Origin of the sequence: Kitasatospora sp. NPDC058478, assembly GCF_042720345.1 — a bacterium.
Taxonomy (GTDB): domain Bacteria; phylum Actinomycetota; class Actinomycetes; order Streptomycetales; family Streptomycetaceae; genus Kitasatospora.
This window is the reverse complement of the sequence record NZ_JBHXML010000067.1, coordinates 1-54,986: the sequence shown is the minus strand read 5'-3', so window position 1 is coordinate 54,986 and position 54,986 is coordinate 1. Positions and strand designations below refer to the sequence as shown.

At 72.8% G+C, this 54,986-nt stretch carries 53 protein-coding genes, 1 tRNA gene and 1 pseudogene (1 of these 55 running past the window's edge); 23 read left to right on the top strand and 32 right to left on the bottom strand.

The window, feature by feature from the left end; genetic code table 11:
* On the top strand, nucleotides 1-1,354 hold the 3' portion of the coding sequence (locus ACFWPT_RS31375; RefSeq protein ID WP_380485897.1) for a BTAD domain-containing putative transcriptional regulator. It extends 131 nt beyond the left edge of the window; the window shows 1,354 of its 1,485 coding nt (coding positions 132-1,485); its start codon lies off the left edge, out of view; the stop codon is at nucleotides 1,352-1,354.
* Between the two features lie 25 nt (nucleotides 1,355-1,379).
* Here ACFWPT_RS31375 and ACFWPT_RS31370 read toward each other — a convergent pair whose 3' ends face one another.
* The 11 genes and pseudogenes from ACFWPT_RS31370 to ACFWPT_RS31320 form a co-directional block, all read right to left on the bottom strand.
* Nucleotides 1,380-1,877 (bottom strand): hypothetical protein, encoded by a 498-nt coding sequence (locus ACFWPT_RS31370; protein ID WP_380485895.1) that lies wholly within the window; start codon nucleotides 1,875-1,877, stop codon nucleotides 1,380-1,382.
* Nucleotides 1,878-2,028: 151 nt separating this feature from the next.
* A pseudogene (locus ACFWPT_RS31365) lies at nucleotides 2,029-2,592 on the bottom strand (DUF4157 domain-containing protein); the annotation flags it as partial.
* 136 nt (nucleotides 2,593-2,728) lie between these two features.
* A complete protein-coding gene (locus ACFWPT_RS31360) occupies nucleotides 2,729-3,907 on the bottom strand; it encodes a methyltransferase domain-containing protein (protein ID WP_380485893.1) in 1,179 nt (392 codons plus the stop codon).
* A complete protein-coding gene (locus ACFWPT_RS31355) occupies nucleotides 3,904-4,050 on the bottom strand; it encodes a hypothetical protein (RefSeq protein ID WP_380485891.1) in 147 nt (48 codons plus the stop codon). Before ACFWPT_RS31355 ends, ACFWPT_RS31360 begins: the two co-directional genes overlap by 4 nt.
* A 118-nt stretch (nucleotides 4,051-4,168) precedes the next feature.
* Nucleotides 4,169-5,017, bottom strand: a complete 849-nt coding sequence (locus tag ACFWPT_RS31350; RefSeq protein WP_380485889.1) for a helix-turn-helix domain-containing protein — start codon at nucleotides 5,015-5,017, stop codon at nucleotides 4,169-4,171.
* A 6-nt stretch (nucleotides 5,018-5,023) separates the two neighbouring features.
* Complete coding sequence (locus tag ACFWPT_RS31345; protein WP_380485887.1) at nucleotides 5,024-5,539, bottom strand: DUF6879 family protein; 516 nt, start codon at nucleotides 5,537-5,539, stop codon at nucleotides 5,024-5,026.
* Nucleotides 5,540-5,544: 5 nt separating this feature from the next.
* Nucleotides 5,545-5,787 carry a hypothetical protein gene (locus ACFWPT_RS31340; protein WP_380485885.1) on the bottom strand — a complete coding sequence of 81 codons (243 nt, stop codon included), beginning with the start codon at nucleotides 5,785-5,787 and terminating at the stop codon, nucleotides 5,545-5,547.
* A gap of 197 nt (nucleotides 5,788-5,984) precedes the next feature.
* Nucleotides 5,985-6,503 carry a DUF6879 family protein gene (locus ACFWPT_RS31335; protein ID WP_380485883.1) on the bottom strand — a complete coding sequence of 173 codons (519 nt, stop codon included), beginning with the start codon at nucleotides 6,501-6,503 and terminating at the stop codon, nucleotides 5,985-5,987.
* Nucleotides 6,504-6,778: 275 nt separating this feature from the next.
* Nucleotides 6,779-7,354: a DUF1707 domain-containing protein gene (locus ACFWPT_RS31330; protein ID WP_380372695.1), complete on the bottom strand. Its 576-nt coding sequence runs from the start codon at nucleotides 7,352-7,354 to the stop codon at nucleotides 6,779-6,781.
* A gap of 102 nt (nucleotides 7,355-7,456) precedes the next feature.
* A complete protein-coding gene (locus ACFWPT_RS31325; RefSeq protein WP_380485881.1) occupies nucleotides 7,457-7,657 on the bottom strand; it encodes a DUF397 domain-containing protein in 201 nt (66 codons plus the stop codon).
* Nucleotides 7,658-7,667: 10 nt separating this feature from the next.
* Complete coding sequence (locus tag ACFWPT_RS31320) at nucleotides 7,668-8,552, bottom strand: helix-turn-helix domain-containing protein (protein WP_380485879.1); 885 nt, start codon at nucleotides 8,550-8,552, stop codon at nucleotides 7,668-7,670.
* A 208-nt stretch (nucleotides 8,553-8,760) separates the two neighbouring features.
* Between ACFWPT_RS31320 and ACFWPT_RS31315 the strand changes: the two genes are divergently transcribed.
* The 5 genes from ACFWPT_RS31315 (at nucleotide 8,761) to ACFWPT_RS31295 (ending at nucleotide 10,687) form a co-directional block, all read left to right on the top strand.
* Nucleotides 8,761-9,132: an ATP-binding protein gene (locus tag ACFWPT_RS31315; protein ID WP_380485876.1), complete on the top strand. Its 372-nt coding sequence runs from the start codon at nucleotides 8,761-8,763 to the stop codon at nucleotides 9,130-9,132.
* A complete protein-coding gene (locus ACFWPT_RS31310) occupies nucleotides 9,132-9,395 on the top strand; it encodes a hypothetical protein (RefSeq protein WP_063348115.1) in 264 nt (87 codons plus the stop codon). Before ACFWPT_RS31315 ends, ACFWPT_RS31310 begins: the two co-directional genes overlap by 1 nt.
* 105 nt (nucleotides 9,396-9,500) lie before the next feature.
* A complete protein-coding gene (locus ACFWPT_RS31305) occupies nucleotides 9,501-9,890 on the top strand; it encodes a hypothetical protein (RefSeq protein WP_380372707.1) in 390 nt (129 codons plus the stop codon).
* 78 nt (nucleotides 9,891-9,968) lie between these two features.
* A complete protein-coding gene (locus ACFWPT_RS31300; RefSeq protein ID WP_380372710.1) occupies nucleotides 9,969-10,178 on the top strand; it encodes a hypothetical protein in 210 nt (69 codons plus the stop codon).
* A 104-nt stretch (nucleotides 10,179-10,282) separates the two neighbouring features.
* Nucleotides 10,283-10,687 (top strand): DUF3052 domain-containing protein, encoded by a 405-nt coding sequence (locus ACFWPT_RS31295; protein WP_380372713.1) that lies wholly within the window; start codon nucleotides 10,283-10,285, stop codon nucleotides 10,685-10,687.
* Between the two features lie 70 nt (nucleotides 10,688-10,757).
* Here the strand turns inward: ACFWPT_RS31295 and ACFWPT_RS31290 are convergent, their stop codons facing one another.
* Together ACFWPT_RS31290 and ACFWPT_RS31285 are read right to left on the bottom strand one after the other, a co-directional pair.
* The gene (locus ACFWPT_RS31290) at nucleotides 10,758-11,474 is read right to left on the bottom strand and encodes a DsbA family oxidoreductase (RefSeq protein ID WP_380485874.1); all 717 of its coding nucleotides are present in this window, start codon (nucleotides 11,472-11,474) and stop codon (nucleotides 10,758-10,760) included.
* Nucleotides 11,475-11,569: 95 nt separating this feature from the next.
* A complete protein-coding gene (locus ACFWPT_RS31285; protein WP_380372719.1) occupies nucleotides 11,570-12,406 on the bottom strand; it encodes a class I SAM-dependent methyltransferase in 837 nt (278 codons plus the stop codon).
* Nucleotides 12,407-12,544: 138 nt separating this feature from the next.
* On the opposite strand from ACFWPT_RS31285, the gene ACFWPT_RS31280 reads away from it, so the two are divergent.
* On the top strand, nucleotides 12,545-12,817 hold the full coding sequence (locus ACFWPT_RS31280) for a hypothetical protein (protein WP_380342918.1): 273 nt from the start codon (nucleotides 12,545-12,547) through the stop codon (nucleotides 12,815-12,817).
* A 106-nt stretch (nucleotides 12,818-12,923) separates the two neighbouring features.
* On the opposite strand, the gene ACFWPT_RS31275 is transcribed toward ACFWPT_RS31280, so the two are convergent.
* Nucleotides 12,924-13,658 carry a chitinase gene (locus ACFWPT_RS31275; RefSeq protein ID WP_380485872.1) on the bottom strand — a complete coding sequence of 245 codons (735 nt, stop codon included), beginning with the start codon at nucleotides 13,656-13,658 and terminating at the stop codon, nucleotides 12,924-12,926.
* Between the two features lie 310 nt (nucleotides 13,659-13,968).
* Here ACFWPT_RS31275 and ACFWPT_RS31270 point away from each other — a divergent pair, with 310 nt between their 5' ends.
* Nucleotides 13,969-15,882, top strand: coding sequence for a hypothetical protein (locus tag ACFWPT_RS31270; protein ID WP_063348108.1), 1,914 nt, complete (start codon nucleotides 13,969-13,971; stop codon nucleotides 15,880-15,882).
* A gap of 49 nt (nucleotides 15,883-15,931) precedes the next feature.
* On the opposite strand, the gene ACFWPT_RS31265 is transcribed toward ACFWPT_RS31270, so the two are convergent.
* Entirely contained in the window at nucleotides 15,932-16,204 is a 273-nt protein-coding gene (locus tag ACFWPT_RS31265) for a DUF6011 domain-containing protein (protein WP_380485869.1), read from the bottom strand.
* 125 nt (nucleotides 16,205-16,329) lie between these two features.
* A complete protein-coding gene (locus ACFWPT_RS31260; RefSeq protein WP_380485908.1) occupies nucleotides 16,330-17,895 on the bottom strand; it encodes an MFS transporter in 1,566 nt (521 codons plus the stop codon).
* A gap of 262 nt (nucleotides 17,896-18,157) precedes the next feature.
* On the opposite strand from ACFWPT_RS31260, the gene ACFWPT_RS31255 reads away from it, so the two are divergent.
* Both ACFWPT_RS31255 and ACFWPT_RS31250 read left to right on the top strand, forming a co-directional pair.
* Nucleotides 18,158-19,153, top strand: a complete 996-nt coding sequence (locus ACFWPT_RS31255; RefSeq protein ID WP_380485867.1) for an Lrp/AsnC family transcriptional regulator — start codon at nucleotides 18,158-18,160, stop codon at nucleotides 19,151-19,153.
* A gap of 82 nt (nucleotides 19,154-19,235) precedes the next feature.
* Nucleotides 19,236-20,003, top strand: a complete 768-nt coding sequence (locus ACFWPT_RS31250) for a TetR/AcrR family transcriptional regulator (RefSeq protein ID WP_380424936.1) — start codon at nucleotides 19,236-19,238, stop codon at nucleotides 20,001-20,003.
* Here the strand turns inward: ACFWPT_RS31250 and ACFWPT_RS31245 are convergent.
* Nucleotides 19,990-20,331, bottom strand: a complete 342-nt coding sequence (locus ACFWPT_RS31245) for a helix-turn-helix domain-containing protein (protein ID WP_063351188.1) — start codon at nucleotides 20,329-20,331, stop codon at nucleotides 19,990-19,992. The two genes, ACFWPT_RS31250 and ACFWPT_RS31245, sit on opposite strands and share 14 nt — an antisense overlap.
* Nucleotides 20,332-20,536: 205 nt before the next feature.
* Between ACFWPT_RS31245 and ACFWPT_RS31240 the strand changes: the two genes are divergently transcribed.
* Both ACFWPT_RS31240 and rarD read left to right on the top strand, forming a co-directional pair.
* Entirely contained in the window at nucleotides 20,537-21,385 is an 849-nt protein-coding gene (locus ACFWPT_RS31240; protein WP_380372729.1) for an SDR family oxidoreductase, read from the top strand.
* A gap of 201 nt (nucleotides 21,386-21,586) precedes the next feature.
* On the top strand, nucleotides 21,587-22,555 hold the full coding sequence (rarD, locus tag ACFWPT_RS31235) for an EamA family transporter RarD (protein WP_063348102.1): 969 nt from the start codon (nucleotides 21,587-21,589) through the stop codon (nucleotides 22,553-22,555).
* A 63-nt stretch (nucleotides 22,556-22,618) separates the two neighbouring features.
* Here rarD and ACFWPT_RS31230 read toward each other — a convergent pair whose 3' ends face one another.
* From ACFWPT_RS31230 to ACFWPT_RS31220, 3 genes are read right to left on the bottom strand one after another with little or no spacing between them, the layout of a single operon-like run.
* Nucleotides 22,619-23,524 carry an ABC transporter permease gene (locus ACFWPT_RS31230; protein WP_107452884.1) on the bottom strand — a complete coding sequence of 302 codons (906 nt, stop codon included), beginning with the start codon at nucleotides 23,522-23,524 and terminating at the stop codon, nucleotides 22,619-22,621.
* Nucleotides 23,511-24,635 (bottom strand): ABC transporter ATP-binding protein, encoded by a 1,125-nt coding sequence (locus ACFWPT_RS31225; RefSeq protein ID WP_380485864.1) that lies wholly within the window; start codon nucleotides 24,633-24,635, stop codon nucleotides 23,511-23,513. The genes ACFWPT_RS31230 and ACFWPT_RS31225 overlap by 14 nt, the downstream gene beginning before the upstream one ends.
* Nucleotides 24,636-24,638: 3 nt before the next feature.
* Nucleotides 24,639-25,943, bottom strand: coding sequence for an outer membrane lipoprotein carrier protein LolA (locus ACFWPT_RS31220; protein WP_380485862.1), 1,305 nt, complete (start codon nucleotides 25,941-25,943; stop codon nucleotides 24,639-24,641).
* Nucleotides 25,944-26,125: 182 nt separating this feature from the next.
* On the opposite strand from ACFWPT_RS31220, the gene ACFWPT_RS31215 reads away from it, so the two are divergent.
* Nucleotides 26,126-28,732 (top strand): bifunctional FO biosynthesis protein CofGH, encoded by a 2,607-nt coding sequence (locus ACFWPT_RS31215; protein ID WP_380485860.1) that lies wholly within the window; start codon nucleotides 26,126-26,128, stop codon nucleotides 28,730-28,732.
* A 182-nt stretch (nucleotides 28,733-28,914) separates the two neighbouring features.
* Nucleotides 28,915-30,030 (top strand): ADP-ribosylglycohydrolase family protein, encoded by a 1,116-nt coding sequence (locus tag ACFWPT_RS31210; protein WP_063348098.1) that lies wholly within the window; start codon nucleotides 28,915-28,917, stop codon nucleotides 30,028-30,030.
* A 198-nt stretch (nucleotides 30,031-30,228) separates the two neighbouring features.
* Here ACFWPT_RS31210 and ACFWPT_RS31205 read toward each other — a convergent pair whose 3' ends face one another.
* The 3 genes from ACFWPT_RS31205 to ACFWPT_RS31195 form a co-directional block, all read right to left on the bottom strand.
* Complete coding sequence (locus ACFWPT_RS31205) at nucleotides 30,229-30,438, bottom strand: DUF397 domain-containing protein (RefSeq protein ID WP_380372743.1); 210 nt, start codon at nucleotides 30,436-30,438, stop codon at nucleotides 30,229-30,231.
* Nucleotides 30,438-31,298 (bottom strand): helix-turn-helix transcriptional regulator, encoded by an 861-nt coding sequence (locus ACFWPT_RS31200; RefSeq protein ID WP_063348096.1) that lies wholly within the window; start codon nucleotides 31,296-31,298, stop codon nucleotides 30,438-30,440. The genes ACFWPT_RS31205 and ACFWPT_RS31200 overlap by 1 nt, the downstream gene beginning before the upstream one ends.
* A 629-nt stretch (nucleotides 31,299-31,927) precedes the next feature.
* Nucleotides 31,928-32,671 (bottom strand): GPP34 family phosphoprotein, encoded by a 744-nt coding sequence (locus ACFWPT_RS31195; protein ID WP_063348095.1) that lies wholly within the window; start codon nucleotides 32,669-32,671, stop codon nucleotides 31,928-31,930.
* 298 nt (nucleotides 32,672-32,969) lie between these two features.
* Between ACFWPT_RS31195 and ACFWPT_RS31190 the strand changes: the two genes are divergently transcribed.
* Nucleotides 32,970-35,201, top strand: a complete 2,232-nt coding sequence (locus ACFWPT_RS31190; protein WP_380485857.1) for a hypothetical protein — start codon at nucleotides 32,970-32,972, stop codon at nucleotides 35,199-35,201.
* Nucleotides 35,202-35,338: 137 nt separating this feature from the next.
* Here ACFWPT_RS31190 and ACFWPT_RS31185 read toward each other — a convergent pair whose 3' ends face one another.
* On the bottom strand, nucleotides 35,339-36,871 hold the full coding sequence (locus ACFWPT_RS31185) for a glycosyltransferase family 39 protein (RefSeq protein WP_380485855.1): 1,533 nt from the start codon (nucleotides 36,869-36,871) through the stop codon (nucleotides 35,339-35,341).
* Between the two features lie 761 nt (nucleotides 36,872-37,632).
* Here ACFWPT_RS31185 and ACFWPT_RS31180 point away from each other — a divergent pair.
* A complete protein-coding gene (locus ACFWPT_RS31180; protein ID WP_380485853.1) occupies nucleotides 37,633-39,087 on the top strand; it encodes a hypothetical protein in 1,455 nt (484 codons plus the stop codon).
* A gap of 291 nt (nucleotides 39,088-39,378) precedes the next feature.
* Nucleotides 39,379-39,454 (top strand) — tRNA-Arg (locus ACFWPT_RS31175).
* 78 nt (nucleotides 39,455-39,532) lie between these two features.
* Here the strand turns inward: ACFWPT_RS31175 and ACFWPT_RS31170 are convergent.
* Nucleotides 39,533-40,405, bottom strand: coding sequence for a carbon-nitrogen hydrolase family protein (locus ACFWPT_RS31170; RefSeq protein ID WP_380485851.1), 873 nt, complete (start codon nucleotides 40,403-40,405; stop codon nucleotides 39,533-39,535).
* Between the two features lie 94 nt (nucleotides 40,406-40,499).
* Nucleotides 40,500-41,312 (bottom strand): phosphatase PAP2 family protein, encoded by an 813-nt coding sequence (locus ACFWPT_RS31165; protein WP_380372754.1) that lies wholly within the window; start codon nucleotides 41,310-41,312, stop codon nucleotides 40,500-40,502.
* Nucleotides 41,313-41,764: 452 nt separating this feature from the next.
* On the opposite strand from ACFWPT_RS31165, the gene ACFWPT_RS31160 reads away from it, so the two are divergent.
* Nucleotides 41,765-42,736, top strand: a complete 972-nt coding sequence (locus ACFWPT_RS31160; RefSeq protein ID WP_380372757.1) for a sigma-70 family RNA polymerase sigma factor — start codon at nucleotides 41,765-41,767, stop codon at nucleotides 42,734-42,736.
* A gap of 140 nt (nucleotides 42,737-42,876) precedes the next feature.
* Nucleotides 42,877-43,116 (top strand): hypothetical protein, encoded by a 240-nt coding sequence (locus ACFWPT_RS31155; protein WP_380372760.1) that lies wholly within the window; start codon nucleotides 42,877-42,879, stop codon nucleotides 43,114-43,116.
* 10 nt (nucleotides 43,117-43,126) lie between these two features.
* On the opposite strand, the gene mscL is transcribed toward ACFWPT_RS31155, so the two are convergent.
* The 5 genes from mscL to ACFWPT_RS31130 all read right to left on the bottom strand — a co-directional run bounded on the left by mscL (nucleotide 43,127) and on the right by ACFWPT_RS31130 (nucleotide 47,869).
* Nucleotides 43,127-43,546 carry a large conductance mechanosensitive channel protein MscL gene (gene mscL, locus ACFWPT_RS31150; RefSeq protein ID WP_380485849.1) on the bottom strand — a complete coding sequence of 140 codons (420 nt, stop codon included), beginning with the start codon at nucleotides 43,544-43,546 and terminating at the stop codon, nucleotides 43,127-43,129.
* 30 nt (nucleotides 43,547-43,576) lie between these two features.
* Nucleotides 43,577-43,840, bottom strand: a complete 264-nt coding sequence (locus ACFWPT_RS31145; protein ID WP_380485847.1) for a hypothetical protein — start codon at nucleotides 43,838-43,840, stop codon at nucleotides 43,577-43,579.
* A gap of 298 nt (nucleotides 43,841-44,138) precedes the next feature.
* Nucleotides 44,139-44,471: an FmdB family zinc ribbon protein gene (locus ACFWPT_RS31140; protein WP_079135672.1), complete on the bottom strand. Its 333-nt coding sequence runs from the start codon at nucleotides 44,469-44,471 to the stop codon at nucleotides 44,139-44,141.
* 193 nt (nucleotides 44,472-44,664) lie between these two features.
* Complete coding sequence (locus ACFWPT_RS31135; protein WP_380485844.1) at nucleotides 44,665-46,056, bottom strand: MFS transporter; 1,392 nt, start codon at nucleotides 46,054-46,056, stop codon at nucleotides 44,665-44,667.
* A 328-nt stretch (nucleotides 46,057-46,384) separates the two neighbouring features.
* Complete coding sequence (locus ACFWPT_RS31130) at nucleotides 46,385-47,869, bottom strand: potassium/proton antiporter (protein WP_380485842.1); 1,485 nt, start codon at nucleotides 47,867-47,869, stop codon at nucleotides 46,385-46,387.
* Between the two features lie 311 nt (nucleotides 47,870-48,180).
* Between ACFWPT_RS31130 and ACFWPT_RS31125 the strand changes: the two genes are divergently transcribed.
* A complete protein-coding gene (locus ACFWPT_RS31125) occupies nucleotides 48,181-50,892 on the top strand; it encodes a penicillin acylase family protein (RefSeq protein ID WP_380485840.1) in 2,712 nt (903 codons plus the stop codon).
* A gap of 64 nt (nucleotides 50,893-50,956) precedes the next feature.
* On the opposite strand, the gene ACFWPT_RS31120 is transcribed toward ACFWPT_RS31125, so the two are convergent.
* A complete protein-coding gene (locus tag ACFWPT_RS31120; RefSeq protein WP_063348083.1) occupies nucleotides 50,957-51,532 on the bottom strand; it encodes a 5-formyltetrahydrofolate cyclo-ligase in 576 nt (191 codons plus the stop codon).
* Nucleotides 51,533-51,646: 114 nt separating this feature from the next.
* Here ACFWPT_RS31120 and ACFWPT_RS31115 point away from each other — a divergent pair, with 114 nt between their 5' ends.
* Genes ACFWPT_RS31115 through glp form a run of 3 tightly spaced genes read left to right on the top strand, consistent with a single transcriptional unit; the run spans nucleotide 51,647 to nucleotide 54,895 of the window.
* Nucleotides 51,647-52,558: a GGDEF domain-containing protein gene (locus ACFWPT_RS31115; protein ID WP_063348082.1), complete on the top strand. Its 912-nt coding sequence runs from the start codon at nucleotides 51,647-51,649 to the stop codon at nucleotides 52,556-52,558.
* A gap of 50 nt (nucleotides 52,559-52,608) precedes the next feature.
* Nucleotides 52,609-53,529 (top strand): UTP--glucose-1-phosphate uridylyltransferase GalU, encoded by a 921-nt coding sequence (galU, locus tag ACFWPT_RS31110; RefSeq protein ID WP_063348081.1) that lies wholly within the window; start codon nucleotides 52,609-52,611, stop codon nucleotides 53,527-53,529.
* 25 nt (nucleotides 53,530-53,554) lie between these two features.
* On the top strand, nucleotides 53,555-54,895 hold the full coding sequence (gene glp / locus ACFWPT_RS31105; RefSeq protein WP_380485838.1) for a gephyrin-like molybdotransferase Glp: 1,341 nt from the start codon (nucleotides 53,555-53,557) through the stop codon (nucleotides 54,893-54,895).
* Nucleotides 54,896-54,986: the final 91 nt, after the last annotated feature.

Here is a 54,986-nt window from a genome sequence, read left to right as displayed (position 1 = left end):
TGAACGGCTGGTCGAGGGCTTGTGGGGCGAGGATGACGCCCGTTGGCCCAAGGCTCCGGCCGGCCAGATCGGCACCCACGCGCACCGGCTTCGCCGCGCCCTCGCGGCCCCCGGCCTGCTGGTCGCCACGGCCGGTGGCTACCGGCTGGAGGTGGATCGGGCCGCCGTCGACCTGTTCCGCTACGAGGACGGAGTGAGCCAGGCCGTCACGCTGCGCTACGACGACCCCCTGCGGGCCCGGGAGCTGCTCGCCGGCGCGCTCGCGCTGTGGGAGGGGCGCGCGCTGGACGGCGTGCCCGGCGGTTTCGCCGAACGCGCCCGCGAACGGCTCGCCGCCGGCCACCACGCCGCCGTCAAGGTGCTGCACGACCTGGACCTGGCGCTCGGCGGGCACGCCGAGGCGCTGCCCGCGCTGGACGCGCTCGCCGCCGCACACCCGCGCGACGAGGAGGTGCAGCGCCTCCACCTGCTGGCCCTGCACCGCTGCGGGCGGACGGCCGAGGCGCTGGCCGCCTTCGAGGCGCTGCGCGAACGGCTGGACCGCGAGCTGGGGCTCGAACCGGCACCGGCGGTCGCGGACCTGCACGCCCGCATCCGCGGAGGGGGCGCCGAGCTCGCGGCGCCGTCCGCCCCCGTACCGCCGCGCCGGCCCGCCCGGCCCTGCCAACTGCCGCCGGACATCCCCGACCTGGTCGGGCGGGCGGCCCAGGTGCGGGAGGCCGAGCGGATCCTGCGGGCGGCCGGAGGCGGCGGTGACGGCGATGGTGCCGACGTCGGGGCCTCGCCGGTGCTCGGCCTGTCCGGGCCGGCCGGCAGCGGCACCTCCGCGCTCGCGGTGCACCTGGCGCACACCGTCCAGGACGCCTTCCCGGACGGGCAGCTGTACGCGGCCGGTGAGACGGCGGAGCCGGGCACGGTGCTGGCCGCCTTCCTGCGGGCCCTGGGGGAGCGGCCCGTCGAGGACGCCGGCGTCGGCGAACTGGGCGCCCGCTACCGGGCCGCGCTCGCCGGGCGGCGGGTGCTGGTCGTGCTCGACGGCGTCACCGACCCGGCGCCGCTGCTGCCCGCGGTGGCGGGCTGCGCGGCCGTCGTGGCCGGCGCCGAACCGGGCGCCCTGCCCGCCGACGCGGCCCGGCTGGCCGTGGGCCCGCTGGAGCCGCAGGACGCGTACGAGCTGCTGGCCCGGGTCGTCGGCGCCGAGCGGATCCGCCGGGAGCCGGGCCCGGCCGCCGAGGTCGCCGAGCTCTGCGGCTACCTGCCCGTACTCCTGCGGTCGGTGGCGGCGCGCCTCGCGGCCCGCCCGCAGTGGTCCGTCGCCGACCTGGTCCGCTGGCTCGCCGAACGGGGCGCCTGAGCGGCGCTCCGGCCCGGTGCGGGGGTCAGTAGAGGTCCGAGGACATCGCCCAGATGCGGACGTCGCTGGTGGGCGTGGTGACGAAGGGGAGCTCGCCGTCACCCCAGTAGATGGCGACGCCGCCGAGGTCCTTCACCACCAGCCGGGCGCCCGGGTGCCCGTACGTGCCGGAGGACCAGCAGACGCCCCCGGAGGCGGAGTAGACGACCAGGTTGCCGTCGGACTGCATGACCGCCTTGTACCCGCAGTGGTTCACGTTGGTGCGGGAGTCCCAGACGGCCACCGGGTTCGGGGTGTTGTAGTTGCGGTAGACGACCAGGTTGCCGTCGGGCTGCATGATCAGCCGGGACCGCGCGGAGTCGACGTGCCAGCCCGGGTAGAGCGGCTCGTCGTTCCAGAGCGTGTGGGTCGACGGGTCGTACGCCGCCTGCGCGGTGCCGGCCCCCAGCATCGTCCCCGTCAGCGCCAGCGCCGCGGCCGCCACCCCGACGGCCATGCGTCGCACAGCCTTCACTGCCTTCATCCCCGGGTACCTCTTTCGTCCATATCGCGCCCGTGAAAGTACGGGGCGCCCCGTGGAAACGACCATGGGGCAAGGCGGTAGACAAACGATGAACGATCCCGTTGATGGACGGGGGCGAGACGGCTCAGCCGCCGTGTTCCTCGTCCTCGTGGGCGGCGGTGTGGTCGGCGGCGTGGGCGGTTCGGCGGCCTGCGGCCGGGCCGGACAGCACCCGCCGGGCGTTGGCCTCGGCCTCGCGCTCGAAGCGGTCGGACGGGTCGCTGACGCTCAGCCCGGAACCGTTGTCGGAGCCCGCCACGGGGCCCTGCCGCTGTTGGAGGACGTGGGTCAGCTCGTGGGCGAGGGTGTGCCGGTCGCCGCCGCCGTCGCCGATGACGACGTGGTTGCCGGAGGTGTAGGCGCGGGCGCCGATCTCGGCGGCGGAGCTCCGGGCGGCGCTGTCGTCGTGGATCCGGACGTCCGAGAAGTCGGCGCCCAGACGGGACTCCATGTCGGCGCGGGTGGCGCCGTCGAGCGAGCGGCCGCCGCTGCGCAGCACGTCGTGGACGGCGGCGGCGGAGCGCTGCACCTGGCCGGCCCGCTGGAGCCGTTGGACGACGGCGGCGTTGCCGACGGACGCCTGGAGGCCGAGCAGTGCGGGTGCTGGTGTCCGGGCGGAGGCGGGAGAGCTGGTCGAGGGGGCGTGCGCCTTGTCGTCACTGTCGCGGGTCCTCATCGGCGTCCCTTCGGGTCGATGGCCGGTGAGTCCTGGATACCCCGCCCACGCCCGGAGCGGTAGGGATGGCGGGGGCAGCAACGCTGCCCCCGGGGGCAGCAATGTGCTTACGAGGCAAGGGTTTTGCGTACTGCCGTCAGCCTCGGACCGGCACCGGGTTGCTCGGGCTGTCCAGCCACACCGTGTGGCGGCCGGCCGTGACCGTCAGGCCGAAGCGGTCGAAGCCGGGGCGGCCGTGGCCGTCCCACCACCGGTAGGCGGCCTCCACCTCGTCCCAGAGTCTGCGCGGGCCGGACTGGTACACCTCGTACGCGGTGCGGTCCCGCTCGTAGTCGGCGGAGGCCCAGGAGAGGGTGTCGCGGCTGTAGAGCCAGAGTGTGTACGCGCCGTTGTCGTAGCGCTCCGTCCGCCAGAACGCGGCGGGTACGCCGGACCCGATGACGAACTGCTCGAACCAGCCGCCCGTTTCCCGGGGGGACAGGCCGGTGGTGCTCCGCACCCCGTCGGCGGGCCACTCCCGGCCGTGCAGGTAGTCCTCGAAGGGCGGCCGGCCCGTGCGCTGCTGGCGCAGCCGCATGAACGCGGAGCCTCCGGTGAACCTGCCGCTCGCGCTCGTCCCGTCCTCGCTCATGGTCAGCCTGACGATCTGCTCGCCGCCGTACTCGGTGCCGAAGGGCGCCACGATGATTCCGCCGGGGGCGGTCTGTTCCAGCCACGCGGGAGGGATCTCCAGCAGGGAGCAGGTGGCGATGATCCGGTCGTAGGGTGCGCCGTCCGACCAGCCCTGTCGTCCGTCGCCCTCGACCACGGTGGGCGCGAGCCCGGCCCGGTGCAGGTTCTCCCGGGCGCCGCGAGCCACGTCAGGGTCGTACTCGACGGTCACCACGTTGTGGTTGCCCAGGCGGTGGGCGAGGAGGCCCGCGTTCCACCCGGTGCCGGCTCCGACCTCCAGGGCCCTGTTCCCTGGGCGCACGTCGAGGTCCTGGAGCATCGAGAACACCATGGTGGGCATGGAGCTGGACGAACTCGGCGTCGTGCCGAGCCCGTCGCCCCGGTGGTCTCCGTCGTCCCACTGCGTGGTCAGCGGGATGTCCGAGTAGACGGCCCTCCGCCATGCTTCGGGCTCCTGCGACCGGTACACGACGGGGTTCTGCCGGGTGCCGTCCGAGATGCCCGGCCAGATGCGGTCCGGGACGAACAGCTCGCGGGGCACCGCGTTGAAGGAGGGCAACCAGTCCGAGGAGAGCGCCCCGCCGGCCACCAGCGCGGAGGCGAGCCCCTGGGGGCCCGCCTCCTGGTGCGTTTCGCTGGTCACTTGCCGCCGCCCGCCGGGTTCTGGCCGTCCGAGGTGTTGCCGCCCTCGTCGGACCCGCCGCCGCCGTGCCCGGCGCCCTTGTTGGAGTCGTCCTGCTGCCCGCCGCCCTTGCCGTCGCCCGAGCCGCCACCGCGCTTGCCCATGGTTTTCCCCTTTCCGTCGGTCGGGTCGGTCGCTCCCTCGGAGCTGCTGGACCCGATGGCAACACGCTAGGAAAACAGGCTGGTTGGGCTCTACGACGTTGCACGACCTTGCACGGATTCACCCGAGAGAGTTGATCGCCGAGGTGATCAGCGTCCGGGCGTCCGGGCCGTAGACCGCCATGTCAGCCAGTTCGGCGAACGTGTCGGCATACGTCGCGACCTCGCTGGGCTGCGTGATCGTGAGATAGCCCGAGACCAGCTCGACATTGACCTGTGCAACGTCGAAGATCCAGAACCCCTCCACCGGCATCCGTGTCCGACCCGGCTGATCAGGCACGATGCCCAGGCTCACGCTTGGCAGCGAGCCGACCGTGAGCAGGTGACCGAGCTGCTCGATCAGCACGTCAGCGCCGCCGAGTCCGTTGCGCAACACCGACTCCTCCACGAGGAAGGCGAACCGTCGGCCCCCCTCGTGCAGGACGGCTTGACGCTCCATGCGGGCCGTCACCGCTTCGGCCACGTCGTCCACCTCGACCCTGCGGCGTTGCACAGCGCGCAACACCGACTCGGTGTAGCCGCGAGTTTGGATCAATCCGGGCACAAGCCATGACGAGTACGAGCGGAAGCGTCGCGTGCGCTGGTACAGCGGCAAGCGCGCTTCCTGCGCCCGCTTGAGCCCGGAGCGCTCCATGCGCCGCCAGCCGATCCACATGTCCTCGACGGTCCGCAGCGAGGCAATCAGGTCTTCGGCTTGATCTTCCGCCCCGCATGCCTGGCACCACGCCCGGATATCGTCGGCGGACGGGGGAGTCCGGGCGTTGATGATCCGGGACGACTTCGACGGATGCCAGCCGCAGAGGTGGGCGATGCCAAGCCCGGTGAGCCCAGCATCCCGGCACAGTTCGGCAAGCCGATTCGCCAGAACATGACGGGCCTGCCGGGCACTTGAAGAGGGCGAGGCGGTCATGGTGGATCAGTGAAGTCGGTACTCCTCGTGCGGTGTGGCCCGGTCCCACACCGCCTCGAACGCCGACTTCACCAGTTCGACGACGGTCGGCTCGGTGCGCCATTCACGGTCGACGACCTCACCGACACCCGAGAAGTACGTGAACAGCACCGACGACCCGTCGAACAGCCAAAGGTCGGTGCCGGGCAACGCGATGTCGGCCGCTTTCCGGCGGGGAAGCCAACGGATCTGTTCGCCTGCCCGGACGTTCGGGAACGTCACGTCGTGCTCGTATCGGATGTAGTCGGTGACCGGCTCGGAGACGACCCGGGCGCGCCTCATCACGACACCGCGCGCCGTCGTCTCGGTCACCACGTCCAAGAACGGGCGCCACCAGGACGACCGCTCGGCAGCAGGGTCAAGGCGTTTCCCCTGTTGCCATGCGATGAACTCGGGGTCGCTGGGCTGGTAGGCGTCGCGCATCTCAAGATGCACGGCGGAAACCTTGGCCTTGGCTAGGCCCTCAAGTACCGGGTTTGTCATCGCTCCTACTCACTGTCGGGCTTGGGGATGAACTGAAGCATGATCTTGGGAAGCCTGATGATCGTCTCGTGATCGGGCACGTCGGTGGAGTGACCGGGGATCGAACCGATCCCCTGACATGACTTCACTTCGTCGTCCGTGGCCTTGTAGGACTGGATCAGCAGGTCTCCGGTCTCCTCGTCCAACCAGATCGTCGGCGAGTCCGTGTCCGGGGTGTTCGGGATGATGCCGAGGAACCTCAGGGCCATTCTCACTCCCGTAGTCGAGTGGGGTGCACCGGTGTGCGTGAGCTTCACCCTCCCGGTTGATCGCCGTCAAGAGGGCAGTAGGACGTTTGCCGCCCGCTCGTTGGGCTCCAACGAGCGGGCGGGCGGCTGCCTCCTCCTGCGGCACCTGGCTCACGCCGGATTGCCTTGCAGGACGCCGGATGACGCGCGTGCACCGGTCAGTGGAGCTGGAAGTCTTCGTGCGGGACCGCTCGTTCCCAGACGGCCTCGAACGTGGAGTGGGAGAGCTTCACGGTTTGCGGGTCGGTGCTGATCTCGTCGTCGACGAAGTCGCCCTCGCCGCTGAAGTGGTGGACGACGAGTAGCTGACCGTCGATGAGCCAGAAGTCATTGCCGGGGAGCGCGAGGTCGGTCGTCTGCCGACGCGGAAGCCAGCTGACCTGCTCGCCGGAGGCGATGTTCCGGAACGTGATCTCGTGTTCGAACCGGATGTACTCGCTGACCGGTTCCGAGACCACGCGGGCGCGTCGGACCTCGACGCCTCGGGCGGTGGTTTCGTGGATCAGCTGCAGCCATGGGTTCCACCACGACGAGCGGTCGGCCGGATCGTCCCGGTGCCCGTCGAGCCAGCGGAGGAACAGCGGGTCGTCCCGCATGTAGCCGTCGCGCATCTCAAGGTGAAGCGCGGAGTGGGTGCAGGATCGCAGCAGGTCCTCAAGTGGGGGATCTGAGGGCATCGTTCACCTCCGGGAAGAACTGCGTCGTTCGCTTGGGAGATTCGACCACGACCGCGCGCCTCCGGGAGCCGATCTTCGTGAGACGGCCGGGGATTCGTGTGCAGCGGAGATGCTTGGGGGGAGGTCACCGGCGTGGTCGTGCCGGAAGGCTGGAATTGGCCAACGGCGCTTCATGGCGGACTCTTTGAGGCCTGGGGGTCTGCCGAGTAACGAGATCGCCCGCTCGTCGGGATCGACGAGCGGGCGAGGGTGTGTAGCTGTGGAGTGGGCCTGCCTCAAGCGCCGAAGAGGCGGCGGCGGGGAGGGCGCGCGACGACCGAGGCGTGTTTGAGGGTGCCGGTGAGCTCGATCCGGAGCTGGGGCCTGGTGGCGTCGCCGCCGCTGTCGGAGCGCTGCTTGACCTTGGAGAAGACCAGGGTGAGACCGTCGGTGTCGAGGGTGACGAGGCCCGGCGGGCTGATGATGAGCAGCTTGCCGTGCCGCAGGGACACGTCGATCAGAAGGGTGTCGGCCGTGATCACCGCCTCGGTGAAGTCGAGGACGACCGTGCAGTGCTTCGGCCGCAACTCGATGTGCCGGGGGACCACCCAGCGCCCCGCCCGGGTGTACTTGCCGCCGCGCTGGTCGATGACCAGCACGTCCTTCGGCACGGCCACGGCCGACGCGAAGCTCGGCAGGTCGGTGGTCAGCTCGGCCAACTCGGCGAGCGTCCGGGCCGAGAGCGCGGCTTCCAGCCGGGTTTCGAGTTCTTCGGGGGTGAGCCGGCCGTCTGCGGCGGCGACCTGCAGCGTTTCTACGATGCGGTCCCGGTCCTGATGGGATGCCCGTAGCGCGGGCAGGTCTCTCGACATGGGTCCACGCTAACCCAGGGCGGGCGGCCCGGAACAGGGAGTTGGGCGGAGGCGGTCAGCACCAAGTGTGCTGACCGCCGGGCGCGCGGCAGGGGTTCAGGCTCAGACGAGGTGGTCGAACTCGCCGGCCTTGGCGCCGAGGACGAAGGCGCGGAGTTTGGGGACGGTGGTGGTGACGATGGTGGAGGGGTCATCGGACTCGCGGAGGTGGCGGAGGCTGTCGACCCCAGTTGCTAGTTCAAGACATGTGCTGCCGCCGTCTGCATCGCTGAAGGATGACTTCTGCCAGGCAAGGTCGGACATCGGGCGCCTTTCACGTTTGGAGCTGGTAAATGAGGTACTGAAGGAGTCCCCACGAGTCACGGGAGGAATCACGTCTGGGCTTGGACGCGTCCACGGCCGGTAACGAGAGATCGCAGGCCTCTCGAAACTTCTGGTGGTAGGCCACTACATCTGATGGATCCCCAAGGTGAATGGCGCGCTTGGGCCCATCCAGGATGATGGTCGACAGAGCGGTGCACCCGGGGTCGCAGATCAGGAAGGCGCCTGTGTAGGGGACCTTCTTGGGGGCGTCGAATGGAATGATCTCGATCGTGACATTGGGTAGTTCCGCCATATCGACGAGGTGAAGAAGCTGCTCGTGCATGACTGACTTGCCAGCGAACCGCATCTGAAGAGCCGCCTCGTGGATGACGAATCGAAACTGACGCTTACTGTCGGTCAGGACGCGCTGCCGCTGTAGACGGAACTGGACGGCGGTCGCCGTGTCCCAACGGCCATCTTGGTAAGCATCCTTGTAGATGGCTTCGATATAGCCCGGGACCTGCAAGCTGCCGGGGATATGGAGTGTGTCGAACACGGAGAAGGTCTGTGCCCTGTCCTCCGCCTCGGCCAGATCCAGCGCGAGTGTCGGGACTTTGCCCTCGAACTCGCTCCACCAGCCCTTGCCGCTGCTTCGACCCATCTCGGTAAGACCCGCGCGGTATACCGGGTCCGTGCAGCCATAGGCGTCGAGCCAGACTTCGAGGCGTTCGGGGTTGAGAGTGATCCGGCCAGCCTCGGTGTGACTCACTGCCGGAACCTTCATGCCGACCAGCGCCCCGGCGTCGGCGGACGACAGCCCGGCGGCTGTCCGCAGGTGCTGCAGCTCCTCGCCGAATCGGCGCTGCCGCTGGCTGATTGGTCCCTTGTATCCCACGATCGTCCTTCCCTGTCGGCGCAGTCTCGCGCACAACCCCTCCGGGATGCCACCAACGAGTGATGGCTGGCATGAGTCTCCCGGATCGGCTTGCAACCTTGCCAGATAGGCCCCTACTCTCAGTGTTGCACCGATCACATGGCGGAGCGTCAGGCCGGTTCATGGCGACGCTTCGTCGATTCCCCTCCTCTCCCTCCCGGGGTCTCTCATGCGTGCTTCCAACCCTCCCGACTGGACCGCCGCCCGCACCGAGCTGTGCGACCTCCTCACCACCGCCGGCTGGCCGCCCCCCACCATCTCCGACGCCGAACTCGCCCTCCACGAACTCTTCTTCAACGCGTGGAAGCACGCCGGGAGCCTCGCGCCCCTCGTCGTGCTCTCCCTCCTCAACCGCAGGCTCCGCGTCTCGGTCTGTGACGACAGCCCGACCCTCCCGCCCGAGCCGTGCGCCCCCGCCGACCCCTACGCGCTCTCCGGCCGAGGCCTGCACCTCGTCCGTTCCCTCGCCCACCGCTTCGGCGCCGACCTGCGCAAGCAGGGCAAATCCGTCTGGTTCGAGCTGCAGTTGGACGCCGCCTGATGCCCCTTCCCCGTCGCCGCCCGATGCTCCCGACCGACCCCCGGATCCGGTACTACACCGACGACCACATCCGCACGCTCCTCGCCGAAGTCGACGAGCGCGGCCGCAGGTTCGGCCTCATCTTCCCCTCCGCCACCATCGACCGCACCATCGACGGCCGCGTCCTCGTCCGCTTCAACACCGCCCCGGCCTCCACGCTCCTCAACCTCCTCTCCCTCCTCCTCGCCGCCGACCGAGACCGCGAAGACCCGTGCGCTTTCTGATCGCCGCTGCTTTCGCCGTCCTCCTCGCCCTGGCGATCGCCACCGTCGTCCTGGGCGTCATCACCGCACTCAACGTTGCAAAGCCCGACGAGGAGGACCCCTGACATGCCCGACCCGGACCCGGACCCCGACTTCGGCCCCAATCCCCTGGCCAACCTCCTGGCCAACGCCCTCGCCGCGACCCACTACGCCGTCGCCGCCGCCTTCAACACCCTCGCCCCCGGCGTCGCCCAGCCCGTCCCCGACGACTTCGACTGGCGCGAACTCGAAGCCTTCATCTTCCACTTGGGCTTCGCCGCCGACGACTCCGACGCCGCCCTCAACCTCTACCGCCTGGTCACCGCCGTCCAACGCATCGCCTACCGCGAGGCCGCCGGTCGCAACGCCGCCGGGCACCCCGCCCGCCTCAACCCCCACCTCAACCCCGGCCCCAGCCCTGCCCCCAACCCCCGCCCGTCCTCCGCCGGATTCACCCGTGGGGGTGGTGCCGGGTGAATGCCACCGACCGTGCCCCGCGCGGCCCCTAGCGTGGGCAGGGCCAAGCGCCAGCCGCCCCAGGGGAGGGGACCCGACGTGTCCGATGTGCCCGACGTCGCCGAATACCTGCTGCTCTACGTCGAGGGCGACGCAGTCGTGGCGCACGACGCCGACCTGCACCCGCACACGTTCCCCCTCCCGCCCGGCGAGCTGGGCGCCACCATCACCCGGGCCGATGCCGCCGGGGGCGCCCAACTCCTGCTGGCCGTCAGCTCGTCCGGCATCGTTTCCTGCCGCGAGGTCTGACGGACCGTCAATTCATGGGCGTGTTCCGCGCCGGCCACCGTCCGTGTCTGGTTGGCTACCTGGATGCGAGGCGACAGGCGCCTCCAAGTCAAAGGAACACCGGCATGACGACAGAGCGCACCAACCCGGCGGCCCGGCTCGGGTTCCAGCCCGGGCAGGTCGTCCAGGAGATCGGTTACGACGAGGACGTCGACCAGGACCTCCGCGAGGGCATCGAGTCGATCACCGGCCAGGACCTCGTCGACGAGGACTACGACGACGTGGCCGACACCGTCCTGCTCTGGTTCCGCGAGGACGACGGCGACCTCACCGACGCCCTGGTCGACGCCATCGGCCTCCTCGAAGAGGGCGGCACGACCTGGCTGCTCACCCCGAAGTCGGGCCGGGGCGGCTACATCGAGCCCAGCGACGTCAACGAGGCCGCCCAGACCGCCGGCCTCGCCTCGACCAAGGCCATCGGCGCCGCCCCGGACTGGGCCGGCACCCGCCTCGTCGCCCCCAAGCGCTGACCTGCCCGGAGCAGGAAGGCGGCGGTGCAGGAAGTCGGCCCCGCCGACTTCCTGCTCCGCGCCCCTCACCTCACCGCTGCGGCAGCTCGCACCCGTCCGGCCCGCACACCTCGCCGCCACCGTCGCCGCCGCCGACCAGCAGGGGCACCGCCACCCGGCTCTCCCAGGCCTGCTCCAGCGCTGCCGTGAACGTCTCGGCCGGCTGGGCGCCCGAGACCCCGAGCCGCCGGTCGAACACGAAGAACGGCACCCCGGTGGCGCCCATCGCGCCCGCCGTCGCCTCGTCCTCGCGCACCGCCTCCGCGTAGGCGTCCGGATCGGCCAGCGCCGCCGCCGCGGCCTCGCCGTCCAGCCCCGCCTCGACGGCCAGTTCCACCAGCCGTCCTTCCGCGAACGCGGACCGCGCGTCGGCGAAGTTGGCCCGGTACAGCGCGTCCAGCAGCTGCCCCTGCCGCCCGTGGTCCTTGGCGAAGTGCAGCAGGCGGTGCATGTCGAAGGAGTTCGCCGCGTCGCGCCCCTCGCGGAGGTACGCCAGCCCCTCCCCGTGCGCGTTGTCCGCGATCCGCGCCTCCGCCGCCTCGGCCTGCTCCAGGCTGAGCCCGTACTTGGCGGCGATCAGCGGGACGACCGGCCGCGCCTCGGCCGGCGAGTGGGGGTCGAGCTCGAAGGAGCGGTGGACGACCTCCACGTCCCCACGGTGGGGGAACCGCTCCAGGGCCTGCTCGAACCGGGCCTTGCCGATGTAGCACCACGGGCAGTTGATGTCGGTCCAGATCTCCACGCGCACGGCGTCGCTCCCGTCTCCAGCCGTGCGGGGCCTTCCCGCACCCGGCTCCGTGGCCAACGCCGCAGACCACCTGAATATTTCTCGTGATGAAATATTCAGGTGCGCGGGGGGACCGGCCTCACCGCCGCGAGGTGGATCCTGAACCCGTACGGAAGGTGCCCGTCCGCCGGGCCCGACGCCGCCCGGGCCTCCGTGAGGAACGCCTCGTGCAGGGCGGCGCGGGCCTCCTCGTCGAGCGGGCCCACGTCGTAGACGCCGGACACGGCCTCCCACACCCGTTCCGCCGGGCCGCCGAGGTCGATGAGGACCGTCTCCCACCCCACCGGCCCGAACCCGGCCGGCCCGAGCAGCCCGGCGAGGCCGTCGCGGCTCCGCGCCCGCCGGTCGCCCAGCGCCGGGATGCGGCGGTCCGCGGGGAGCGCGGCGAGGGCGGCGGACAGCCGCTCGCCGAACCGCTCATGGACCTCGCCGCCGACCATTCCGCCGCCGAGTACGCACGCGAGCAGCCCCCCAGGGGCGAGCACCCGGGCGATCTCGGCGGTGACCAGTTCCAGGTCGCCCATCAGCATCAGCGCGAGGTGGGAGACGCAGGCGTCGAACGCGCCGTCCGCGAAAGGGAGTTCCTGTGCCCGTCCGACGGCCAGCCGGGCGCCCGCCAGGGCCGGTCGGCGGCGGGCCAGCGCGAGCGCCTCGGGGGACAGGTCGATCCCGGCCAACTCGCGACCGCTGGTCCCGGCGAGCAGTTCGAGCAACAGCCCGTCGCCGCAACCGAGGTCGAGCACCCGGCGGCTCCCGGCGGCGCGGTCACGCAGGACCTGGTAGCTGGTCCTGCCGTCCGAAGCCCTGGCGCGGCCGAGCACGTCCGAGGTCAGCGCCGGGCGCTCGGCGTGGAAGGCCTTCAGGAACGCTTCCTGCGATGCGGTCGTCGTCATGTCCCCGAACGTAGGTACTCGGCGCCCCGCCCGCCGGTCGTTCGGCGGATCGGCGATGACGAAGGGGAATACGCCATCGCCGCCCCGCCGCACGGCAGTTACCGTGTCGGTGACAGCCCGAACGGAAGGCGGACAAGGATGGGAACCTCCGCGCACGTCATGGCGCCGCCACTCGTCGCGGTCGCGGTGCTCCTGCTCGCCGTCAAGTGGGTCAGGCGGCGGCGGGACGGCAGGCCCGTGCCCCTGCTGCCGCGATCAGGTCCGGCCTGGGCGGGCGCGTTGGCCGCCGTCGCGTTCGTGCTGGTCACGGGCGGTCTGGCCGGCCGTGCCGGGGACGCGGTCGTGCCGGCCGTCGCGCTCGGGGGACTGGTCGGGGCCTTCGTGGACCTTCGCTTCGACGCCCGGCGATGACGCCCGGCGATGACGTCCGGCGCTGACGCCGTCCCCGGCCGCGCCCGCCAACCGACCCGTGCGCGGGAAGTCGGACGGGCCGACTTCCCGCGCAAGCCGCCGCCCGTCAGCAGGAGATGTTGCCGCCGCCGACGTCGGTGCCGAGGACGCCGACGAACTTCTTGTAGAGGTTGATGCGGTCGTTGCGCTCGTCCGGGTTCTTGCCGTTGCACTCCAGGTCGCCGTTGATGCTGCGGATGGTCTCGCCGAAGCCCTTGCCGTTGACGATGGCGTCGTGCGCGGTCATCGTCCCGGCGCCCTTCTGGGAGTTCCAGAACCAGAGGCCGGTCTTCCAGGAGACGGCCGGGTCCTTCTCGGCCAGGGAGGGGTTGTTCAGCAGGTCGATGTGCAGGGCGTCGCCCGCCGCCTTGTAGTTGAAGTTCCAGCTGATCTGGAGCGGGCCGCGCCCGTAGTAGGCGCTCTTGCCGGCCGGACAGCCGTAGGGCTGCGAGGTGTCGCAGTAGTGGCTGTAGTTGGCGGTGTTCTGCTCGACGATGTACTTCAGGCCGCCGGTCTCGTGGCTGACGTTGGCGAGGAACGCCGCAGCCTCGCGCTTGCGGGTGGCGTCGTTGCCCGTGGTGGTGAACCCGGGGTAGGCGCTGAGGGCGTCGGTCAGGCCGCGGTAGGTGTAGAAGGAGTTCCGGCTCGGGAACATCTGGTTGAACTGGGCCTCGCTGACCACGAACGAGGCGGCGGCCGCCGGTGTGGCGTGCCCGGTGAGGGCGGTGGTGCCCAGGGCGACGGTGCTCAGGACGGCGGCCGAGGCGGCCATGGACAGGGTGCGGGAGAGCTTCATTGTCACTTCTCGCTTGTCGTCGGGGTGGGGGTGCTGCGGGGGTGCTGCGGGGGTGCTTCGGGATGCTCCGAGGGGTGCTCCGGCGGGTGCTTCGGGAGCGAAGCGCCGGGGAACATCGTGGTGCGCCGATTCCGGGAAAAGGCGTCGACCAGCACCCAAACCACTCGTTCGGGGTGTATCCGGCCCAGAAGGTGAGCGCGATTCAGGCCAATTCCAGCTCGTCCGACACACCGACAGATTGATCATCCGGTCATCAGATACGCGGGATAGCCTCGTCCGCGCACATGGCAGACACCGCGAGCGGGGGGACGACCACATGGGGCACGCCGACGACGAGGGCGACGAGCGGTTGGCGGCGGAGGGCGAGGTGGCGGTGGCCCGGTTGGCGATCGACTCCGGAGACCTCCCGCACGCCGCCGACCACCTGGCCGACGCGATCCTCGCCGACCCCCAGCTGCCCGAACTGCACGAGGCGCTGGCCGAGTTGTGCGCCGCCGCCGGAGGCCCGGCCGCCGCCCGCGACCTGTTCCCGCTGGACGGCCAGGTCTACCTGGGCACCGTCGCCTGCCGGGCCCACGTCGAGGCCGCCGCCGGGGACTGGGACACCGCCGTCGGCCTGCTCGCCTCCGCGATCCAGTACGAGCCCGCGAGACCCTGGGCGCACGCCGCCTGGCTCGCCCGCGAGGACCTGCCCGCCCTCGTCGACCCGGACGCCGTCGCCCAGGCGGTGGCCCGGGCCAGCGGCGGACTGCCCGACCCGCTGCCCCCCGAACTCGCCGAAGCCGTCCAGCCGTTCGAGGACTTCGTCCAGTCCGTGGTGGCCCGCCACGGCGACCACGCGCTGCTGCTCGCGATGGCCTCCGGCCTCACCCGCCGCCTCGGCGCCACCGACCGCGCCGTCGAACTCGCCGAACTGGCCCACCTGCTGGCCCCCGGCTACCTGCCGTCCGTGATGCTCGGCAACGCCCTGCGCGCGCACGGCCGGCCGGAACGGGCGCTCGCCGTCTGGGAGGCCGAACTGGCCCGGGTCGAACCGGAGCGGGACAACTCCAGCAGCTACCTCGCCGTCGACGTCGCCGAGTTGTACGGCGCCCTCGGCCGCCCCGCCGACGGCCTGCCCTGGCTGGACCGCGTGCTCGCCACCGAACCCGACCACCCCAAGGCGGCCCCCGCCCGGTACGGCCTGCGGCACGCCGCCGACGGCGACCCCGCCCACCTGCTCGCCCTGGCCGACCACCACCGCGCCCACCCCGACCACGAGTACGCCCAGGACCTGCTGGAACGCCTCAGCCACCGGGAACCCTGGCTCGGCATGGTCTCCGGCGCCACCGAGGCGACCGTCAACGTGCTGCACCAGGTGCTCGCCGCCCCCGGCACCACCCGCGACAGCGAGATCGAGTGCAGCGCCTCCGCCGTGGAACCGCCCAGCTCCCTGCTGGCCGTCCGCCTCGCCCTGCCGCGCTCCACCGTCGCCTACCAGTCCGTCGCCGAGCCCGACCCCCGGCTGCCGCTGGCCGAACCGGCCACCCGGATCTGGGCCTGGGACGGCACCGACCCGCGCCCGGCCGTCGCCCCGCCCGCGCCGGACAGCGCCGAACTCGTCCGGGCCACCGCCGAGATCGTCTGGGCGACCGTCCCCGCCGCCTACGACCACGCCGTCCGGCTGGCCGGGCTGCCCCTCGACGACCTGCTCGGCGCGCTCGTCCACCCGCCGATGCCCCGGGAGGACGACCTCGGCCGGGCCCTGCTCGCCCACCAGCCCGAACTGTGGGTGCGGGCCGTCCAGGTCTTCGCCTGCCTCGGCATCGCCCACCACCGCACCGACCAGCCGTGGGAGGACTCCGAGCGCCGCCGCGTACTGGTCGACCTGCTGCTCGGGCCCGAGGACTGGGTGGTCGAGGCGGCCGGCTTCGCCCTCGTCGCGATCGGCTGGACGCACCCCGAGACCCGCGCCGACATCGCCGACCGGCTCCGGCAGCGGCTGCACTACAGCGCCCGGGCCCGCCGCACCCGCGTGGTGACCGTCCTGCGCTCGCTCGCCGCGCTGGCGCTCACCGCGCCCTGGCTGCCCCGGGCCGACCTCGACCTGGCCCGGCGGATGATCGAGCGGGCCGAGGCCCAGGAAGCCAGGGAAGCCGGGGCCGCGCGAGAAGCCCAGGAAGCCAAGCAGATCGAGGAGCAGCCGGAACCCCGCCCCGGCCTCCTGCGCCGCCTCTTCCGGCGCGCCTGACGGGCGCTACACCAGAGGCCGGCGAGCGACGCCCGTCACCCGGTGCCTGTCACCCGATGCCCGGCAGCGGATCCTGGTCGACGTCGAAGCGCGCGACCCGCTCCGCCGGATCACGGCACTCCGGGCCGAGCCGCAGGATCCGCGACTCCGGGTCGTGCAGCGGGCGGTGGCAGCGGCGGCAGGTGACGCGGGGGCGGATGGTCTCGGGGGTGTCGGTGCCCGGGATCGGGTCCGGGCCGCCACCGCTCGGGCCGCCACCGGTCGGGCTGCCACCGGTCGAGCCGCCGCCACTCGGGCCGTTGCTGGTCGGGACGCTGGTCATGGGGAGACGGTAGCCCGGCCTCGGGGAACATCGGTACAGCGGTCGGCGCCGAGATTGGTCATGGTCGGCCGGCGCACCGGCTGGGGGCTCCGCCGGGGTTCGCGGAAAGATCGCCGGGCGGGTCCTCAGGCCGGCTGCGCCGCAACCGGGACCGCAACCGGGACCGCGGCCTGTTCCGCTTCCGGCACCGGCCGTCCCGGACCCGCCGCCCTCGGTGCCGCGCTCGACGGGCTCTTCAGCAGCAGGGCGCAGGCCAGCGCGGCCAGCAGGGCGAGGCCGGCGGAGACCAGCAGGCACAGCCGCATGCCGTCCAGGAAGGAGTTGCTCAGCGCGGTCAGGGCCTGTCCCGTGGCGGGGCCGAGGTCGAGTCCGGCGACGGCGCCCAGGCCGTGTTCGCGGGCGGCGTCCAGGACACGCGCGCCGGTCTGGGCCGGGACGCCGGCGTTCGCGAGCTGTTCGGGCAGGGCGTTCAGGGCACGGCTGGTGAGCAGCGCGCCGAGGACGGCGGGGCCGAGCGCGGCGCCGACCTGGCGGATCGCGTTGTTGCCGGCCGCGGCCATCCCGGCCAGGTGGAAGGGAACGGCGGAGACTGCGGAGGCGGTCATCGGGGTGAGCACCGCGCCCATGCCGAGTCCGAGCAGTACCAGCCGCCAGGTCAGCGCCGCGTAGGAGGTGTGGGCGTCGACGCCGGTCATGGCGAACATCGCGGCGGCGATCAGCACCAGCCCGGTGGTGATCAGCACCCTCGGCGGGATCCGGTGCATCAGCCGTCCGACAGGGAGGCCGGCCACCAGCGAGGTGCCGGACACCAGCACCATCCGCAGTGCCGCCTGCATGGTGCTCAGGTGCTGGACCAGGCCGAAGTACAGGCTGAGCACGAAGAAGAAGCCGATCAGGCCGAGGAAGCTGACCACGGCCACCAGTGCGGTGGCGGTGAACGCGGGGCTGCGGAACAGCGCCAGGTCCAGCATCGGGCCGGCACTGCGGAGTTCCACCAGGACGAAGGCTCCGGCGGCGACCGCGCCGAGCGTCAGCGCGGTGATCACAGCGGGTTCGCCGAAGCCGTCCGCGCCGCCCTCGATGACGCCGTAGACCAGTGCGGTGACGGCGACGGCGGCGGTGATCTGGCCGGGCCAGTCGAGCCGGCGGCCGTGCGGGGCGCGCGAGTCGGGCAGCCGGAACGTGGCGACGGCCAGCAGGGCCACGGAGAGCGGTATCGGCAGCAGGAAGATCCAGCGCCAGGTGGTGTGCTCCAGCAGGGCGCCGCCGATCAGCGGGCCGACGGCGAGCGGGGCCGTCAGGCTCATCGCCCAGAAGCCGATGAACTTGCCCCGCTCACGGTGGTCGGGCACGGCATGGCTGATCAGCGTGAGTGTGGTGGGCAGCAGGGCGGCGGCGCCGATGCCGGAGACCGCCTGCCCGACCCACAGTGCCTGCACCGAGCTGGACAGCAGCGAGATCGCGGCGCCCAGCGCACAGAAGACCATGCCGGTCTGGAAGACCTTCTTGCGGCCGTGGACATCGCCCCAGACGCCGGTGGTCAGGATCAGCGCGGCCATCGGCAGCACGAACGCGTCCGACACCCAGGACAGTTCGGAGGTCGACGCGCCCAGTGCGCGCTGGATCGCCGGCAGGCTCACCGACACGGTGGTGACGGGCAGGTAGGCGACGAAGACACCCAGGCAGGCCATGACGAGCGTGGCGGCCCGTCCGGCCCTGAGGTCCGGCGTCGTTGTGGAGTTCACGGGGTCGTTCCTTCGGCTGCTGCGGGGGAGGCCCCGCATTCTCGGAGCGCCGCCGGGAGCGTGCGCCCGCTCCCGGGGGCGACGGCCGACGGCAGCCGCCCGTGGAGCCGCCGATCAGCTTCTCCCCGAAGCGCCCGAAACCCGCGGTCGATCCCACGAAGCGTCCCGGAACCTCCGCCTGGGCGTCTGGCGATGGGACCATTCCTCCATGGCTGATGATCTGGACCGCAAAATCATCCACGGTTTGCAGTGCGCGCCCCGGGTCTCGTTCCGGCGGCTCGGGGAGGTCATCGGCGTGTCCGAACAGACTGTGGCGCGCCGCTACGCCGCCCTGCGGCGGGACGGCCTGCTGCGCGTCGTCGGACTGGGCAACCTGAACGCCGACGGCCAGGCGGAGTGGATCGTCCGGCTGCGCTGCCGACCTGATGCGGTGGCACCGCTGGCCCAGTCACTGGCCCGCCGGTCCGAGGTGGCGTACGTCGGCATCGCCTCCGGCGGCTCGGAGATCATCTGCATCATCCGGTCCCCCGCCGGAACCGACCAAGACGACCTGCTGCTGCGCCAGCTGCCGCGAGCGGGCGCCGTCCTGGACGTGAACGTCGACCTGGTCGTGCGTATCTACGGCGGTCCCGGAACCGCGCCCTGGACCGACCCCGACGCCTCGCTCACCCCCGAACAGGTGCGGCGGCTGACCTCCGGCCACCCCACCCCGGCAGTGGCCTCGTCGACGCCCCTGGGCGAACAGGACCTGCCGCTGCTGCGCGCGCTCGCCGAGGACGGCCGGGCCACCCATACCCACCTGGCCGAGGTCACCGGCTGGTCCAAGCCCCGGGTCGCCCGTCGCCTGGAGGCACTGGAGGCAGCCGGCTCGCTCACGTACGACGTCGACACCCTGGCCGAGCGCCTCGGCTACCGGCTCAACGCCACCCTGTGGCTGCAGGTCGACCTACCGCGGCTGCACCAGGTCGGCGAGGAGGTCGGCGGCCACCACGAGTGCGCGTTCGTCGCCGCGATCAGCGGACGCCACAACCTGATGGCCGTGGTCGCCTGCCGGGACACCCCCGACTTCTACCGTTACCTCACCGGCCGCCTGGCCCACGTCGAGGGCATCCGCGGCTACGAGATCAGCGTCCGGGTGAGCCGGCTCAAGCAGTCCGCCTCGCTCGTCCACCACGGGCGGCTGATCCACCCGGCGCTCGTATGACGCCGGCACCGGGCCGCCGGACCGCCGAGCGACCGGCCGTCGGGCCGTCGAGCTGTCGGCGGGGCCGTGAAAAGATCCCCCCATGGCCACGGACCGCAGCAGCGCAGGAGATCCGGCGCGCACCCTCGCCCTGCTCTGGGGGCTGACCGCCGAGGAGAAGCCCGGCCGGCGCGGCCCGCGACAGGCCCGGTCGACCGGCGAGATCGCCGCCGTGGCCATCGCCCTGGCCGACGCCGAGGGCGTGGACGCCGTCACCATGCGCCGGGTGGCGCAGGAGCTGGGGCTGTCCCCGATGGCGCTGTACACCTACGTCCCCGGCAAGGCCGAACTGCTCGACCTGATGCTGGACACCGTCTACGCGACGACGCCGCGCAGCGCCCCCGCCGACGACGGCTGGCGGGCCAGGGTCACCGCCGTCGCCGACGACAACCGGACGCTGCACCGCGCCCACCCGTGGGTCTCGGCGGTCTCCACCAGCCGCCCGCCGCTCGGCCCGGGCCTGATGGCCAAGTACGAGTACGAGCTGCGCGCCTTCGAGGGCACCGGCCTGCCCGACGTCGAACTGGACGCGGCGCTCACCCACCTGCTGGGCTTCGTCCAGACCTGCGCCCGGATGGCCGCCGACGAGCGCGCCGCCCGGCAGGACAGCGCGATGACCGACGCGCAGTGGTGGGCCGCCAACGCCGAGCTGCTCGCCAAGGTCTTCGACGCCGAGCGCTACCCGGTCGCGGCCCGGGTGGGCGCCGCCGCCGGCGAGGCGCACGGCGGCGCGTACGACCCGGACCACGCGTACGCCTTCGGCCTGGCCCGCGTGCTGGACGGGCTGGCGGCCCTGATCAGCGAGCGCTAGGCCGGGCGTCGTACTCCGCGCGGGCGGCCTCGACGGCGGGGACCCGCTGCTCGGACCAGTGCGCGAGGGCGGCGACCAGTTCGGCGGCCTCCCGGCCGAGCGGGGTGAGGCTGTAGTCGACCCGGGGCGGGATCACCGGGTGGGCCTCGCGGTGCACGAAGCCGTCGCGTTCCAGCGTCTGCAGGGTCTGCGCGAGCATCTTCTCGCTGACGCCGGAGACCCGGCGGCGCAGTTCGCTGAAGCGGTAGCCGCGCTCGCGCAGCGCGCCGAGCACGAGGACGCCCCAGCGGCTGGTGACGTGCTCCAGCACGCCCCGGGACGGGCACATGCGGTCGAACACGTCGGCCGGCGGCAGCTCGCGCACCGGGACGGCCGGGCGGCCTTCCTCCAGGGTCTTCATGACTGTCCTGCCATTACCTTCATATCAGTACCGTACTTTGAAGTGCGTACTTTCGAAAGGTTAGTGCAGTCCCTAGGGTGAGTTTCGAGGCAGGAACCCCATCGAGGCCCAAACCCACCCGAGGAGCATCCCCATGTACGTCGTCACCGGTGCCACCGGCCAGCTCGGCCGTCTCGTCGTCGAGGGCCTGCTGGCCGCCGTCCCCGCGAGCGAGGTGGCGGTCGCCGTCCGCTCCGCCGAGAAGGCCGCCGACCTGGCCGCGCGCGGGGTGGCCGTCCGCGTGGTCGACTACGACGACCCGGCGTCCCTGGCCGGCGCCTTCGCGGCCGGCGACCGGGTGCTGCTGATCTCGGGCAGCGAGGTCGGCCGCCGCATCCCGCAGCACCGCGCGGTGGTCGACGCGGCCCGTGCGGCCGACGTCGCGCTGTTCGCCTACACCAGCGCGCCGGGCGCGGCGACCTTCCGGCTGGCCGACGAGCACAAGGCGACGGAGGAGCTGATCCGCGAATCCGGCCTGCCGTCCGTCCTGCTGCGCAACGGCTGGTACACCGAGAACTACCTGGGCGACGCGGCCGGCACGGTCGCGCGCGGCGTGGTGCTCGGCAGCGCCGGGGACGGCCGGGTGGCCACCGCCCCGCGCAAGGACTACGCGGACGCGGCCGTCGCCGTCCTCCTCGGCGAGGGCCACGAGGGCCGGGTGTACGAGCTGAGCGGCGACGCCGCGTGGAGCCTGGCGGAGCTGGCGGCCGAGTTGGCGCTGGTCTCCGGGCAGCCGGTCGCGCACCAGGACGTGGCGCCGGCGGAGCACCTCGCGGCGCTGGTCGGCGCGGGCCTGCCGGAGGGCTTCGCCGAGGTGCTGGTGGACGTGGACGCGGGCATCGCCCGTGGCGAGCTGGCCGGCACCCCGGGCGACCTGGCCCGGCTGATCGGCCGCCCGACCGTCCCGCTGGCGGAGTCGGTGCGCGCCGCGCTCCAGGCCTGAGGCGCTCCGGGCCCGAGGCGCTCCAGGGCTGAGGCGCTCCGGGCCCGAGGCGCTCCAGGGCTGAGGCGCTCCGGGCCGGCGATGAGCCCCGCGTTTCCCGAGGTCAGAGATGTCATGACCAAAATGCGGAAACGGAGATGACAGCCTGCCCCTCCGCCAGCTACCGTCACCTCGACACACGCGCGCGGAGGGCAGGCGGCCATGCCACAGACAACCCAGCAGGACAGCGGCCGAGGCCTCTGGTACGGCGTCGCGGCCTACGGCATCTGGGGCCTCTTCCCCCTGTTCTGGCCACTGCTGGAGCCCGGCGCCGCCGACGACATCCTGGCCAACCGGATGGTCTGGTCCCTGGTCGCCGTGGTGCTGCTGCTGATCGCCCAGCGGCACTGGAGCTGGATACGCCCGCTGCTGCGCCAGCCCCGCAGGCTCGCCATGCTGGCCGGCGCGGCCACGGTGATCTCGATCAACTGGGGCGTCTACATCTGGGGCGTCAACGCCGGGCACGTCGTCGAGACCAGCCTCGGCTACTTCATCAACCCGCTGGTCACCATCGGCTTCGGCGTCCTGGTGCTCAAGGAGCGGCTGCGGACGGCGCAGTGGGCGGCGGTCGGCGTCGGCGCGGCCGCCGTCGCGGTGCTCAGCGTCGCGTACGGGCGGCTGCCGTGGATCGCGCTCACCCTGGCGCTCTCCTTCGCCACGTACGGGCTGCTGAAGAAGAAGGTCGGGCTGAGCGGGCTGGAGAGCCTGGCGGCGGAGAGCGCCTTCATGTTCCCGTTCGCGCTCGGCTACCTGGTCTACCTGGAGGTCAGCGGGCGCGGCACCTTCGGCCACACGGTGGCCGGCTCGTACGGCTGGGGGCACTCCGGGCTGCTGCTGCTCAGCGGGGTGATCACCGCGATCCCGCTGCTGTTCTTCGGCGCGGCGGCCGTGCGGGTGCCGCTGACCGTGCTCGGGCTGCTGCAGTACCTGGCGCCGGTGTTCCAGTTCCTGATCGGCGTGGCGGTGTTCCACGAGTCGATGCCGCCCGCCCGCTGGGCCGGCTTCGGCCTGGTCTGGCTGGCGCTCGCGGTGCTCACCTGGGACGCGCTGCGCCAGGTGCGGGCCGACCGCGCGGGGCGGGCCGCGGCCGTGCCGCAACCCGCCCCCGCGAAGGCGGCCGTCAGGCGCTGATCCGCCCCGCTGATCCGCCCCCGCCGATCCGCCCCTTCTGATCCGCCCCCGCCGACGCGGCGGTCAGACGCTGATGTCCCGGCTGGTGAAGCGGGACCAGGCCGCCGCGCCGAACACGGCGACGTAGGCGGCCTGGAGGCCGAGGTCCTTCCACACGCCGTCCCAGTACATCGGCTGGCGCAGGAGGTCCGCGAAGCTGAGCCAGTAATGGGTGAACAGGAACGGCCTCACGGCGTCCAACTGCGGGAAGGCGTCCAGGATCTGCACGGTGACCACCAGCCCGACGGTCGCGGCCATCGCCGCGATACCGCTGCCGGTGAGCGTGGAGACGAACAGCCCGATCGCCACCAGCCCCGCCAGCGAGGCCGCCACCACCCCGGCCACGAGCACCGCCCGCAGCAGCGCGTCGCCGAAGCCGATGGTGTCGCCGGAGATCAGCGTCACCTCGCCGAGCGGGAACAGCGCGGCGCCGGTGGCCAGCGCCGCCGCCGCGACCGCCACGGTCGCGGCCAGGCAGAACACCAGCCCGGCGGTGAACTTGGCGGCCAGCAGCCGGGTGCGCCCGGCCGGGGCGACCAGCAGGTAGCGCAGCGTCCCGGTGGCCGCCTCGCCAGCGACCGAGTCCCCGGCGACCACGCCGACCGTCATCGGCAGGAACACCGGCAGCGCGACCGCGAGGGCGGTGAAGACCAGGAACAGGCCGTTCTGGGTGGTCTGCGCGATGAAGTTCACCCCGCCGCCGCCCTCGTGCGGACTGCCCGTGTTGAGCTTGACGACCACGCCGATCAGGATCGGCAGCACCGCCAGGATCCCCAGCAGCACCTTGGTGCGCATCCGGCGGAAGGTCAGGTGCAGTTCGTTGCGGAACAGCGCCAGGAACCCGGCCGCCGTCTGCGGCCTCCGCCCGGCCCGGACCGGCAACGCCCCGGCCTGTGACAGCTCAGCCCGCGACAGCTCAGCCTGCGACATCGAAGCCCTCCCCGGTCAGCGCCACGAAGGCGTCCTCCAACGTGCCCCGCTCCAGCCCGAACCCGTGCACCCGCACCCCGGCCTCGACCAGCGCCGCGCACAGCTTCGGCAGCGCCTCCTCGACCGGGGAGCCGGGCGAGCCGAGCGCGCCGAGATCGCCGTCCACCCGCCCGTCGCCGGGCAGCAGGGAGCCGACCCGGTGGGCCGCCAGCACCTCCACGGCGTGCGCCACGTCCGGTGTGCGGACCACCAGCCGGCCCTGCGCGCGGGCGGCCAGTTCGGCGACGGTGCCCTGCACCACCAGCCGGCCCCGGGACATCACCGCCGCGTGCGTGCAGACCTGCTCGATCTCGTCCAGCAGGTGCGAGGAGAGGAACACCGTGGTCCCCTCCGCCGCGACCTCCCGCACCAGCGCCCGGATCTCGCGCATGCCCTGCGGGTCCAGCCCGTTGGTGGGCTCGTCCAGCACCAGCAGCTCGCGCGGCTGGAGCAGCGCCGACGCCAGGCCGAGCCGCTGCTTCATGCCCAGCGAGTACGCGCGGGCCTTCTTGGCCGCCGCGGCGCTCAGCCCGACCCGTTCCAACGCCGTCTCGACGCGCAGGCGCCGGGTCCGCGGGTCGGCGGTCGGGTCGGCGGCGTCGAACCGCACCAGGTTGTCCCGCCCGGAGAGGAAGCCGTACAGCGCCGGGCCCTCGATCAGTGCGCCCACCCGGGGCAGCACGGAGGCGACGGACTGCGGCATCGGCTCGCCGAGGACGGTGGCCACGCCGGAGGTGGGGGCGATCAGGCCCATCAGCATCCGGATGGTGGTGGTCTTGCCGGAGCCGTTCGGGCCGAGGAAGCCGAAGACGGAGCCGCGCGGCACGCTCAGGTCCAGGCCGTCCACGGCGAGCTGGCCGCCCCGGAAGCGCTTGGTCAGGCCGCGGGTCCTGATCACGTCGTCGGGCCCGGAGGAGCCGGAGGAACCGGGGGAGGAGAGGGGGCCGGGGGAATCGAGGGAATCGGGGGAGTCGGGGGAGGAGGAGGTGGAAGGCGCGGGGCCCGGGCGCTGCTCGGCGCCCGGACCCTCGGCCGACTCCGTAACGTCCCCCGTTACGGGAGTCTTCGTCATCCGTCAGTTCACCCCGGCGGCGTGCTGGAGCACCGGCAGGGTCACCGCGCCGGCGAACACCCGGCCGTCGTCGGTGACCAGGACGTTCACCACCTTGGTGCTGATCAGCGTGCCGCCGCCGACCGGCTTGTCGAGCGACTTCACCAGCGCCTGCGGGTTCAGCGCCGCGCCCCGGCCGCCGTGCTTGCCGCCCTTGCCGCCGTCCTGCGGCACGTCGACGGCGCCGACGGGCAGCTGCGCCGAGACCACGGTCGTCCAGCCCTCGCCGATCACGTTCACGCCGCCGTGGTCCTGGCCCGAGGCGTCCCGACCGGCCTTGCCCCCGGGCGCGGAACCCTGCGGCGCGGAACCCTTGGGCGCGAAACCCTGCGGCACCTCACCCTTGGCGCCCTCGTCGGCCTTGTGCTCCGTCACCTTGGCACCCTTGGGCACGGTGAAGTCGAAGGTCTTGGCGGCCGGCTTGGCGAAGGACACGTCGGTGAAGTGGACGTCCAGCACGGTGGAACCGTCGACGCCCTTGACCACCACCGAGAGCGGCACCCCGTTGTCGGCGGCGACCGCGATCCGGACCTCGGCGACGGTCGAACCGGACTGCGCGGGCTTGACGCTCAGCTGGTACGCCTTCTGCCCGGCCACGTTGGCGGTGCCGGCCACGGTGACCGACGTGGTGCCCGCGCTCGCGGTCAGGAACTGCCGGGCGGCCTCCTGCGGGGTCGTCGGCACCCCGGTCAGCGGCGCCCCGGCGTGCTTGCCGGCGGTGTCGGGGTGCTGGGCGGCCGCCTGGCCGGTCAGGCGCACGGCGGTGTTGGTGGAACTGTCCCAGGCCCAGGCCTGGTCGCCGTTGTGGACGACGGTGTAGCCGGCCATGTCCTCCAGCAGGTCGACCCGCTGGCGGTCCGGGCCGTCCACCGCGACCCGCAGCGTCTGGTCGCCGCCGAGCAGGCCGAGCAGCTTGGCCTGCGGGTCGGCCGAGGAGGATCCCTGGCCGCCGCCGCGCCCGGCCGCCGCGCCGAGCCCGCCGGCCGCGGCGCCCAGCAGCTGGCTGGGCAGGCCGAGGTCGGTGGAGACGGACACCGTGCCGGAGAGGCTCTGCGCGTCGGAGCCGAGCACCTTGGCCACCAGCTGCTCCGGCGTCAGCGAGGGAAGGTCGGGCGGGGCGTCGGCCGCCAGTGCGGGCACCAGCCCGATCCCGGCGGCGATCACCGCGGCCACCGTCAGCGGCACCCCGGCCCGCACCAGCATGCGCCGCCGTGAGCGGTACGGCACGCCGCCGTCCACGTTGTCCCCCGCCGCCGTGTCATTGGTCATGGCGTCCTCAACTCCTCTACGAACACGAGCGATTGGCTGTGCCTTTCCATTAGAGGCCCGCGCCCCGCCCCCGTCATCGCCCTGCGGGTCCAGTTCGGGGTAAACCTCACGGGTACATCGACCCTGAGACGCCCTCAGGGTTGGCTACTCCGAACGTACGAGACCTGGCGTAGGGTCGCGCCATGGACGGAACCGCCATGGACGCAAGCAACCCCCCGACCGCTAACGCGATGCGGCGCGCCCTGCGCCGCGCCCGGGACGGCGTCGCCCTGGACGTCACCGAGACCGCGGTGCTGCTCCAGGCCAGAGGTGAGGACCTGAACGACCTGTGTGCGAGCGCCGCCCGGGTCCGCGACGCGGGGCTGGCGGCGGCCGGGCGGCCCGGCGTCATCACCTACTCCAAGAGCGTCTTCATCCCGCTCACCCGGCTCTGCCGCGACAAGTGCCACTACTGCACCTTCGTCACCGTCCCCGGCAAGCTGCGCCGGGCCGGCCACGGGATGTTCATGTCCCCCGACGAGGTGCTGGACATCGCCCGGCGCGGCGCCGAACTCGGCTGCAAGGAAGCCCTGATCACCCTCGGCGACAAGCCCGAGGACCGCTGGCCCGAGGCCCGCGAGTGGCTCGACGCGCACGGGTACGACGACACCATCGCCTACGTGCGGGCGATGTCGATCCGCATCCTGGAGGAGACCGGCCTGCTCCCGCACCTCAACCCCGGGGTGCTCGGCTGGACGGACTTCCAGCGGCTCAAGCCCGTCTCCGCCTCCATGGGCATGATGCTGGAGACCACCGCCACCCGGCTGTGGAGCGAGCCTGGCGGCCCGCACCACGGCTCGCCGGACAAGGAACCGGCCGTCCGGCTGCGAGTGCTGGAGGACGCCGGGCGCAGCTCCGTCCCCTTCACCAGCGGCCTGCTGATCGGCATCGGCGAGACGTACCAGGAGCGCGCGGAGTCGCTGTTCGCGCTGCGCAAGGTCTCCCGGGCCTACCACGGCGTCCAGGAGCTGATCCTGCAGAACTTCCGCGCCAAGCCGGACACGGCGATGCGCGGCATGCCCGACGCCGAACTGGACGAGCTGGTCGCCACCGTGGCGGTGGCCCGGCACGTGATGGGCCCGGCGGCCTGCCTGCAAGCGCCGCCGAACCTGGTGGACGGCGAGTACGGGCGGCTGATCGCGGCCGGCGTCGACGACTGGGGCGGCGTCTCCCCGCTCACCCCCGACCACGTCAACCCCGAACGCCCGTGGCCGCAGATCGAGCGGCTCGCCGAGCGCTCCGCGGCCGCCGGCTTCGAACTGCGCGAACGCCTCGCCGTCTACCCCGAGTACGTGCGGCGCGGCGAGCCCTGGCTGGACCCGCGGGTGCTGCCGCACGTGCGCGCCCTCGCCGACCCGGAGACCGGGCTGGCGAACCCGGACGCGGTGGTCCGCGGCCTGCCCTGGCAGGAGCCCGAGGACCTGCCCGTCTCGTACGGGCGGACCGACCTGCACGCCACCATCGACACCGACGGCCGCACCGGCGACCGCCGGGCCGACTTCGAGGACGTCTACGGCGACTGGGAGGTGCTGCGCGAGCAGGTGCTCGCCGAGGGCGCGCCCGAGCGGCTGGTCGGCGACCTGCGCGAGGCGCTGGCGGTGGCCGCCGACGACCCGACGCGGCTCACCGACGACCAGGCGCTGGCGCTGTTCCACGCGGACGGCCCGGCCCTGGACGCGCTCTGCCGGATCGCCGACGACGTCCGCCGGGACACCGTGGGGGAGGACGTCACCTACTGCGTCACCCGGAACATCAACTTCACCAACGTCTGCTACACCGGCTGCCGCTTCTGCGCGTTCGCCCAGCGCCGCACCGACGCCGACGCCTACACCCTGTCGCTGGAGCAGGTCGCCGACCGGGCCGCGCAGGCCTGGGAGGTGGGCGCCACCGAGGTCTGCATGCAGGGCGGCATCCACCCGGACCTGCCCGGCACCGCCTACTTCGACATCGCCCGCGCGGTGAAGGAGCGGGTGCCCGGCATCCACGTGCACGCCTTCTCGCCGATGGAGGTGGTCAACGGTGCGACCCGCACCGGGCTGTCCATCCGCGACTGGCTCCAGCGGGCCAAGGAGAACGGCCTGGACAGCATCCCGGGCACGGCGGCCGAGATCCTGGACGACGAGGTCCGCTGGGTGCTCACCAAGGGCAAGCTGCCGGCCGCAACCTGGGTCGAAGTGGTCACCACCGCGCACGAACTGGGCATCCGCTCCTCGTCCACCATGATGTACGGGCACGTGGACACCCCGAAGCACTGGCTCGGGCACCTGCGGCTGCTCGCCGAGATCCAGCAGCGCTCCCTGGAGGCCAACGGCACCGGCGGCTTCACCGAGTTCGTGACCCTGCCGTTCATCCACACCAACGCGCCGGTCTACCTGGCCGGCATCGCCCGGCCCGGCCCGACCGCCCGGGACAACCGCGCGGTGATCGCGATGGCCCGGCTGCTGCTGCACCCGCACATCCCCAACATCCAGACCAGCTGGGTCAAGCTGGGCGCGGAGGGCGCCGCCGAGATGCTCCGCTCGGGCGCCAACGACCTGGGCGGCACGCTGATGGAGGAGACCATCTCGCGGATGGCCGGCTCGGCGTACGGGAGTTACAAGTCGGTGCGCGACCTCCAGGCGATCGCCGAGGCGGCTGGCCGCCCGCACCGCCAGCGCACCACCACCTACGGCGAGGTGTCGGCCGAGCGCCGGGCCGCGGCGCTGGCCTCGGACGGGCACCTGCCGGAGCTGCTGCCGGTCCTGGACTGATCCCGCCACCGGCCTGCCGGTTCCCCCGGCCCAGCTGCCACCGTACGGGCGGCAGCTGGGCCGGGAAACCGGAGCACGAGGGACGCCCTTGATTCGCTCGGGTCTTCGAATACAGTGCCAGGGCGCGCGCCGCGGCCGTGCGTCGCGCAGCCCCCTGCCCCGAGGAAAGGCGCCCCGTCGTGATGCCACTGTGGTCACGCGCCCAGCAGCAGGACTTCCGCAGCCGGGTGCGGGGCTGTCTGCTCGGCGGTGCCATCGGCGACGCGCTCGGCGCCGGCGTCGAGTTCGAGCAGCTGGAGAAGATCCGGGCCCAGCACGGCCCGCAGGGCGTCACCGGCTACGTCCCCGCGTACGGGCGCACCGGCGCCGTCACCGACGACACCCAGCTCACCCTGTTCACCGTCGACGGCCTGATCCGCGCCCACATCCGGCGCGACACCGGCAGCTGGCACCCACCCACCGACCTGCACCTCGCCTACCTGCGCTGGGCCGCCACCCAGCGCGACTGGGGCCCCGACGAGCGCCGCCCCGACCTCGGCTGGCTCGGCCGCGAGGAGTGGCTGTACGCCCAGCGCGCCCCCGGCCAAGGCTGCCTGTCCGCCCTGACCGGGGCCGACGCCGAGCACCTCGGCACCGTGGAGCGGCCCAAGAACCCGCACTCCAAGGCCTGCGGCACGGTCGTGCGGGCGGCGCCGTTCGGCCTGCTCACCAGCTGGGAGCCGGGCCTGGTCTTCCAGCTCGCGGTGGAGTGCGCGGTGCTCACCCACGGCCACCCCACCGGCTACCTCGCGGCGGGCGCGCTCGCGGTGATCGTCCAGAGCGTGGCCCGCGGCGGCACCCTGGAGGAGGGCGTCCACCTCGCCCTGGCGCTGCTCTCCGAGCGGCAGGCGCACGAGGAGACCACCGCCGCGCTGCGGGCCGCGCTGGACGCGGTCCGGGCCGGTGAGCCGTCCGCCGACCGGGTGGAGGCGCTGGGGGAGGGCTGGGTCGCCGAGGAGGCGCTGGCGATCGGGGTCTACTGCGCGCTGGTCGCGCACGACGTGCGCTCGGGCCTGCTGCTCGCCGTCAACCACTCCGGGGACAGCGACTCCACCGGCGCGGTCTGCGGGAGCCTGCTCGGGGTGCTGCACGGTGACACCGCGCTGCCGTCGGGGCTGGTGGCCGGGCTGGAGGGGCGGGGCGCCATCCTCGAACTCGCCGACGACTTCGTGCTGGAGCTGATGCACGGCACCGAACTGCACGATCCGCGCACCCCGGAGGGGCTGACCTGGTCCGAGCGGTACCCGGTGGTGCGCTGAACGGTCCGGGCGGGAAGCGAAGTTCGGGCGGCAAGGCGGTTCGGGAGGAAAGGCTCGGCGGGAAGCGAAGTTCGGGCGGGAACGACAGTTGCCCGTAGCGTCGGCCGCCGGCGAGGGCGAAGGCCACTGCTACGGGCAACTGGTCCGAGCTCGGATTCGCACCGGGGGCGCGGGGCCGGGTCGGCGGCCGCCGCAAGGTCAGTGGCGGCCGAACACCCCGGTGGCCGCAGCACTCGCGAACGCGGTCCAGGCCTCGGCGGAGAAGCGCAGCTGAGGCCCCTGAGGGTCCTTGGAGTCCCGTACCGCCACCGCCCCCGTGGCCGGCGTGGTGATCTCCACGCAGGCTCCGTTGCCGCCGCTGTGGCTGCTCTTCCGCCAGCGGGTTCCGTGCTCGGAGGTGGTGCTCATCAGTGGTATCCCTCTTCAATCTCAGCTATCAGTGTCCGGCTCTCCGCCACGCCGAGTGCCGCCGCACGCAGGTAGTCGTACAGACCGGTATAGCGGCGCACGTCCGCCTCCTTCTCCAGGTAGAGATCGCTCGTCACCCCTTCGAAGTAGACAACCGTGGAATCGGCTGACTCGGGGAACTCCAGCAGGGAGAATGTCCCGGTCATACCGGGGTGGGCGCCGGCCGAGAACGGGATCACCTGGATGGTGATGTTCGGGTGCTGGCTCAGCTCCATCATGTGCTTGAGCTGCTCGGCCATCACCTCGCGACTGCCGACCTCGCGGCGCAGCACCGCCTCGTCTATGACGGTCCACAGGCTGCCGAGCTGGTTCTCGCCCCGGATGCGGTCCTGGCGCTTCATCCGGACCTGCACCCGGCGCTGCACGGCGAGCGCGTCGGTGTCCGGCTGGGTGCCCTCCACGACGGCCTGCGCGTACTGCTCGGTCTGCAACAGGCCCGGGACGAAGGAGGATTCGTACGCGCGGATCGAGGAGGCCTCGGCCTCCAGCCCGATGTAGACGCTGTACGGGGTCGGCATGTCGTTGAAGTCGTGCCACCAGCCGCGCTGGCGCGACTCCTTGGCCATCTCCATGAGGCTGGCGCGCATCTGCTCGTCGTTCACGAGATAGACGTCGCAGAGGTCGCGCACGTCGCGCTGGCTGATGCTGCGGCGGCCGTTCTCCAGTCGGCTGATCTTCGACTGGGAGACCATCAGCCGGCCCGCCACCTCCTCCGCCGTCATCCCGAGGCCCTCGCGGAGTTTTCGCAGCTCCGAGCCCAGGCGCCGACGGCGCACGGTGGGATTGATGCTCGTCGACACATCGACCTCCGGCCGGACCTCTGGTGATCGTTGGATCGGCAGCCCTCGGAACACTTCGGACATTGGGACCAACCCCCCTGACTTGGAGCAGCATGTCACCTTGGGCCACGTCGGCGTCAGGGAATCACAGCAGCGCAGTAGAACAGATCGTCGGAAAAGCACTTCTGTGAGACGGCGAGGGCCTTCGAGTGGTAATGCGGCTCAGCGGCTCGAACCGGTACGGGCTAAGGATGTGCTCCCCGGCGGCGCAGGTGCCAGTGGCACGTGCGAAGGCAGGACCGCCGGGCTCCCCGGACGGGCCTCGGAGGGCCTTCGGGGACGGCAGAGGGGCGGTCGCCGGGCGACTTCCGTCGCGGGGCGACCGCCCCTCCGTGCTCCTGGTGGTGCGGGTGCTGCTTCGGTGGTGCGTCGGGTCCTTCAGCGCCGTTGCTCAGCGCCGTCGGGCGGCGTGAACGGGGCGGCGCGCGCCGTCGGGGGTGCCGCGGGGCCCGTCGTGCCCCGTCGTGCCGTCGTGCCCCGTCGTGCCCGCTGTCACGGGCCGTACGGGTCGTGCGGGCCGCACGCGCCGCACGCGCCGCGCAGGCCGTACGGCGATCGGTGCGGTGTCCCGCGCGCCCGGGCGGTCCCGGTCAGCGGACGCCGACCCGTGAGGCGGCGACCCGACCGGAGCCCCGGCCGGCCGCGCGGGCCCCGGAACGCCCGGCGCCGGTCCCGGCCCCGGAACCCTGGGAAGAACGGTTCTGCTGCGCCGGCAGGCCGTTCTGCACGTCCATCACGGCGTGCGCGACCATCCCGCCCAGCGGGTCGTACCGGATCAGGTCGCGCAGCCGCGACCGCGAGGACCGGCCCTCGTTGCCCGGATACAGGTGCTTGCCCAGGCCCACGGAATGGGCCAGGGCCGCCAGCGCCGCCGTCCGCGGGTCCGGCGGCACGCCGGTGCGGATGGCGGTGTCCAGCCGCTGTTTGATCGCGGCGTTGGTGCAGTCGTCCGACGCCTGATAGCGGGTCGTCGGCAGCACCCCGCACACCTGGCCCGGCACGGCCGTGACCATGCCGCAGCGCTCCAGGTGCGCCAGGTAGGTCTGCCGCAGCCCCAGCCGGGGCCCGCCGATCCAGTGCGCCGCGCGGACCGGACTGCCGCGTCGGCGCAGCAGTTCCAGTGCGTGGTCCAAGGTCGGGTCGCCGGTCGGCCGTGCGAGCACGACAGCGATCCGGTCTCCCTCCGGTACGATCCGTCCGGCCAGGGACAGCTCGACGAGCTGGGCCCCGGCGAGTCCGAGGTCGAGGGTCTGCGGCTGCGCCGTGGTACCCGTGGTCGGGTCCAAAGCGAGCAGCAAGAGTTCCTCGGGAACAGTTCTGCGGCTCTTGCCCATCCAAGCCTCCCCGCGTGGATGAGAGACAGGGTGACGCCTCTCACACGGGCTTGTCGAGTACGCCTCCGAATCGTGACCTTGCGGTGGAGGCGGGGAACCAGGGGCCGCGGGCCCGGCGTCTGACCGGTGAACAGACCGCAGTACGCCCGTGCGACGGCAATAAGCGCCGGTCGGGCGGGGTGTGCGCAGCCGGATCGGCCGGCGGTGGCGGAGACTGTACAGGTACACGGGGCGGGGCGTCGGCTTCCCGAAATCGGGTCTGCCGGTGCCCCGCCGGGCGTTGAGGAGGCTGGGATACGTGGGCGAGTCCCCCGACAGGGTGCTGAGGGACGGCGAGCGGGCGCAGGAGCGCGAACGCGAGCGGACCGGGACGGCCGCCGGCGCGGGCCCGGACCCGGACAGTGCTCCGGACGGCAACCCGAACGGCACCCGGGAGGCCGGGACCGGCCCCGGCGACACGCCGGTGGCGGGGGCCAAGCGCGGCTCGACCGTACAGCTCCGTGTCCGGGATGTGGACAGCAAGACCACGATGCTGCGACTGCCGGTGGATAGCGCGACCACCGCGCTGCGGCTGCCCGAGGAGCTGACCAAGCCCGCCGATGGCGGAAGTTCCGAGGGTGAGGCCGAGGAGGCGGAGGCCGCGACGGCCGCCGACGGCGAGGAGAAGGCGGCCGGGCGGCCGACCGGAACCGACCCGCGTCTCACGATGCGGACGGTTGCGGCGGGTGCGGGAGCCGTGGCGGGGAGTGCGGAGAAGGACGCGGAGAAGGACGCGGAGAAGAGGGCGGGGGAGGCTGGCGAGAAGGCCGCCTCCGAGGGCGACACGCCCGGGGCCGCCGCGCCCGCCGAGGCCGCCGTGCCCGCCGCGCCCGAGAGCGACGAACCGGACGAGGCGGCAGCCGAGCCGGCCAAGCCCGAGGCGCCGGAGGACCCCAGGCTTCCGCGCGCCGCCGCGGTCCCCTCCGCCTCCGCGTCCGGCACCGTGCCGGAGCCCCCGGCACCGACCCCGGTGCCCGAGCCCTCCCCGCTCCCGGAGCCGGTGCCCGAGCCGCACCCGGCGCCCAAGCCCCTCCCCGAACCCGAGCCGCAGCCCGGTCCGGAGCCGCTGCCTAAGCCGACCCCTGCCCCCGTGCCCGGCCCCGCCCCGGCCCCCGAGCCGCTGCCCACCCCCGACCCGCGGCCGGTGCCGCCCGTCCCGCCGCTGCCGAAGCCCGAGCCGCTGCCCCTCCCGGAGCCGCCGACCGCGCCGGAGAACACCGCCGAGGCGATGGAGGTCCTGGCGACCCTCAACGCGCGGCCGGTCTCGCCGCTGCGCCGCGCGCTCAAGCGGATCACCATCTGGACGGCCTTCCTCGCCGTGGTGCTCGGCGCGGCGGTGGTGGCCCAGCTGCTGCGCCCGCTGCCGGACGCCAAGGTGCGGATGTCCGCCGCGGGCAGCTTCAGCTTCGCCGGCGACCCGCTCGACCTCGCCTGGCCGGCCAAGGGCCAGTCCGCCGCCGAGGTGGTCGGCGTCGGCAGCCTCGGCAGCTCCGGGCAGGAGACGCCGTCCGCGATCGCCAGCGTCACCAAGGTGATGAACGCCTACCTGATCCTGCAGAAGTTCCCGCTGAAGAAGGGGGAGAGCGGCCCGAAGATCACCGTGGACAAGCAGGCCGCGCAGGAGTCCGGCAACGTCGACGAGTCCCGGGTCACCCTCACCGAGGGCCAGGTGCTCACCGAGTACCAGGCGCTGGAACTGCTGATGCTGCCCTCGGCCAACAACGTGGCCCGGTTGCTCGCCCGCTTCCACTCCGGCTCCGAGGAAGCGTTCGTCAAGCTGATGAACGAGACGTCGGCCAAGTTCGGCATGACCAACACCACCTACGCCGACCCGGCGGGCTTCCTCGCGGACACCAAGTCCACCGCCAAGGACCAGCTGAAGCTGGCCGAGCAGGTCATGCAGGACGAGATCTTCCGGCAGATCGTCTCCACTCCGGAGACCAGCCTCAACAACGCGAAGATCTCCAACACCAACAACCTGATCAACCCGAAGACCGGGGTCATCGGCGTCAAGACCGGCTCCAGCACCCCGGCCGGCGGCTGCCTGATGTGGGCCGCCTACAAGGAGATCGGCGGTGTGAAGCGGCTGATCATCGGCGTCACCCTGGGCCAGCAGGCCACCTCGCCCAACCCCGGCGACGGCATCCTGCCGACCGTGCTCAAGGTCAGCGGCAAGCAGATCCAGGCCGCGCAGGGCGGCCTGACCGGCCAGACCGTGGTGAAGAAGGGAGACGTCGTCGGCACCGTGGACGACGGCCTCGGCGGCAAGGTCCAGGTCGTCGCGACCAAGGACCTCGTGGTGGCCGGCTTCCCGGGCATCACCGGCACGGTCACCCTGGACGCGGCCAAGCTCGGCCACACCGCGAAGGCCGGCCAGGAGGTCGGCCTGCTGCGGGTGGGCGCGGGCGACGACAAGACGGAGGTCCCGGTGGCCCTCCAGTCCGACCTGAACCCGCCGTCCATCCAGTCCCGGCTGATGCGCACGCTCTGAGCCCGCGACGACGGAGGGGGAGCCGGTTCGCCCGGCTCCCCCTCCGTCGTGTTCCCGCGCGCTCCGGGTGGTGCTCGTCAGTTGTCGCGTGCTCCGGGTCCGTCCCGTCAGTCGCCGCGCGCTCCGGGTCCCGCTCGTCAGTTGTCGCGGTCGAGCAGCGCGACCGTGAACCCGCCGAGCGGCGTGACCTGGTCGGGCGCGCCGTACTGCGTGCGGAGAGCCTGCGCCTGGTCCTCCGGCATGGTGGTCAGCGGGTCCTCGGTGTCCCCGAGGACCAGCAGCCAGATCCGCGCCGCCTGCCCCAGGCAGGCCTCCGGCTGCGGGCACGGCGTCGGCGACAGCTCCTCCGCGTCGTCGGCGCTCTGCGCGACGAACACCGGGTACGGGTGGACGTCCGACGGCAGGTAGTAGCTGACGCCCGGCCACACCATCGCCCAGGCCTGGTTGCCCAGCGGGGCCGCCATCCCGTCCCCGGACCGGTAGCCCGCCGCGATCACCCCGGCCGCCGCCCGGAACGGCTCCTCCGACCCGTTGTGCGAGCCCACGTAGCGCACCGCGGGCTGCTTCGGCAGGGCGGCCACGGCCGGGACGGCGAGCAGTCCCAGCGCCAGCAGTCCCACCGCCGCCCTGGCCGGTCCCGGAGCACGGAAACGTTTCGCCCAGGCCGCCGCGACGCCGTACACCGCGCCGACCCCGCCCCCGGCCAGCACCGCCCACGCGGGCACCGTGAACAGCAGGTACCGCTCGATGAAGTACGAGGTGCCGCCCTGCGACACCACCCACACGCCCACCACCGGCAGCCCCGCGAGCAGCAGCGCCTGCCCGGCCTGCACCCGCCGGCCCGGCAGCAGCAGCACCGGCAGCGCCAGCAGCACGAAGGCGTAGAACACCGTGTGCGAGCCGAACAGGTGCTGGCCGAAGTGCACCAGGCCCCCGAGGTTCGGCTTCTCGATCCAGCCCAGCTGCCGGTCCGACTGCCGGCTGCCCAGCAGCACCACCGGCAGCACCGGCACCGCCGCCACCCCCACCGCCACCGGGTACTGCCACAGCAGCCGCCGCTCCGCCGCCCCGCGCGTGCGCCACAGGTGCAGCAGCACCAGCGCGGCCTGCCCGGCCACCGTGCTGAACGAGATCAGGTGCCCGGCGCCGGCCACCGCCATCGCCGCGCAGTACGGCGCCCACCGCCGCCACGTCGGCCGCTCCAGCGCCCGCACCAGGAACCAGGTGGCCGCCGCGATCGCGAAGGTCACCAGCGCGTACGCGCGCGCCTCCTGCGCGTACCGCGACACCTCCGGCGGCACCGCGAACAGCAGCCCCGCACCGACCGCCGCCACCCGGTTGCCGAACAGCCGCTCGGCGGTCAGCGCCACGAACGCGGCCGCCCCCGCCATCGCCAGCACGGAGGGTATTCGCAGCGCCACCACGGAGTCGCCGAACACCGCCGTCCAGCCGTGCATCAGCAGGTAGTACGCCCCGTTGCTGGCGTCCACGTGCTGGAGCAGCCGGAGCAGGTCGCCCAACGACCGGGTGGCCACCGTCCAGGTCGCCATCTCGTCCCGCCACAGCTCCGGCGTCCCCAGCCGGTACCCGCCCACCGCCAGCATCACCACCGCGGGCCACACCCACACCTGCCCCAGCAGTCGCACCACCGGGTGCCCAGCAGGTCTCATCGGGTCCTTCGTCTCCTTCGCACGGCGTGGCAAGGCGGTCGAACACTTTTCCGGCAGGCTACTTGACCCGCCCTGACCCCTCGTCGGCACCCGCACCCCGACCCGGCCCCGACCCGGCCCCGACCCGGCCCCGACGCGGCCCCGACCACTCCTGGCCGGAACGGTCCAGGGCCACTTCCGTCCAGCCGAAGTCCCTTCCACCGCCGTTGAGCTGCGACGAAGCTGGTGACCGCCGCCAGGGAGCACCGCTCCGGGCGGCACCGGAGAGCGCGTCACCGCGGGACGCGACCACCGGATCCCACCCTCACGTCGCAGCAGGAGAGGACACCGTCATGCTCCGCACCGTCATGACCGAGGCCGCCGCGGTCGCCACCCTCGCCGCCGCCGGCCGGGCTGCCCCTTAGGCCCTGTCCGGCCGGCCTGCCGCCGCCGCGGTCGCCCCGCGACCCGGTCCGGGGCTGACGGCCCCACCACCTCGCCCCGGCCTCGCCGGGCCCCACCGACCGGCTGCTCCTGCGGGGCGGCCGTCCCGCCGGGCCCGCTCCCGGGGCAGGCGGATCCGAGCGCCGCACCCCGGCCTCGCCGAGCGCCGCACCCCGGCGCCCCGCACCAGCGCGTCGAACCGCCGCCAGGCCGGCTGCTCCCGCAGGGCAGCCGACCGGAATCCGCGCGCCGCGTGAGCCGCCCGTCACCGTCGGGCCCCGGGCACCTCGAAGCCGGGCCCAGCCGCCAACCCCGTCCACCACGTCCGGAGGTCAGCCATGTCCGCCATGCCCGCCAACCGTTCGAAGCTCGCCAACGTCGCCCTCGCCGGGGCCCTCGCCCTCGGTGCGGTCGTCTCCACCGTCTCGCTGACCGCACCGGCGCAGGCCGTCGGCACCTCGTCCGTCAACGGCTCGATCACCCGCTCCGAGATCATCGCCCGGGCCCAGAACTGGGTCGACCAGGCGGTGCCGTACAGCCAGAGCCTGTGGCACAGCGACAGCAACGGCTCCTACCGGCAGGACTGCTCCGGCCTGGTCTCGATGGCCTGGCACCTCGGCTCCAGCCGGGTCACCTCCACCCTCGACGACATCTCCACCCAGCTCGGCAGCCTCGACGACCTGCAGCCCGGCGACATGATCGACAACATCAGCACGCACGTCGTGCTGTTCGCCGGCTGGACCGACGGCAGCCACAACACCGCCGTGGTCTACGAGGAGCCGCGGCCGGGCCTGACCGCCCGCAAGATCAACTACTCGCGCAGCTCCCTGGTCAGCGGCGGCTTCAAGCCCTTCCGCTACGACAAGACCGTCGACAGCGCCCCGCTGCCGCCGAAGCAGACGCCCGTGGGCTGGGGCGCCCAGGTGGTGGTGAACGGCGGCGGCAACGTCTTCCACACCACCCGTTCCTCCAACGGGAGCTGGACCGGCTTCGGGAACGTGGAGAGCGCCGCGGGCGACATCGGCGGCGTCCAGTCCATCGCGGACGCCGGCATCAACGGCGACACCTACCTGCTCGCCGTCGGCGGCGACGGGAACATCTACCACACCATCCGTCACTCCGGCGGCAACTGGGACCGCTTCACCGACATCGGCCCGCAGACCAACAGGCTGGGCAACGTCACCAAGGTCTCCGCGGTCTCGATCGGCGGTGACCTGCACGTCGTCGCCGTCGCCGACGGCAGGCTCTTCCACACCGCCCGGCTCGCGAACGGCACCTGGCTGCGGTTCGGCGACATCACCCCGGCGGGCGGCGCCGTGACCAGCGCCTCGGTCGCGAGCGTCAACGGCGAACTCCAGGTCGTGACGGTCTCGGGCGGCACGGTCTACCACGCCATCCGCGCCGTCAGCGGCTCCTGGTCGGGTTGGGGCAACGCCTACGACGCCGCCGGGAACGTCGGCCCCGCCCAGGACGTGGCGGTCGCCGGCACCGGCGCCGACGCGCAGATCGTCGTGGTGAACAACAACGGCCAGCAGTTCCACGGCGTCCGCTACGGCAACGGCACGTGGCAGCCGTTCGCCGAGCTCGCCCCCGTGATCGGCTCGTTCACCGCCAACCGGGTCAGCGCGGCCAACATCGACGGCGAGTTCCAGGCCGTCTTCATCACCAACGACGACCGGATCATGCACACCATCCGCGACGGCTCCGGCAGCTGGGACCCGGCGGCCCCGATCCAGCTGAACGGCGTGAGCGGCAACCACTACGCCGTCTCCATCGGCGGCACCTACAACTGACCGCCCCCGCCCGCCGGTTCCGCCCGCCGGCCCACCGCTGCCCCGCCGCGGTGGGCCGGCCCCCTTGCCGCAGCTGAGCACCGTCCCCGGCCCGGCGAGCAGTCGTCACCGCCCGCCCCGACGCCCCGTCGGACCCCTGAGGGCGGCACGCCCGGGCCCGCTATCGGCAAGATCGCGAAGCCGCCGCCCGGGCGCCGCCCGACCCGCTACACTGAGCCGGTAGCGGCTTGCCCTCGGGCCGGCCGCCCCCGGATCCGCTTACGGGATGCAGTCGCTCCCCGGCGGATCCTCGCCTCAGTAGCTCAGGGGATAGAGCACGGCTCTCCTAAAGCCGGTGTCGCAGGTTCGAATCCTGCCTGGGGCACCACCACGCGTGGCCGCAGGCCCCCGCCCACCAGGGCGGGGGCCTGCGGCGTTTCCGGGCCCGGGCGGGCCCGGGCCCGGCTCAGGCCAGGGCGAAGCGCGCGCGCGGGGCAGTCGGGCGGGCGCTGGCGGCGGCCAGGTCGGCGAGCATGGTCTCGCTCTCCCGGGCGGCGCGCAGGACGGCCGGGTCGAGGTCGACGACGACGAGTTCGCGCCGGTCCTCGCCCGCCTCGGCGAGCAGCCGGCCGTCCGGGGCCCACACCGCGCTGCCACCGCAGGTGTGCCAACCGCCGGTGTGGCCGATGTGGTTGGCGAGCACCGTGTAGAGGGTGTTGTCGAGCGCGCGGGCGGGGAACCAGGTGCGGGACTCGTGGTGGCCGTGGCCGACGCTGAACAGCGCGCCGACCAGGTAGGCGTGGCAGCCGTCGAGTGCGGCGGCGCGGGCGTGCTCGGGGAAGCCCGAGTCGTAGCAGACGCCGAGGCCGAGCCGCCAGCCGTCCAGCTCCAGGGTGCAACCGGCCGCCCCGGGGCGGTAGTAGTCGCGTTCGGCCTTGAACAGGTGCTGCTTGTCGTAGCGGGTGACGAGGCCGCCGTCCGGGCCGAGGACGAAGGCGGAGACCCGCAGCTCGTCGCCCACCTGCGCGGCGGCGCCGACGATCGCGGCGGTGCCGGTCTCGCGGCAGGCCTCGGCGATCGGCGCGAGGCGCGGATCGCCGGGCTGGACGGCGCACTTGAGCGGGTCGGTGCGGATCAGCTCGGGCTCGTAGCCGGAGAGGAACTTCTCGGCGAACAGCACCAGGCGGGCGCCGGCCGCGGCGGCCTCGCGGACCAACTCGGCGGCCTGGGCGGCGTTGGCGGGTATGTCGCCGGCCACGGCCTGGGCCTGGACGGTGGCGATCCGCAGTGGGCGCTCGGGGTGACGGACGGCGGCGGCGGGGACCGGGGCGGGAGACATGGCCGTCACGCTAGCGGATGGTTTCGGGCAGCCCCGGACGGCCCTGGACCGGCCCTGGGCGGCCCCGGACGACCGCACGCGGATGCCGGTGGTCTCAGTGGACGGCCCCGTCCGGGTGGTCGGTGGCGGCGTCGCCCAGCGGGTCGGTGCCACGCGGCGACCGGACCGACGGCACGGTGATCCGCTGGACCCTCGGCCGGGTGCGCCAGTTGACCCGCCGTACGTCGCGGGCCAGCGCGCCCGGTCGCCAGAGTTCGACGACGGCGGTCACGGCGCCCAGCACGAACCCGGCGGCCAGCCAGCCGGCGACCACGTCGCTCGGCCAGTGGACCCCGAGGGCGATCCTGGTCCAGCCGATGGTCAGCACCGTCGCCGCCGCCACCGCGCAGGCGGCGATCCGTCCGCGTCGACGGACCCGGTACCAGACCAGGCCGACCAGCACCGCGCAGGTGATCGCCGAGGCCATGGCGTGCCCGGAGGGGAAGGCCGGGCCGCCGGCGTGCGAGACCGGGTCGGCGAAGGAGGGGCGTTGGCGGCCGACGGCCAGCTTCAGCGCCCACTGGCCGCCCCAGCCGACCAGGGTCTGGGCGGCCACCCAGCCGGCCAGGACCCGGGCGCCGATCAGCCACAGCCAGACGGCCGCGATGCCGAGCAGGGTGCGCATCGTGACCGTGCCGCCGATGTCGGAGAGCGTCTGCACCGAGGCGGTCCAGATCCGGTGCTGCCGGGCGAAGGTGTGCAGTTCGCCGATCCAGCTCTGGTCGAGCTGTTCCAGCGGATGCCAGTGCCGGGTCACCAGGGCGGCCAGGAGGCCGAACAGCGCGGCACAGACCACCGCGAGCGCCGAATCCCGCAGGAGGCGGCGGTGACGCGCAGTGACGGTGGTCGAGCTGTTGGTCAGGTGCATGGCTGACACCTTCCCAGTGTCCCGGGCCGATCAGGACCACGGGTGATAGCGATTCGGCATCGTTTGTGGGGAGAACCTGCGTGCGCCGGGGGCGGGCGCCGGCGGAAGGCGCCGGCGGAAGGCGGGGGCGCGCGGGAACGCGCGTGCCCGTTCGCGGGTTTCACCCTGTACGGCGGCCGGCGGGGCGGCGGGCGCGTGTGCGGGGCGTGACGGAAGCGCTCGGAAGCAGTTGCGGAAACGGCACCTAAGGTGCTCGACCGGTCACCCGGTGTCCATAACCGGGGTGAAAACCGGCAGGATACTGCATCGCGGGGAAGAATCTGAGTAACTTGGGAATGTTGTCCGGATTCTGTTCGTTGGATCGTTACGTGTGAGCCCCGCGGGGCCCCCATTTCTTGCCCTCTCGGGGGGCAGGCAGGCAGACCTCGGCAATTCCAGCAAAGGGAGCAAGCATGGCCACCCGTGCCGTCGTTCGCGACAGGGCCGACCGGACTCGCGCGGCCCGCCCGACCAACCTTGAGGCCGACCGCGACCTGGTCGGCATGTACCTCGACGAGATCGCCAGGACACCCCTGCTCGATGCCGCCGAGGAGGTCGAGCTCTCACTGCGGATCGAGGCCGGCGTGTACGCCCAGCACCTGCTGGCGGAGGGCGTGTTCCCCGACGGCGTGAAGCGCGAGGAGCTGGAGGCGATAGCCGAGGACGCCGAGCGCGCCAAGGACGTCTTCATCCGCTCGAACCTCCGGCTCGTGGTGGCGGTCGCCCGCCGGTACCCGCGCAGCGGCCTTCCGCTGCTGGACCTCATCCAGGAGGGCAACGCCGGCCTGGTGCGCGCCGTCGAGAAGTTCGACTACGCCAAGGGTTTCAAGTTCTCCACCTATGCCACCTGGTGGATCCGGCAGGCGATCACCCGGTCGATCGCCGACCAGTCCCGCACCATCCGGCTGCCCGTGCACCTGGTCGAGGAGCTGGGGCGGATCCGGCGGGTGCAGCGGGAGAAGTCCAAGGAGCTGGGCCGGGAGGCCGAGCCGGCCGAGATCGCGGCCGAGCTGGACACCACCGAGGCCCGGATCAAGGACGTGCTGGATTGGGCCCGCGACCCGGTCAGCCTCAACATGGCGGTCGACGACGAGGGCGAGACCCAGTTCGGCGACCTGGTCGAGGACACCGGGGCGACGTCCCCCGAGGACGCCGTGATGGTCATGCTCCGCCGCGAGGAGCTGGACGGCCTGATCGGGCGGCTGGACGACCGCACGGCCTCGATCATCCGCTCCCGCTACGGGATGGAGGACGGCCGCGAGCGCACCCTCACCGAGGTGGGCAAGCAGCACGGCCTCACCCGCGAGCGGATCCGCCAGATCGAGAAGCACGCGCTGGCCGAGCTGAAGAAGATCGCCGACCACGCGGGCTTCGAGGCCGCCTGAGAACCCGAGCAACTGCCTGCGGCTCCATCCCCGCCCCGGGCCCTGGTGCGGAGCACTCCGCACCAGGGCCCGGGGTGTGTCACGGGGCTCTTAGGCTGGAGGGACAGGACGATCCGGACGGCAGTCGACGGGAAGCGGAAGTGAGCAGGGTGAGCGAGCAGGGGCAGGCGCGGGAGCAGGAGCAGGGACAGGGGGAGCAGCAGGGACGGGAGCAGCGGCCGGCGGCGCCGAAGGCCCGGCTGGTCTTCCGGGACCCTCTGGACCAGCAGTCCCGGGACGACACCGACACCGGCTGGGGTGAGCGCCCCGGGGCGGGGGAGAGCGGTGGGCGGGGGCTGGACTGGTACCTGAGCCAGCGCCCGCCGCACCACGGGGACTGAGGAGCGGTGCTCAGCGCTGCGGGGTGACCAGCGCGTCGCGGATCTCGGTGAGCAGTTGGACCTCCTTGGCCTCGGCCTCCGCCATCGTCTCGGCGGTGCTCTTCCGCCTGGCGGCCAGCCTGTTCATGGGCACGATCAGGACGAAGTAGACGACGGCCGCCGTGATCAGGAACTGCAGCAGGGCGCTGAGCACCGATCCCCACAGGATGAGGATTCCGGACGTGACCTCGCCGGTGGCGTTCAGCTCGCAGGGCCCCTTGAGGCAGGAACTGTAGGACGCCAGATCCTTCGTTCCGAAGACGCCGACGATCGGATTGATGACGCCCTTGACGAAGGCGTTGACGATGTTGGTGAAGGCCGCGCCGATGACGACGGCGACGGCGAATTCGACGACGTTTCCACGCAGCAGGAATTGCTTGAAGCCTTTCATGCCGCCGTGAACGACGAAGTCGTTGCCCGGTTACGGGTGATCTTCCGTCGGACCGGATTGACAACCCGTCCGGCCCACCGGGCCGCCCGGCGGCGACGGCAGCCCGGCCCGTGCGGGCCCGACCGCGAGCGCCGCGGCCACCGCGAGCAGCACCAGCGCGGGCACCCCGGCCCGGCGTCGTACGGCGTGCCGCCAGCGGTGCCACCCGCCGGCCCCGCGCCGGATCGGGGGGAAGCGCGGCACCTCCCGCCGGGGCGGCACGGTGGGTGCGGGCAGCGGTACGGAGAGGCTCATGGTCGTCATGGTCACCACCGAGGTCGTGGGGGGCCGCCCCTGTGCGGGCCGGTCGTTCTCCGGCGACCCCTACGATGTGCGCCGCGCGCCGCCCCGGAAAGCCGTTATCCGCAGCCTGTGGACAACTCGGGCCCTGTGGATGAATTCGTACACCCGCACGAGTGCATCCGGCCCGCCCGGGATGACGAACCGGGGCGGCGAGTGGTGACAGCGAGCAGGGACGACGAAGGCCCGCCGCCCCGCGGAGAACGCGGGGTGGCGGGCCTTGTCGATGCGCTGTGTGCGTCCGGCGCCGAGGTCAGCTCGCGGCCGGAGCCGGGCTGGAGGAGCTGGAAGAGCTCGAAGAACCGGAGGACGAGGACGTCGACGACGTCGAGGACGACGCCGGGGTCGAGCCGGACGACGCCGCCGAGGAGCTACCGGAGGAGCCTGCGCCCACCGTGCTGCTGGAGGACGAGCGGCTGTCGGTGCGGTAGAAGCCCGAGCCCTTGAACACGACGCCCACGGCCGAGAAGACCTTGCGGAGCCGTCCCTGGCAGTCGGGGCACGTGGTCAGCGCCTCGTCGGTGAACTTCTGCACCGCCTCCAGGCCGTTGCCGCACTCGGTGCACTGGTACTGGTACGTGGGCACTTGTCTTCCTCCTGGCACTCTCGCCTGATGAGTGCTAACGATGGTCAATGATGCGGCATTCCGCTGAATCAGTCCAGCGACTCCGATGTGAGATGAGCCGTGGCCGAGCCGCGCACACTTCTCCACCGCGGCTCCGCGCGGCTTCCACCGCGCGCCGCCCACGGCTTCGCGCGGTGCGCCACCGCGTGCCCGCTCAGCCCTTGGCCGCGCCCACCAGCTGCGCCGCGGTGCCGCGCTCCGGTGCGGCCGCGACGACCTGACCAGGCCCGCCCGGCGCGGTCAGCAGGTGCCGCAGTGATATCAGCGCGATCAGGCCCAGGCCGGCGCCGGCCACCGGCACCAGGAACCCGCTGGACGGCCCGTGGCCGTCGATCAGCTGCCCGGCGATCATCTGGCCGACCGCCAGGCCGAGGCCGATGGCGCCGGTCAGCCAGGTGAACGCCTCGGTCTTGGCGCCGTCCGCGACGAGCGTCTCGACCAGGGTGTAGCCGCTGATCAGGGTCGGCGCGATGGCCAGGCCGCAGACCAGTCCGGCGACGGCGAGCGCGACCAGGTTGGGCATCGCCCACAGCGTCGAGCAGCCCAGCACCAGCAGGGCGTAGCTCATGACCATCCGCTGCTGCACGGACCGCCGCCAGGCGATCACGCCGTACAGCACGCCGGCCACCATCGAGCCGCCGGCGAAGATCCCGTACACGGTGCCGGCGGCGCCGTGCTGCCCGACCGAGTCGGCGAAGGCGTTCACCGAGACCTGCATGCCGCCGAACACGGCGCCCACCCCGAGGAAGGCCCCGGCCAGCAGCCGGACGCCGGGGGAGGCGAGCGCGGAGGCGCGTCGCACGCCGGGCTGGGGCAGTGCCCGGGCGGGCGCGGTGCGCCGCTGGGCGGCGAAGGCCAGACCGCCGACGAGGGTCAGCGTGGCCTCGGCGATCAGCCCGGCCGAGGGGCTGACCGTGGTGGCGACGGCGGTGGCCAGGATCGGGCCGATCACGAAGGTGAACTCGTCCGTCACGGACTCGAAGGCGAACGCGGTGCCCACCTTGGCCGCGGACGAGGCGGACGCGCCGTCCGCGGTGAACTCGGCGATCCAGCGGGCCCGGACCATGGCGCCGATCTGCGGAACGCTCGCGCCGGCCGGGACGGCGGCCAGGAACAGGCTCCAGGCCGGTGCGTGGCCGAGCGCCAGCGCGATCAGCGCGCCGACCGAGGCCGCGTGCACCACGACGGTCGGGACGAGGACGGCGGTCTGGCCGTACCGGTCGGCGAGCCGGCCGGTCTGCGGGCCGATCAGGGCCTGGGCGACGGCGGCGACGGCCGCGACGGTGCTCGCGGTGCCGTACGAGCCGTGGGTGTCCTTGACGAGCAGCAGGATGCCCATGCTGAGCATCGCGTACGGCAGCCGCGCGAGGAATGCCGGTGCCAGGAACGTCCAGGCGCCGGGCGTGCGCAGCAGTGCGCCGTACCCGACCCGCACGGGGGCGGGGGCGTCGACGGCATCGGCGGTGCCGTCGGCGGGGGTGGCGTTGGCGGTGTCACGCGGGGTCGCGGTGTCCGCGGGGTCGTCGACCGTTCGGCGGGCCGTCACGGTCGGTCCTTCCTGCTGCCTGGTAGCGCGGCAGGGCATGGGGTGGCCCCGACGGCGCCGAGAGTCGTCCTCTCGCGCGTCGACCGGGGTAGATACCGGGCCGGCCCGGCGTGGTGGCCGAGGTCCGGACCGCGGCCGCCGAACGGTCGCGCCAACTCTGCTTCAGGCAGATGCTGGGTGTGATCTGACCATCATACATATACGCGCGTAGATGTCGCGCGAATCCCCAGACTACAAGGCACGTCCAAAATTGTCCTGCCCATCGAAGGTGAACAGCGGGTGAGGCCTTCCGGTCTTCCGGTCACCACCCGCCGCCCACCCGCCGGGCTCACCGCCCGTGCAGCCACCCCGCGAGCTTGCCGCCCTTGTCCACGGCCCGCAGCCGCCGCTCGGCCGCCTCGCCGACCTCGTCGGTGGTGACCACCAGCAGCTCGTCCCCGCCGCGCAGCACCGTCGCCTTGTCCGGCACGAAGGAGCTGCCCTCCCGCACCACCAGGGTGACGGCGGCCCCCTTGGGCAGCCGCAGCTCGCTGACCTCCACGCCGGACATCCGGGAGCCGGGGGAGAGCGCGACCGACAGCAGGTGCCCGTGCAGCTTCTCCAGCGGGGCTGACTCGATGTCCAGGTCCTGGCCCATCGAGCCCTCGCCGATCCGCAGCTGCTTGGCCACCCAGGGCAGGGTCGGGCCCTGGAGCAGGGTGAAGACGACGACCAGGATGAAGACGATGTTGAAGACGTCCTGGGCCTTCGGCGCGCCCGACACCAGCGGGATGGTCGCCAGCACGATGGGCACCGCCCCGCGCAGTCCGGCCCAGCTGAGCAGCGCCTGCTCCCGGCCCGGCACCTTGAACGGGGTCAGCGTCAGCACCACGGACAGCGGCCGGGCCAGGAAGACCAGCACGCCGCCGATCACCAGCGCGGGGACCACCGCGGAGCCCATGGTCTCGGGCGTGCAGAGCAGGCCGAGCAGCACGAACATGCCGATCTGCCCGATCCAGGCCAGGCCGTCGGCGAAGCCCCGGACGGCCGGGCCGTGCGGCAGCTTGGCGTTGCCGAGGATCACCGCGCAGATGTAGACGGCGAGGAAGCCGGAGCCGTGCAGCAGTGCGCCGCCCGCGTAGGCGAGCACGGTCAGCGCCATCACGGCGATCGGGTACAGGCCGGAGGAGGGCAGCGCGACGTGCTTGATCCCGTACGCGCCGAGCTTGCCGACCGCGAAGCCGACCGCCGCGCCGATCGCCAGCTCGGCGATGATCGTGCCGACCAGGACGTACCAGGAGTCCAGCTCGCCGGTGGTGGCGAAGGCGACGACCAGGATGACCACGGGCGCGTCGTTGAAGCCGGACTCGGCCTCCAGCAGGCCGGTGAGCCGGTGCGGCAGCGGGACCATGCGCAGGACGGAGAAGACGGCGGCGGCGTCGGTGGAGGAGACGATCGCGCCGAGCAGCATCGAGGTCCGCCAGTCCAGGCCGACCAGCCAGTGCGCGCCGGCCGCGGTGACGAACACGCTGACCCCGACGCCGACGGTGGCGAGCACGGTGGCGGCCGGCATCACGGGTCTGACCTCGCGCCAGCTGGTCTTGAGGCCGCCCTCGGCGAGGATCACCACGAGGGCCGCGTAGCCGAGCACCTGGGTCAGCTCGGCGTTGTTGAAGGAGACGCCGATGCCGTTCTGGCCCAGGGCGACGCCGATCCCGAGGTAGATCAGCAGGCTCGGTAGCCCTGAGCGGGTGGATATCCGCACGGCGACCACCGCGACCAGCAGGATCACGGAGAACTCGAGGAGGAGCTGGTTCAGGTGGTCGATGTTCACGCAGTGGCACCTCGTGCAGGCAGGGGCGGGCGGGGTGTCTGGTGGTGCTGGAGGGTGCGACCCGTTAAGAAGGCGTCAATGCTCCTGTTGCGGATCGTTACTCAGTCTAACATTTTGCCATATCTTTAGTTTCTTTTCCTCCCCGGGCCCCCGACCGCCGCCTCCAGGCCTCCTCGTTGACCTCCTCCGATCCCACGGTGAGCGTCCCCCGTGCACGCCGCTCGGCCGACTCGGCCTAATGTGGTGCCCTGTCACGGCCCCCGGCCCTGGACACGCCCGCCCGCCCCGAAGTCAGGACCGCAAGGACCCAGATGCCCCGCTCGAAGAAGTTCCGGCGCGCCCGTCTGATCGTGATCGTGCTGGTCGTGCTGCTGGTGGCCGGCGTCGGCTACGGCGGCTACCGCGGGGTCACCGCGGTCCGCGCGTCCTTCCCGGAGGTCGACGGCACCGTCAAGGTGGCGGGCATGAGCGCGCCGGTCGACGTCAAGCGGGACGCCAACGGCATCCCGCAGCTCTACGCCGACACCAACGAGGACCTCTTCCGCGCCCAGGGCTACGTCCAGGCGCAGGACCGCTTCTGGGAGATGGACGTCCGGCGGCACATCACCGCCGGTCGGCTGTCCGAGATGTTCGGCGACGGCCAGGTCGACACCGACGCCTTCATCCGCACCATGGGCTGGCGGCAGGTGGCGCAGAAGGAGTTCGACACCAAGCTGTCGGCCGACACCAAGAAGAACCTCCAGGCCTACGCGGACGGCGTGAACGCCTGGCTCGGCGAGCACCCCGGCGGCGAGAAGGCCTCGCTGGAGTACGCCCTGCTCGGCGCCGTCAACGGCGACTACCAGCCCGAGCAGTGGAGCCCGGTCGACTCGGTGGCCTGGCTCAAGGCGATGGCCTGGAACCTCTCCGGGAACCTCCAGGAGGAGATCGACCGCTCGCTGCTGGCCCAGGACTTCGGTCCGGACAAGATCGCCGAGCTGTACCCCGACTACCCGTACACCCGCAACGGCACGATCGTGAAGACCGGCACGGTGGCCGGCGACAACTACCGCCCCGCCGACGGCTCGCCCCCGTCCGGCGGCGGCACCGCCACCACCCAGGGCGCGGCCACCACCAAGGCGCTGCTCCAGGGCCTCACCGACCGGATCGACGGCATGCCGCAGCTGCTCGGCCGCCCCGGCCAGGGCATCGGCTCCAACTCCTGGGTCGTCGCCGGCACCCACACCACCACCGGCAAGCCGCTGCTGGCCAACGACCCGCACCTCGGCCCCGGCCTGCCCTCGGTCTGGTACCAGATGGGCCTGCACTGCCGCGCCAGCTCGCCGGCCTGCCAGTACGACGTCTCCGGCTTCAGCTTCGCCGGCATGCCCGGCGTGATAATCGGCCACAACAAGGACGTCGCCTGGGGCTTCACCAACCTCGGCGCCGACGTGACCGACCTCTACCTGGAGAAGGTCACCGGCCCGGACACCTACCAGGTCGACGGCAAGGACGTGAAGTTCGACCTCCGCAAGGAGACCATCAAGGTCGCCGGCGGCGAGGACCGCACGATCACCGTCCGCACCACCCAGACCGGCGCCCCGCTCATCTCCGACCAGAGCACCGAGCAGCAGAACGTCGGCAAGTACGCCCCCAACGGCAGTGCCGCCCCCGACCGCGGCACCGGCGGCTACGGCGTCGCCCTGCAGTGGACGGCGCTGAACCCCGGCAAGACCATGGACGCGGTGTTCGAGTTGGACCGGGCCCGCAACTGGGACGAGTTCCGGGCCGCCGCCAAGGACTTCGCCGTCCCCGCGCAGAACCTGGTCTACGCCGACGCCAAGCACATCGGCTACCAGGCCCCCGGCGACATCCCGGTCCGCGGCAAGGGCGACGGCACCTACCCGGCCCCGGGCTGGGACTCCACGTACCAGTGGAAGGGTTCGATCCCCTTCACCGCCCTGCCGTACAGCCTGGACCCGTCCGCGGGCTACATCGTCACCGCCAACCAGGCCGTGGTGGACCCGAGCTACAAGTACTCGCTCACCAAGGACTGGGAGTACGGCACCCGGGCCAAGGAGATCACCGACCAGATCGAGGGCCTGCTCAAGAACAACGGCAAGATCTCGCCGGACGACATGCAGACCATGCAGCTGGACAACACCAGCATCATGGCCAAGACGCTCGTCCCGCTGCTGCTCAAGCAGCAGATCGACGACCCGTACGTGCGCGAGGCCCAGGACCTGCTGAAGGACTGGAACTACCACCAGGACGCCGACTCGGCCGCCGCCGCCTACTACAACGGCGTCTGGCGCCAGCTGCTCAGCCTCGCCTTCGGCCAGAAGTTCCCGGCCGACCTGCGGGCCAAGGGCAACTGCCTGCTGGTCCGCCAGCAGGACGACCCGACCAGGCCGGACAGCTCCAGCAAGATCGTCACCGAGTGCGGCACCCGCGACCCGGGCAAGGCCCAGCCGGACGGCGGCGACCGCTGGACCGAGGTGGTCCGGCAGCAGCTGGACAAGCCGGACAGCTCCTGGTGGACGTACATCGACTCCCAGCACAAGGAGCAGAAGGGCCTGGACAACCTGCTCAAGGAGGCGATGAAGGACGCCCGGCAGGACCTCACCTCGCTGCTCAGCAAGGACATCTCCACCTGGAGCTGGGGCCGCCTGCACAAGCTGACCCTGCGCGAGCAGACCCTCGGCACCGACGACTCCTCGATCGCCTCCGGCGTGGTCCACCGGCTGCTCAACCGCGGCCCGTACCGGCTCTCCGGCGGCTCCGCGGCCGTCGACGCGGCCGGCTGGAACGCGGCGGCGGGCTACCAGGTGGACTGGATCCCGTCGATGCGGATGGTGATCGACCTGAGCGACCTCGACTCCTCGCGCTGGATCAACGTCGGCGGCGCCTCCGGCCACGCCTTCCACGACAACTACAACGACCAGACCGACCTCTGGCTCAAGGGCAAGCTGCTGACCTGGGCCTACACGCCGGACGCGGTCGAGAAGGCCACCAAGCACAAGCTGGTGCTCACCAACGGCTGACCCCGCACGAACCCGCACGACCCCGGCGGCCCCGCTCCCTCCCCGGAGCGGGGCCGCCGCCGTCTCACCCCAGCCTGCGCAGCCCGGCGGGCGTGACCGCCAGGTCCACCGGGCGGTCGTGCGGCTCGGCCGGCACCTCGTCCAGCAGCTCGTGCTCGTACAGCAGCACCGCCAGCACCGGCCGCGCGCCCGCCCGCCCCAGCCGGGCCAGCACCCGGTCGTAACTGCCGCCGCCGCGGCCCAGCCGCAGCCCCCGCCGGTCCACCGCCAGGCCCGGCAGCAGCACCACCGAGGCTTCCGTGACCGCCTCCGGGCCGAGCCTCGGGCCGACCGGCTCCAACAGCCCGCGCCCGGCCGGGGCCAGCTCCTGCGGGCCCTGGTAGGCGGCCCAGTCCAGGTCGTTGTCGGGCAGCAGCACCGGCAGCAGGACCCGCACCCCGCGCGCCCGCAGCGCGTCCAGCAACGGCCTGGTCCCGGGCTCGGCGCCCACCGACACGTACGCGGCCACGGTGGTGCCCGGCGCCGCCAGCTCCCCGGCGTGCCCGGCCAGCGCGTGCGCGGCCTCCGCGCGCCCGTCGGCGGAGAGTGCGCGGCGCCGGGTCAACAGCCGTGTCCTCAGATCGCTCTTCTCGTTGTGCATCGGATCCTCCGCAACTCTGTGCCGTCGAGCTGTGCCGCCGACCGGTCTCGCCGACCGGTCTCGCCGACCGGCGCCATCGACGCGCAGAGCCTGACATGCGAAAGGCCGCCGCGATTGTCCACCCCGCTGCTGGTCCAGGCCCTGGCCGTGCTCAGCGCCCCCGCGCTGGCCGGCGCCACCGTGCTCGGGCTGCGGCTGCGCCGGGGCGGCGCCGAAGCCGCCGCCCGGCAGGAGCAGCTGCGCGAGCGGATCGCCGAACTGGAGACCCACTGCGCCGACCTGGAGCGCACCGCCTCCTGCGACCCGCTCACCGGCGTGTGGAACTACCGCCACCTGCAGCTCACCCTGGACCGCGAGATCGAGCGCGCCCGCCGCGCCGAGCGGACCGACCAGCCCGAAGGGCCGCGCCCGCTGGCCGTGCTGCTGCTGGAGATCACCGGCTTCGACGCGGTCGTCGCCGAGCACGGCCGCGGCCGTGCCGGTGCGGTGCTGCGCGACCTCGCCCAGCGGCTGGCGATGGAGATCCGCCGCGCCGACACCCTCGGCCGCTACAGCGGCGAGGAGTTCCTGGTGGTGCTGCCGGACACCGGCGCCGAGGGCGCCGCGCAGGTCGCCGAGCGCCTGGTCTGGTCGGTCCGCCGGCACCTGCTGCTCGACTGGTCCTCCGGCCCGCGCGAGTCCCGCCCGGCGCACGGCAACGGCCTCACCGCCGCCGTCGGCGTCGCCGTGCTGCCCGAGGACGGCACCCACGCCGCCGTGCTGCTGCGCGCCGCCGACCGCGCGCTCGCCGAGGCCAGGGCGGCCGGCGGCGACTGCTGGCGGGTCCGCCCGGGCCCCGGCGACCGGTCGGCGGCGCGGCCGGCCGCCCCGCCCGCCGCCGGTGCGCAGCCCAACGCGACTGCCGAGCGTGACCGTTCAAAAAAGCCGGGTAGTCTGTCGCCCTGTGCCGGCGGGGACCCCCTCGCCCAGCCGGTCAATTCCCATACGCCTGCCGCCGTGGCCGGGCCCCGCGACGTGCTGTCCTAGCCGTCGACCGCGCTCGGCCGGGCGAAAACGTGCCTGAGTAAGGTAAACGCATGACGACGACCAACTCCCGAATCCCGGTAACCAAGGCCGTGGTACCCGCGGCCGGACTGGGCACCCGCTTCCTCCCGGCAACCAAGGCCACTCCGAAGGAGATGCTGCCCGTCGTCGACAAGCCGGCCATCCAGTACGTCGTCGAGGAGGCCTCCTCCGCGGGGCTGTCCGACATACTGATGGTCACCGGCCGTAACAAGCGGGCGCTGGAGGACCACTTCGACCGCGCGTACGAGCTGGAGGAGCTGCTCGCCCGCAAGGGCGACGAGGACCGCCTGCGCCGGGTCCGCGAATCCGTCGAGCTGGCCAACATGCACTACGTCCGCCAGGGCGACCCGAAGGGCCTCGGCCACGCCGTCTCGGTCGCCGAGCAGCACGTGGCCGGCCAGCCCTTCGCCGTCCTCCTCGGCGACGACCTGATCGACCCGCGCGACCCGCTGCTCGCCCGCATGATCGAGGTCCAGCAGGAGCTCGGCGGCTCGGTCGTCGCCCTCATGGAGGTCGACCCCTCCCAGATCCACCTCTACGGCTGCGCCGCCGTCAAGGCGAACGGCTTCGGCGAGGACGTCTTCCAGGTGACCGACCTGGTCGAGAAGCCCGAGACGAACGAGGCCCCCTCGAACTACGCCGTCATCGGCCGCTACGTCCTCGACCCGCTGGTCTTCGACGTGCTGCGGGAGACCCCGCCCGGCCGCGGCGGCGAGATCCAGCTCACCGACGCCCTGCGCGAGCTGACCACCCGCGACCCGGAGGCCGGCGGCCAGGTCCACGGCGTGCTCTTCAAGGGCCGCCGCTACGACACCGGCGACCGCGCGGACTACCTGCGCGCTATCGTCCGACTGGCCTCCGAGCGCGAGGACCTCGGCCCGGAGTTCCGCTCCTGGCTGCGCGAGTTCGTCGCCTCCGAGCTGCAGGACTGACACGACGACAGAGAGCGAGCCGCCGATGACCGGGTCCACCCACCACACCACCGGATCCGCCGCAGCCTGCTGCGACGGAACCACGGACCCGGCACCGGCGGCCCCCCGCCTCTGGACGGTGGACGAACACCTCAGCGACGTCCTGGCCGCGGTCGGCCCGCTGCCCGCCATCGAGCTGCAACTGCTCGACGCCCAGGGCTGCCGGCTCGCCGAGGACGTCCTCGCCGACGGCGACCTGCCGCCCTTCGACAACAGCTCGATGGACGGCTACGCCGTGCGCACCGCCGACACCGTCGGCGCCACCGACCCGTACCCCTCGGTGCTCGCGGTCGTCGGCGACATCGCGGCCGGCGCGGGCGAACTGCCCCGGGTCGGGCCCGGCCAGGCCGCCCGGATCATGACCGGCGCCCCCGTCCCGCCCGGTGCCCAGGCCGTCGCCCCGGTCGAATGGACCGACGGCGGTACCGGCACCGGCGTGCCCGCCGACGCGATGACCGCGCCCGTCGAGGACGAGGAGGTCCGCGTCCTGCGCCCGGTCGCCGAGGGCGCCCACATCCGCCGCCGCGGCAGCGACGTCGCGGCCGGCACCAAGGTCCTGGGGGCCGGCACCCGGCTCGGCCCCACCCAGCTCGGCCTGCTCGCCGCGATCGGCCGCGCCACCGTCACGGTCCGCCCGCGCCCCCGGGTCGTGGTGCTGTCCACCGGCAGCGAGCTGGTCCAGCCCGGCGAGCCGGTCGGCCCCGGGCAGATCTCCGACTCCAACAGCTTCACCCTCACCGCGGCCGCCCAGGACGCCGGCGCCATCGCCTACCGGGTCGGCGCCGTCCCGGACCGGGCCGATCGGCTGCGCGCCGTCCTGGAGGACCAGCTCGGCCGGGCCGACCTGATCGTCACCAGCGGCGGGGTCAGCGTCGGCGCGTACGACGTGGTCAAGGAGGTCTTCGAGTCCTACGGCGGCGTCGACTTCCGCAGGCTGCGGATGCAGCCCGGCAAGCCGCAGGGCTTCGGCCGGATCGGCGGCCCGGCCGGCGTGCCGCTGCTCGCCCTGCCCGGCAACCCGGTCAGCGCCTACATCTCCTTCGAGCTGTTCGTCCGCCCGGTCATCCGCACCATGCTCGGCGCCGCCGACGTCCACCGCCCGGTGGTCCGCGCGCTCTGCCCGGCGGCGCTGCGCTCCCCGGCCGGCCGCCGGCAGTTCCTGCGCGGCCGCTACTCGGCGGCGGACGGCACCGTCGAGCCGGTGGGCGGCGCCGAGTCGCACCTGGTCGGCGCCCTGGCCCGGGCGAACTGCCTGATCACCGTCCCCGAGGCTGTCACCGCCCTGCCCGCCGGCAGCGAGGTCGACGTGGTCCTGCTCGGTTGCTAGTGTCCTGAGTCTGGAATTTCATTCATAAATATAGACTTGGCCTATGGCGCGGACGGGTCGACCAAAGGTCGAGTTGGTGTTGTCGGACGAC

Coding starts and splice junctions, on each gene's coding strand:
- glp (WP_380485838.1), top strand. CDS start 53,555: ATGACCGGGTCCACCCACCACACCACCGGATCCGCCGCAGCCTGCTGC.
- ACFWPT_RS31295 (WP_380372713.1), top strand. CDS start 10,283: ATGACGACAGAGCGCACCAACCCGGCGGCCCGGCTCGGGTTCCAGCCC.
- ACFWPT_RS31245 (WP_063351188.1), bottom strand. CDS start 20,331: ATGTGCCCGTCCCGGGGCGTGCTGGAGCACGTCACCAGCCGCTGGGGC.
- ACFWPT_RS31345 (WP_380485887.1), bottom strand. CDS start 5,539: ATGACAAACCCGGTACTTGAGGGCCTAGCCAAGGCCAAGGTTTCCGCC.
- ACFWPT_RS31325 (WP_380485881.1), bottom strand. CDS start 7,657: ATGTCCGACCTTGCCTGGCAGAAGTCATCCTTCAGCGATGCAGACGGC.
- ACFWPT_RS31350 (WP_380485889.1), bottom strand. CDS start 5,017: ATGACCGCCTCGCCCTCTTCAAGTGCCCGGCAGGCCCGTCATGTTCTG.
- ACFWPT_RS31165 (WP_380372754.1), bottom strand. CDS start 41,312: ATGCACCTGACCAACAGCTCGACCACCGTCACTGCGCGTCACCGCCGC.
- ACFWPT_RS31370 (WP_380485895.1), bottom strand. CDS start 1,877: ATGAAGGCAGTGAAGGCTGTGCGACGCATGGCCGTCGGGGTGGCGGCC.
- ACFWPT_RS31305 (WP_380372707.1), top strand. CDS start 9,501: ATGCCCGACCCGGACCCGGACCCCGACTTCGGCCCCAATCCCCTGGCC.
- ACFWPT_RS31125 (WP_380485840.1), top strand. CDS start 48,181: ATGCCCCGCTCGAAGAAGTTCCGGCGCGCCCGTCTGATCGTGATCGTG.
- ACFWPT_RS31230 (WP_107452884.1), bottom strand. CDS start 23,524: ATGTCGCAGGCTGAGCTGTCGCGGGCTGAGCTGTCACAGGCCGGGGCG.
- ACFWPT_RS31145 (WP_380485847.1), bottom strand. CDS start 43,840: ATGAGCCTCTCCGTACCGCTGCCCGCACCCACCGTGCCGCCCCGGCGG.
- ACFWPT_RS31335 (WP_380485883.1), bottom strand. CDS start 6,503: ATGCCCTCAGATCCCCCACTTGAGGACCTGCTGCGATCCTGCACCCAC.
- ACFWPT_RS31270 (WP_063348108.1), top strand. CDS start 13,969: ATGGGGCACGCCGACGACGAGGGCGACGAGCGGTTGGCGGCGGAGGGC.
- ACFWPT_RS31255 (WP_380485867.1), top strand. CDS start 18,158: ATGGCTGATGATCTGGACCGCAAAATCATCCACGGTTTGCAGTGCGCG.
- ACFWPT_RS31340 (WP_380485885.1), bottom strand. CDS start 5,787: ATGGCCCTGAGGTTCCTCGGCATCATCCCGAACACCCCGGACACGGAC.
- ACFWPT_RS31160 (WP_380372757.1), top strand. CDS start 41,765: ATGGCCACCCGTGCCGTCGTTCGCGACAGGGCCGACCGGACTCGCGCG.
- ACFWPT_RS31195 (WP_063348095.1), bottom strand. CDS start 32,671: ATGGGCAAGAGCCGCAGAACTGTTCCCGAGGAACTCTTGCTGCTCGCT.
- ACFWPT_RS31355 (WP_380485891.1), bottom strand. CDS start 4,050: ATGGGCAAGCGCGGTGGCGGCTCGGGCGACGGCAAGGGCGGCGGGCAG.
- ACFWPT_RS31225 (WP_380485864.1), bottom strand. CDS start 24,635: ATGACGAAGACTCCCGTAACGGGGGACGTTACGGAGTCGGCCGAGGGT.
- ACFWPT_RS31260 (WP_380485908.1), bottom strand. CDS start 17,895: ATGGCCTGCCTGGGTGTCTTCGTCGCCTACCTGCCCGTCACCACCGTG.
- ACFWPT_RS31265 (WP_380485869.1), bottom strand. CDS start 16,204: ATGACCAGCGTCCCGACCAGCAACGGCCCGAGTGGCGGCGGCTCGACC.
- ACFWPT_RS31210 (WP_063348098.1), top strand. CDS start 28,915: ATGCCACTGTGGTCACGCGCCCAGCAGCAGGACTTCCGCAGCCGGGTG.
- ACFWPT_RS31240 (WP_380372729.1), top strand. CDS start 20,537: ATGTACGTCGTCACCGGTGCCACCGGCCAGCTCGGCCGTCTCGTCGTC.
- ACFWPT_RS31310 (WP_063348115.1), top strand. CDS start 9,132: ATGCCCCTTCCCCGTCGCCGCCCGATGCTCCCGACCGACCCCCGGATC.
- ACFWPT_RS31205 (WP_380372743.1), bottom strand. CDS start 30,438: ATGAGCACCACCTCCGAGCACGGAACCCGCTGGCGGAAGAGCAGCCAC.
- ACFWPT_RS31120 (WP_063348083.1), bottom strand. CDS start 51,532: ATGCACAACGAGAAGAGCGATCTGAGGACACGGCTGTTGACCCGGCGC.
- ACFWPT_RS31170 (WP_380485851.1), bottom strand. CDS start 40,405: ATGTCTCCCGCCCCGGTCCCCGCCGCCGCCGTCCGTCACCCCGAGCGC.
- ACFWPT_RS31180 (WP_380485853.1), top strand. CDS start 37,633: ATGTCCGCCATGCCCGCCAACCGTTCGAAGCTCGCCAACGTCGCCCTC.
- ACFWPT_RS31215 (WP_380485860.1), top strand. CDS start 26,126: ATGGACGGAACCGCCATGGACGCAAGCAACCCCCCGACCGCTAACGCG.
- ACFWPT_RS31280 (WP_380342918.1), top strand. CDS start 12,545: ATGGGAACCTCCGCGCACGTCATGGCGCCGCCACTCGTCGCGGTCGCG.
- mscL (WP_380485849.1), bottom strand. CDS start 43,546: ATGAAAGGCTTCAAGCAATTCCTGCTGCGTGGAAACGTCGTCGAATTC.
- ACFWPT_RS31250 (WP_380424936.1), top strand. CDS start 19,236: ATGGCCACGGACCGCAGCAGCGCAGGAGATCCGGCGCGCACCCTCGCC.
- ACFWPT_RS31185 (WP_380485855.1), bottom strand. CDS start 36,871: ATGAGACCTGCTGGGCACCCGGTGGTGCGACTGCTGGGGCAGGTGTGG.
- ACFWPT_RS31285 (WP_380372719.1), bottom strand. CDS start 12,406: ATGACGACGACCGCATCGCAGGAAGCGTTCCTGAAGGCCTTCCACGCC.
- ACFWPT_RS31330 (WP_380372695.1), bottom strand. CDS start 7,354: ATGTCGAGAGACCTGCCCGCGCTACGGGCATCCCATCAGGACCGGGAC.
- ACFWPT_RS31220 (WP_380485862.1), bottom strand. CDS start 25,943: ATGACCAATGACACGGCGGCGGGGGACAACGTGGACGGCGGCGTGCCG.
- ACFWPT_RS31315 (WP_380485876.1), top strand. CDS start 8,761: ATGCGTGCTTCCAACCCTCCCGACTGGACCGCCGCCCGCACCGAGCTG.
- rarD (WP_063348102.1), top strand. CDS start 21,587: ATGCCACAGACAACCCAGCAGGACAGCGGCCGAGGCCTCTGGTACGGC.
- galU (WP_063348081.1), top strand. CDS start 52,609: ATGACGACGACCAACTCCCGAATCCCGGTAACCAAGGCCGTGGTACCC.